This window comes from Citrobacter sp. Cpo148, from assembly GCF_030332375.1.
GTDB lineage: Bacteria > Pseudomonadota > Gammaproteobacteria > Enterobacterales > Enterobacteriaceae > Citrobacter > Citrobacter portucalensis.
In genome coordinates this window covers 151,088-208,758 of record NZ_JAOWHY010000046.1, presented here as the reverse complement: position 1 = coordinate 208,758, position 57,671 = coordinate 151,088, and the positions used below count along the sequence as shown (strand labels likewise).

The 57,671-nt window shown below is 52.5% G+C and carries 52 protein-coding genes, 1 tRNA gene and 1 pseudogene (1 of these 54 cut by a window edge); 28 read left to right on the top strand and 26 right to left on the bottom strand.

The window, feature by feature from the left end; translation table 11 throughout:
* Positions 1–840, top strand: partial view of an RNA polymerase sigma factor RpoD gene (rpoD, locus tag OGY10_RS15885; RefSeq protein ID WP_003024699.1) — the 3' portion only. It extends 1,008 nt beyond the left edge of the window; the window shows 840 of its 1,848 coding nt (coding positions 1,009–1,848); the start codon falls outside the window, past its left edge; the stop codon is at positions 838–840.
* A 45-nt stretch (positions 841–885) separates the two neighbouring features.
* On the opposite strand, the gene mug is transcribed toward rpoD, so the two are convergent.
* A complete protein-coding gene (gene mug / locus OGY10_RS15880; RefSeq protein WP_008785849.1) occupies positions 886–1,392 on the bottom strand; it encodes a G/U mismatch-specific DNA glycosylase in 507 nt (168 codons plus the stop codon).
* 125 nt (positions 1,393–1,517) lie between these two features.
* Here mug and OGY10_RS15875 point away from each other — a divergent pair.
* A tRNA-Ile gene (locus tag OGY10_RS15875) sits at positions 1,518–1,593 on the top strand.
* 268 nt (positions 1,594–1,861) lie between these two features.
* Here the strand turns inward: OGY10_RS15875 and OGY10_RS15870 are convergent.
* From OGY10_RS15870 to OGY10_RS15850, 5 genes are all read right to left on the bottom strand, one after another.
* Positions 1,862–2,185: a DUF1889 family protein gene (locus tag OGY10_RS15870; RefSeq protein WP_001573898.1), complete on the bottom strand. Its 324-nt coding sequence runs from the start codon at positions 2,183–2,185 to the stop codon at positions 1,862–1,864.
* Positions 2,186–2,294: 109 nt separating this feature from the next.
* Positions 2,295–4,109: a diol dehydratase reactivase subunit alpha gene (locus OGY10_RS15865; protein ID WP_286577000.1), complete on the bottom strand. Its 1,815-nt coding sequence runs from the start codon at positions 4,107–4,109 to the stop codon at positions 2,295–2,297.
* Between the two features lie 10 nt (positions 4,110–4,119).
* Positions 4,120–4,548 carry a diol dehydratase small subunit gene (locus OGY10_RS15860; protein ID WP_007372193.1) on the bottom strand — a complete coding sequence of 143 codons (429 nt, stop codon included), beginning with the start codon at positions 4,546–4,548 and terminating at the stop codon, positions 4,120–4,122.
* Between the two features lie 2 nt (positions 4,549–4,550).
* On the bottom strand, positions 4,551–5,135 hold the full coding sequence (locus tag OGY10_RS15855; RefSeq protein ID WP_071445934.1) for a propanediol/glycerol family dehydratase medium subunit: 585 nt from the start codon (positions 5,133–5,135) through the stop codon (positions 4,551–4,553).
* A gap of 11 nt (positions 5,136–5,146) precedes the next feature.
* Positions 5,147–6,814: a propanediol/glycerol family dehydratase large subunit gene (locus tag OGY10_RS15850; RefSeq protein ID WP_101742447.1), complete on the bottom strand. Its 1,668-nt coding sequence runs from the start codon at positions 6,812–6,814 to the stop codon at positions 5,147–5,149.
* Positions 6,815–7,206: 392 nt separating this feature from the next.
* Here OGY10_RS15850 and OGY10_RS15845 point away from each other — a divergent pair, with 392 nt between their 5' ends.
* The 4 genes from OGY10_RS15845 to OGY10_RS15830 are packed head-to-tail and all read left to right on the top strand — an operon-like array spanning position 7,207 to position 9,722.
* Positions 7,207–7,635 carry a GlcG/HbpS family heme-binding protein gene (locus OGY10_RS15845; protein ID WP_003828504.1) on the top strand — a complete coding sequence of 143 codons (429 nt, stop codon included), beginning with the start codon at positions 7,207–7,209 and terminating at the stop codon, positions 7,633–7,635.
* A 22-nt stretch (positions 7,636–7,657) separates the two neighbouring features.
* On the top strand, positions 7,658–8,821 hold the full coding sequence (gene dhaT / locus OGY10_RS15840; protein WP_003024734.1) for a 1,3-propanediol dehydrogenase: 1,164 nt from the start codon (positions 7,658–7,660) through the stop codon (positions 8,819–8,821).
* Between the two features lie 16 nt (positions 8,822–8,837).
* Positions 8,838–9,191: a glycerol dehydratase reactivase beta/small subunit family protein gene (locus OGY10_RS15835; RefSeq protein ID WP_286576998.1), complete on the top strand. Its 354-nt coding sequence runs from the start codon at positions 8,838–8,840 to the stop codon at positions 9,189–9,191.
* The gene (locus OGY10_RS15830; RefSeq protein WP_008785856.1) at positions 9,192–9,722 is read left to right on the top strand and encodes a cob(I)yrinic acid a,c-diamide adenosyltransferase; all 531 of its coding nucleotides are present in this window, start codon (positions 9,192–9,194) and stop codon (positions 9,720–9,722) included. It abuts the gene before it with no gap.
* Here the strand turns inward: OGY10_RS15830 and dhaR are convergent.
* Entirely contained in the window at positions 9,700–11,625 is a 1,926-nt protein-coding gene (gene dhaR, locus OGY10_RS15825) for a dihydroxyacetone kinase operon transcriptional regulator DhaR (RefSeq protein WP_016243887.1), read from the bottom strand. The two genes, OGY10_RS15830 and dhaR, sit on opposite strands and share 23 nt — an antisense overlap.
* A 91-nt stretch (positions 11,626–11,716) precedes the next feature.
* Complete coding sequence (locus OGY10_RS15820; RefSeq protein WP_003024745.1) at positions 11,717–12,814, bottom strand: glycerol dehydrogenase; 1,098 nt, start codon at positions 12,812–12,814, stop codon at positions 11,717–11,719.
* Positions 12,815–13,376: 562 nt separating this feature from the next.
* Here OGY10_RS15820 and OGY10_RS15815 point away from each other — a divergent pair.
* Positions 13,377–15,035, top strand: a complete 1,659-nt coding sequence (locus OGY10_RS15815; protein WP_191226755.1) for a glycerone kinase — start codon at positions 13,377–13,379, stop codon at positions 15,033–15,035.
* Between the two features lie 563 nt (positions 15,036–15,598).
* Here OGY10_RS15815 and cfa read toward each other — a convergent pair.
* Positions 15,599–16,753: a cyclopropane fatty acyl phospholipid synthase gene (cfa, locus tag OGY10_RS15810; protein ID WP_071445947.1), complete on the bottom strand. Its 1,155-nt coding sequence runs from the start codon at positions 16,751–16,753 to the stop codon at positions 15,599–15,601.
* Positions 16,754–16,820: 67 nt separating this feature from the next.
* Here cfa and OGY10_RS15805 point away from each other — a divergent pair, with 67 nt between their 5' ends.
* On the top strand, positions 16,821–17,669 hold the full coding sequence (locus OGY10_RS15805) for a helix-turn-helix domain-containing protein (RefSeq protein WP_003828520.1): 849 nt from the start codon (positions 16,821–16,823) through the stop codon (positions 17,667–17,669).
* On the opposite strand, the gene OGY10_RS15800 is transcribed toward OGY10_RS15805, so the two are convergent.
* Positions 17,670–18,443: a siderophore-interacting protein gene (locus OGY10_RS15800; protein ID WP_057067405.1), complete on the bottom strand. Its 774-nt coding sequence runs from the start codon at positions 18,441–18,443 to the stop codon at positions 17,670–17,672.
* A gap of 238 nt (positions 18,444–18,681) precedes the next feature.
* On the opposite strand from OGY10_RS15800, the gene OGY10_RS15795 reads away from it, so the two are divergent.
* Positions 18,682–19,359, top strand: coding sequence for a PadR family transcriptional regulator (locus OGY10_RS15795; protein ID WP_410733838.1), 678 nt, complete (start codon positions 18,682–18,684; stop codon positions 19,357–19,359).
* A 53-nt stretch (positions 19,360–19,412) separates the two neighbouring features.
* Here OGY10_RS15795 and OGY10_RS15790 read toward each other — a convergent pair whose 3' ends face one another.
* Positions 19,413–20,933 (bottom strand): methyl-accepting chemotaxis protein, encoded by a 1,521-nt coding sequence (locus OGY10_RS15790; protein ID WP_191226753.1) that lies wholly within the window; start codon positions 20,931–20,933, stop codon positions 19,413–19,415.
* Positions 20,934–21,363: 430 nt separating this feature from the next.
* Here OGY10_RS15790 and ygjG point away from each other — a divergent pair, with 430 nt between their 5' ends.
* Positions 21,364–22,743: a putrescine aminotransferase gene (gene ygjG, locus OGY10_RS15785; protein WP_167371260.1), complete on the top strand. Its 1,380-nt coding sequence runs from the start codon at positions 21,364–21,366 to the stop codon at positions 22,741–22,743.
* 202 nt (positions 22,744–22,945) lie between these two features.
* Positions 22,946–24,964, top strand: a complete 2,019-nt coding sequence (locus OGY10_RS15780; RefSeq protein WP_191226752.1) for an oxidoreductase — start codon at positions 22,946–22,948, stop codon at positions 24,962–24,964.
* A gap of 53 nt (positions 24,965–25,017) precedes the next feature.
* Here OGY10_RS15780 and rlmG read toward each other — a convergent pair whose 3' ends face one another.
* Complete coding sequence (gene rlmG / locus OGY10_RS15775) at positions 25,018–26,154, bottom strand: 23S rRNA (guanine(1835)-N(2))-methyltransferase RlmG (RefSeq protein WP_008785866.1); 1,137 nt, start codon at positions 26,152–26,154, stop codon at positions 25,018–25,020.
* A gap of 82 nt (positions 26,155–26,236) precedes the next feature.
* Between rlmG and OGY10_RS15770 the strand changes: the two genes are divergently transcribed.
* The 4 genes from OGY10_RS15770 (at position 26,237) to sstT (ending at position 30,535) form a co-directional block, all read left to right on the top strand.
* Positions 26,237–26,737 carry a M48 metallopeptidase family protein gene (locus OGY10_RS15770; protein ID WP_008785867.1) on the top strand — a complete coding sequence of 167 codons (501 nt, stop codon included), beginning with the start codon at positions 26,237–26,239 and terminating at the stop codon, positions 26,735–26,737.
* Positions 26,738–26,809: 72 nt separating this feature from the next.
* Positions 26,810–27,808 carry a Gfo/Idh/MocA family protein gene (locus tag OGY10_RS15765; protein ID WP_048225663.1) on the top strand — a complete coding sequence of 333 codons (999 nt, stop codon included), beginning with the start codon at positions 26,810–26,812 and terminating at the stop codon, positions 27,806–27,808.
* Positions 27,809–28,079: 271 nt separating this feature from the next.
* Complete coding sequence (locus OGY10_RS15760; protein ID WP_048216385.1) at positions 28,080–29,048, top strand: TerC family protein; 969 nt, start codon at positions 28,080–28,082, stop codon at positions 29,046–29,048.
* A 242-nt stretch (positions 29,049–29,290) separates the two neighbouring features.
* Positions 29,291–30,535, top strand: a complete 1,245-nt coding sequence (gene sstT, locus OGY10_RS15755) for a serine/threonine transporter SstT (protein WP_032945076.1) — start codon at positions 29,291–29,293, stop codon at positions 30,533–30,535.
* Positions 30,536–30,551: 16 nt separating this feature from the next.
* Here sstT and OGY10_RS15750 read toward each other — a convergent pair whose 3' ends face one another.
* The 3 genes from OGY10_RS15750 to uxaC all read right to left on the bottom strand — a co-directional run bounded on the left by OGY10_RS15750 (position 30,552) and on the right by uxaC (position 34,160).
* Positions 30,552–31,106 (bottom strand): YgjV family protein, encoded by a 555-nt coding sequence (locus tag OGY10_RS15750; RefSeq protein ID WP_008785870.1) that lies wholly within the window; start codon positions 31,104–31,106, stop codon positions 30,552–30,554.
* A gap of 138 nt (positions 31,107–31,244) precedes the next feature.
* Positions 31,245–32,732 (bottom strand): UxaA family hydrolase, encoded by a 1,488-nt coding sequence (locus OGY10_RS15745; protein ID WP_008785871.1) that lies wholly within the window; start codon positions 32,730–32,732, stop codon positions 31,245–31,247.
* Positions 32,733–32,747: 15 nt separating this feature from the next.
* A complete protein-coding gene (gene uxaC, locus OGY10_RS15740; RefSeq protein WP_032945079.1) occupies positions 32,748–34,160 on the bottom strand; it encodes a glucuronate isomerase in 1,413 nt (470 codons plus the stop codon).
* A gap of 471 nt (positions 34,161–34,631) precedes the next feature.
* Between uxaC and OGY10_RS15735 the strand changes: the two genes are divergently transcribed.
* The 11 genes from OGY10_RS15735 to OGY10_RS15685 all read left to right on the top strand — a co-directional run bounded on the left by OGY10_RS15735 (position 34,632) and on the right by OGY10_RS15685 (position 42,650).
* Complete coding sequence (locus OGY10_RS15735; protein WP_003828557.1) at positions 34,632–35,933, top strand: MFS transporter; 1,302 nt, start codon at positions 34,632–34,634, stop codon at positions 35,931–35,933.
* A 134-nt stretch (positions 35,934–36,067) separates the two neighbouring features.
* Positions 36,068–36,844 (top strand): transcriptional regulator ExuR, encoded by a 777-nt coding sequence (exuR, locus tag OGY10_RS15730; RefSeq protein WP_003828559.1) that lies wholly within the window; start codon positions 36,068–36,070, stop codon positions 36,842–36,844.
* 348 nt (positions 36,845–37,192) lie between these two features.
* Positions 37,193–37,855, top strand: a complete 663-nt coding sequence (gene yqjA, locus OGY10_RS15725; RefSeq protein WP_003828561.1) for a DedA family general envelope maintenance protein YqjA — start codon at positions 37,193–37,195, stop codon at positions 37,853–37,855.
* An 18-nt stretch (positions 37,856–37,873) separates the two neighbouring features.
* A complete protein-coding gene (mzrA, locus tag OGY10_RS15720; RefSeq protein ID WP_162623447.1) occupies positions 37,874–38,242 on the top strand; it encodes an EnvZ/OmpR regulon moderator MzrA in 369 nt (122 codons plus the stop codon).
* A 148-nt stretch (positions 38,243–38,390) separates the two neighbouring features.
* On the top strand, positions 38,391–38,759 hold the full coding sequence (locus OGY10_RS15715; RefSeq protein ID WP_103284684.1) for a DUF1090 domain-containing protein: 369 nt from the start codon (positions 38,391–38,393) through the stop codon (positions 38,757–38,759).
* Between the two features lie 33 nt (positions 38,760–38,792).
* Positions 38,793–39,098, top strand: coding sequence for an ElaB/YgaM/YqjD family protein (locus tag OGY10_RS15710; RefSeq protein WP_003024832.1), 306 nt, complete (start codon positions 38,793–38,795; stop codon positions 39,096–39,098).
* Positions 39,099–39,100: 2 nt separating this feature from the next.
* A complete protein-coding gene (locus tag OGY10_RS15705) occupies positions 39,101–39,496 on the top strand; it encodes a phage holin family protein (protein ID WP_003828567.1) in 396 nt (131 codons plus the stop codon).
* On the top strand, positions 39,496–39,795 hold the full coding sequence (locus tag OGY10_RS15700) for a YqjK-like family protein (RefSeq protein WP_003828569.1): 300 nt from the start codon (positions 39,496–39,498) through the stop codon (positions 39,793–39,795). Before OGY10_RS15705 ends, OGY10_RS15700 begins: the two co-directional genes overlap by 1 nt.
* Positions 39,796–39,968: 173 nt before the next feature.
* Positions 39,969–40,361, top strand: coding sequence for a DoxX family protein (locus OGY10_RS15695; RefSeq protein ID WP_003024847.1), 393 nt, complete (start codon positions 39,969–39,971; stop codon positions 40,359–40,361).
* A 72-nt stretch (positions 40,362–40,433) separates the two neighbouring features.
* Complete coding sequence (yqjG, locus tag OGY10_RS15690) at positions 40,434–41,420, top strand: glutathionyl-hydroquinone reductase YqjG (RefSeq protein WP_008785878.1); 987 nt, start codon at positions 40,434–40,436, stop codon at positions 41,418–41,420.
* Between the two features lie 864 nt (positions 41,421–42,284).
* On the top strand, positions 42,285–42,650 hold the full coding sequence (locus OGY10_RS15685; RefSeq protein ID WP_008785879.1) for a DUF805 domain-containing protein: 366 nt from the start codon (positions 42,285–42,287) through the stop codon (positions 42,648–42,650).
* Positions 42,651–42,758: 108 nt separating this feature from the next.
* Here OGY10_RS15685 and yhaJ read toward each other — a convergent pair whose 3' ends face one another.
* A complete protein-coding gene (gene yhaJ, locus OGY10_RS15680) occupies positions 42,759–43,655 on the bottom strand; it encodes a DNA-binding transcriptional regulator YhaJ (RefSeq protein WP_003024855.1) in 897 nt (298 codons plus the stop codon).
* A gap of 104 nt (positions 43,656–43,759) precedes the next feature.
* Between yhaJ and OGY10_RS15675 the strand changes: the two genes are divergently transcribed.
* Together OGY10_RS15675 and OGY10_RS15670 are read left to right on the top strand one after the other, a co-directional pair.
* Positions 43,760–44,461, top strand: coding sequence for a pirin family protein (locus tag OGY10_RS15675; protein ID WP_003024860.1), 702 nt, complete (start codon positions 43,760–43,762; stop codon positions 44,459–44,461).
* A 26-nt stretch (positions 44,462–44,487) separates the two neighbouring features.
* Complete coding sequence (locus OGY10_RS15670; RefSeq protein ID WP_003828578.1) at positions 44,488–44,637, top strand: protein YhaL; 150 nt, start codon at positions 44,488–44,490, stop codon at positions 44,635–44,637.
* Positions 44,638–44,691: 54 nt separating this feature from the next.
* On the opposite strand, the gene OGY10_RS15665 is transcribed toward OGY10_RS15670, so the two are convergent.
* From OGY10_RS15665 to OGY10_RS15620, 10 genes and pseudogenes are all read right to left on the bottom strand, one after another.
* Positions 44,692–46,002 carry an L-cysteine desulfidase family protein gene (locus tag OGY10_RS15665; RefSeq protein WP_008785880.1) on the bottom strand — a complete coding sequence of 437 codons (1,311 nt, stop codon included), beginning with the start codon at positions 46,000–46,002 and terminating at the stop codon, positions 44,692–44,694.
* Positions 46,003–46,026: 24 nt separating this feature from the next.
* Positions 46,027–47,358, bottom strand: a complete 1,332-nt coding sequence (locus OGY10_RS15660) for an SLC5/6 family protein (RefSeq protein ID WP_020996346.1) — start codon at positions 47,356–47,358, stop codon at positions 46,027–46,029.
* Positions 47,359–47,927: 569 nt separating this feature from the next.
* Complete coding sequence (gene tdcG / locus OGY10_RS15655) at positions 47,928–49,292, bottom strand: L-serine ammonia-lyase (RefSeq protein ID WP_191226750.1); 1,365 nt, start codon at positions 49,290–49,292, stop codon at positions 47,928–47,930.
* An 87-nt stretch (positions 49,293–49,379) separates the two neighbouring features.
* Positions 49,380–49,775, bottom strand: coding sequence for an enamine/imine deaminase (locus OGY10_RS15650; RefSeq protein ID WP_003828585.1), 396 nt, complete (start codon positions 49,773–49,775; stop codon positions 49,380–49,382).
* A 13-nt stretch (positions 49,776–49,788) separates the two neighbouring features.
* Positions 49,789–52,083, bottom strand: a complete 2,295-nt coding sequence (pflB, locus tag OGY10_RS15645; protein WP_043017750.1) for a formate C-acetyltransferase — start codon at positions 52,081–52,083, stop codon at positions 49,789–49,791.
* A gap of 28 nt (positions 52,084–52,111) precedes the next feature.
* Positions 52,112–53,320 carry a propionate kinase gene (gene tdcD / locus OGY10_RS15640; RefSeq protein WP_100271876.1) on the bottom strand — a complete coding sequence of 403 codons (1,209 nt, stop codon included), beginning with the start codon at positions 53,318–53,320 and terminating at the stop codon, positions 52,112–52,114.
* Positions 53,321–53,351: 31 nt separating this feature from the next.
* A complete protein-coding gene (gene tdcC, locus OGY10_RS15635) occupies positions 53,352–54,683 on the bottom strand; it encodes a threonine/serine transporter TdcC (RefSeq protein WP_008785886.1) in 1,332 nt (443 codons plus the stop codon).
* Positions 54,684–54,705: 22 nt separating this feature from the next.
* Positions 54,706–55,695: a bifunctional threonine ammonia-lyase/L-serine ammonia-lyase TdcB gene (gene tdcB, locus OGY10_RS15630; RefSeq protein ID WP_003828594.1), complete on the bottom strand. Its 990-nt coding sequence runs from the start codon at positions 55,693–55,695 to the stop codon at positions 54,706–54,708.
* 98 nt (positions 55,696–55,793) lie between these two features.
* On the bottom strand, positions 55,794–56,732 hold the full coding sequence (tdcA, locus tag OGY10_RS15625; protein ID WP_286576992.1) for a transcriptional regulator TdcA: 939 nt from the start codon (positions 56,730–56,732) through the stop codon (positions 55,794–55,796).
* A 656-nt stretch (positions 56,733–57,388) separates the two neighbouring features.
* Positions 57,389–57,671 (bottom strand): annotated as a pseudogene (locus OGY10_RS15620) (hypothetical protein); the annotation flags it as partial.

The window sequence follows — 57,671 nt, the reverse complement described above, 5'->3', positions numbered from 1 at the left end:
GATGACGTTCACCGCGGCCTGCAGAAACTGCAGCAGATTGAAGAAGAAACCGGCCTGACCATCGAGCAGGTTAAAGATATCAACCGTCGCATGTCCATCGGTGAAGCGAAAGCCCGCCGTGCGAAAAAAGAGATGGTTGAAGCGAACTTACGTCTGGTTATCTCTATCGCTAAAAAATACACCAACCGTGGCCTGCAGTTCCTGGATCTGATTCAGGAAGGTAACATCGGTCTGATGAAAGCGGTTGATAAGTTTGAATACCGTCGTGGTTACAAGTTCTCCACCTATGCAACCTGGTGGATCCGTCAGGCGATCACCCGTTCGATCGCGGATCAGGCGCGTACCATCCGTATCCCGGTACATATGATTGAGACTATCAACAAGCTCAACCGTATCTCCCGCCAGATGCTGCAAGAGATGGGCCGCGAGCCGACGCCAGAAGAACTGGCTGAGCGCATGCTGATGCCGGAAGACAAGATCCGTAAAGTGCTGAAGATCGCTAAAGAGCCTATCTCCATGGAAACGCCGATCGGCGACGATGAAGATTCGCATCTGGGTGATTTCATCGAGGATACCACCCTCGAGCTGCCGCTGGACTCTGCGACTACCGAGAGCCTGCGTGCCGCAACGCACGACGTTCTGGCTGGCCTGACCGCCCGTGAAGCGAAAGTTCTGCGTATGCGTTTCGGTATCGATATGAACACCGACCACACGCTGGAAGAAGTGGGTAAACAGTTCGACGTTACCCGCGAACGTATCCGTCAGATCGAAGCGAAGGCGCTGCGTAAACTGCGCCACCCGAGCCGCTCTGAAGTACTGCGTAGCTTCCTGGACGATTAATCTCGCCGCATAAGCATAAACGCCACCGCAAGGTGGCGTTTTTCTTTACATCCCGCGCATGACCAGCGCGTCATCCAACTCGCGATACGCCTCCACCAGCTTATCCAGTGTAATCCGGCTCAATCCGCTGGGATTCGGCAATACCCAAATCTGCGTCGCGCCAATGGTCAGCGTCTGTTTTCCCCACTGCGCCCCACGCTGGCTAAGCCCCTGCTCAAATGCCTGCTTCCCAAGGATAGCGAGCGCGGCTGGCTGATACTCTTCTATTTTCTCAATAAGCAGACGACCGCCGCTACGCATCTCTTGTAGCTTCACTTCATTGGCTTGTACCGTTGGTCTGTCGACAAACTTAGTCACGCCGCAGCGGAAGTCCAGCAGGTGCTGTGCCTCTTCAGGTTTAAGCTGGCGATCGGTAAATCCCGCCTGATGGATAACCTTCCAGAAGCGATTAGCGGGGTGCGCAAAGGGGAATCCTGTACCTGCGGAAGAAAGCCCCGGATTGATACCGCAAAACACCACCCGCAGCTCCGGTGCCAGTATGTCCTTAACCATAATTACTCCGAACAATACATCAAGGGAACCAGTATAACGGACTGAAAATACATTGTTTATAAAAACAGCATCCGTACGCTTAAGTCTGGATTGCAACGCGGAGTTACTTTATAATCCACCGCCACGGCCCCTTAGCTCAGTGGTTAGAGCAGGCGACTCATAATCGCTTGGTCGTTGGTTCAAACCCAACAGGGGCCACCAAATCTCAAGGACTTGCGAGAAATCGCAGGTCCTTTTTTTATGGGTATTCCGTAGAAATTGGCATGTAGCAAAAAAGAGTTTGTCCTGGAAAAATCAATACTTGCTTGCATCAATATGTTGAATGAGTACGCGGAAGAACATGGCTGGCGGGGACTAAAGCTATTTACGCGATACACCTGTTCAGAAAACAGCATGTTAATGGCAACCCCATCTGGACGCCGCCATCCTGGGATGGAAACGTCCGTTAGAGTTTAATTCGATAGTCAGCTCACACTAGCTCTTTGAGCTGCTCCTGCATATAGGTTGAAAAATACTCTGGGTTCTTGATAAGGATGCGGTTACCGGAGGCGACTTTCTCTGCCCATCCGGCCACTTTTTTCGTGAACTCGGGATTCCATCCCTCTTGCTCACCCCGTGCCATCACAACTTCCGGACTCGCTGGCACACCTAAGTCATGCAAATACTTTAAGATTCCCTTAGCGGTACTTTCATCCATTGAATGTGGTACTGACGCCGAAGTGTTCATACCACCAATAAAATCCAATGCTTTCTCAATTGCTGTTGGCATGCTCTTATCCTTAAAATTAACCACGTGAGAGACACATTTATACTATGTACCCAACTCCGCCGGGATATCAAAGAGAACATCGCCTTTATTTGACTTACCCCGCAGCTAAACGCTTGCGCGGCTGTTTTCTGCGCTATTTTTTTGCTTCTCCGGCTAAAACCAGCCCAGTTGCCACCGCATTACGCGGCCCTTCGGTACCTCGAATATTACCCTGCCCGGCGACAACGCCGTAATGCGCCAGCGCATCGGTGATCATCTGCGGGATTTCGAAATCCAGCGAAGAACCGCCTACCAGCACCACAAAAGTCATATCGCGAATAGAGCCACCGGGTGACACCTGGCGTAACGCGCGCAGGCAGTTGGTCACAAAAACCTTCTCCTTAGCCTGTCGGCGCACCAGACGGATTTTTTCCAGCGAAGTCTGGTTATCTACCGGAATCAGCTCACCCTCTTTCAAGTACACCACTTTGGCGAATACTGACGGACTGAGCGGTTCGCGGAAAAACTCCACCGAGCCGTTCTCATGGCGAATGCTGAACAGGCTCTCCACTTTTGCCAGCGGGTATTTTTTTATTTCCTCCGCCAGAAATGCATCGCTTAAGCCCAGCTCAGTTTGAATCAACAGGCTGACCATATTCCCCGCGCCGGCCAGATGTACCGCTTTCACTACGCCGTCGCTATTGATGACGGCGGCATCGGTAGATCCTGCGCCTAAGTCGAGGATCGCCAGCGGTGCGGCGCATCCGGGCGTAGTTAACGCCCCCGCCACGGCCATGTTGGCCTCCACGCCGCCCACCTCAACCAGAGTGTTTAACCGGACGCTCAGCTCACTGGCGATGGCCTGCATCTGTAAACGATCGGCTTTCACCATCGCCGCAATGCCCACGGCGTTCTCCATTGAACACTCTCCGGCGATGCCGCCCTGCACCTTGCGCGGAATAAATGTATCGACCGCCAATAGATCCTGAATATGCACCGTGTTCATGTCATGACCGGTCAGCGAGGCCATCACCTTACGCACCCGCTCCAGCATGCCGCCTGCGTGCGTACCAGCTTCCCCACGAATATCGCACACGGGCGCACAGGCGCTCATCGCCTGCATAATGGCCTGAGCGCCCTGCGCTACGTCGGCTTCACCGCCGCGCTTTTCACCACGGATAAAGATCTTACCCGCCGGGATCACTCTTGATCGCACATCGCCCTGCGGGGTTTTCAGCACCACAGCGGAACGGTTGCCAATCAGCGCTCTGGCGATGGGGACAATAGTTTGTGTTTCCTCAGGGGTCAGGGCAAAGAAGGTTGCGATACCGTAAGGATTCGACAGCACCCGCACCACCTGTCCCGGGGCCGCCACTTCCACCGCCGCCAGCACGCCTTCCGGCACCTTCTCCAGTAGAGTGACTTCATCAACCACCGGTATTGGCCGATGCAGGCGATTATTCACCAGCACGCCATCATCTTTTTTCAGGATGGCCGCCACCACGTTGACGCCGCGATCCAGCGCTTCATTGATAAACCAAACCGCCTCAAGGAAATCCATCTCCTCACCCACCAACGGTATCCAACCCTGGGCAAATCGATCCTCGCTCAACGCCGCCAACTTCTCCACGGCGATGGTAGTCCCCATGCCCACGCCAACGCCGCCGGGCGTTTGCGGGTTATGGCCAATCATCGTTGATTCGGTAATGATGGTTTCAGTGATGGTTTCCATCGCCACATCGCCAATCACCGGTGCGGCCTCGTTGATGCAGATTTTTGCCACGTCCTGCAGCGACCACGGCGTTTTATCCAGCGCCTGCTGCAGGGACGCGACCACCCCGGCGATATTCTCCCGCGTGCCTTTCATCCCGGTCGTGGCGACAATCCCGCTGCCGATAAACCGGCCATCCTGCGCCAACGCCACTTCAGTGGTGGCGTTGCCGATATCGATCCCTGCAATTAACGGCATGCTGCCTCCGTCACTGACTGCCTTTACGCAGCTTATTTCTCTGCTGGTATACCTCTGCCGATTCGCGGACAAACCCGGCGTTCACCGTGGCGTGCCAGGTGTGTTCCAGTTCATCGGCAATGGCCTGCAACTCGGCGAACGAAGAACGAAACGGCCTCAGTGCGTTGTAGATCTCCAGAATGCGGGCATCCGGGATCGCAATCAGTTCTGCCGCACGACGAAAATTGCGCGCTACGGCATGACGCTGCATCTGCTCGGCAATCTGCGCCTGGTACTCCAGCGTTTGCTGAGAAATACGCACATCCTGCGGCCCTACGCGGCCCGCCAGCACATTCTCAAGGGTAATGTCGGTTAGCGGCTTGCCGCCAGGCGTCCGGATTTTCTCCGGGCAGCGGGTGGCTAATGGGTAATCCTGCGCGGTCATGATGTTGTCGTTCATGGTCATTCCCTTACCAGTGCAATATGCAACGTGACAGGCGCAGCATCCTGCACCACGTGTTTGGTTTCTTTGATATGAAACAGCGCGGCCTTGGCCATAAATTTAGGGCGCACCATCTGGTCATTGACCACTGGCACCGGCGAAGGCGACTCTTTGCGCGCATATCGCGCGGCGTTTTTACCAATCTGACGATAGGTTTCCAGTGTCAGCAGCGGAGCCTGAGAAAACAGTTCCAGGTTACTTAGCGGCAGCAGATCGCGCTGATGAATCACCGTGGTTCCTTTCGACTGGATACCAATCCCAATGCCTGAGCCGCTGAGATTTGCCGCATCCCATGCCATAAAAGAAACATCCGAGGTGCGCAGGATCCTCACTACTCGCGCATGCAGTCCCTCTTCTTCGATGCCAGCAACCAGCTCTTTCAAAATCGCGTTGTGCGGCATATCAATCAAGGTTTTATGCTGATACTTATCAAAGGCCGGGCCGACGCCAATCACCACCTCATCTACGCGTTCGTCCGCTGTAGCCGCCTCGCCTTCGCTTACCTGCAAGGTGAAAACCGGCTTACGTTCAGTTGTGCATTCCACGGTGTACCGCCTTATTCAATTGAGCCAGGCTGAACCACGCCCGCGATATTTTTAATTTCCGCCCAGCGTTCGGCACTGATGCGATAGCCGGTACCAGGTCCCTGATAATCATTGATGTCGTTGACGGCGCTGACGACGTCGAACTGGCGATCCAGAATAGCCGACGTTTGCAGGTAATCACCGGTAACACGCTGTCTCAGCATATTGAGGATGTTACTGGCGATATCTTCGAAACCGCTACGGCTTAGTGCGCCGACGATATCCAGCCCGGTGATATTGCGCTTCATCATCTCTTCCACGGCGGCCAGATCTTCCACCACATTGCGCGCGGGCATATCTTTGCTGCCGTGAGCATAAGTAGCAGCTTCGACTTCTTCATCGCTAATCAGCGGCAGGCCCAGTTCGCGGAACACTGCCTGAATGGCGCGTGCGGCCTTATTGCGAATGGCGATGGTTTCCTCTTCCGTGACCGGACGCAGACCGCCGTCAACCATCAGATCGCGTTGCAGAATGTTGTAATCATCGAAATCTTCAGCGTCGAAGTTCGATCCGGCAAACATGTTGTCGTAGTTGGGTACCGCGCTGTAACCGGAGAAAATAAAGTCGGTACCCGGCAGCATCTGCATCAGGGTGCGGGCAGTACGGCGAATATCGGAGTGGGAAAAGGTCTGGTCATTGGCGGAGGCCACTTCAAGGTCGAGCATTGAGGCAATCAGGTTTTCCGCCAGCACCGCGCGGATCCCTGACGGCACAGCGCCGGTCATGCCGATACAGCTGACCGCACCGTTTTGCAGCCCCTGTACGCCCGCGCCTTTAGTGATAAAAATGCAGCGTGACTCCAGATAAAGCATCGATTTACTTTCGGAATAGCCCATCAGCGCTTCCGAGCCGGTGCCGGAGGTGTAGCGCATCTTCAGGCCACGCGACGCATAAGCCGAGGCGAGAAACGCTTTGGACCACGGCGTGTCATCGCCGTCGGTAAACACCGATTCTGTGCCATACACCGACACCGTTTCGGCATAACTGGTTAGCCCTCGCATCCCCAGCTCCAGCTCCGTGGCCTCTTCAACGGAACATTGCGTCAGCACACCGGGGCGACCACACTGGGAACCCACCAACAGTGCCAGGGCATTAAACGGCGCGTAGCGGGCGATCCCGACCGTCGTTTCCTGCTCGGAAAAGCCGCGGATCCCCGCTTCAGCAGCGTCGGCGGCAATCTGTACCGGGTTATCTTTCAGGTTAGTCACGTGGCACTGGTTGGAGGGAGTGCGTCTGGCGCGCATTTTTTGTAGCGCCATCATCATCTCCACCACGTTCATTTGCGCCATCACTTCCACCGCTTTCGCCGGGGTGATGGCGGTGGTAATGGCAATAATCTCTTCCCGACTGACGTGGATATCCACCAGCATTCTGGCGATCTCCAGCGCGTCGAGCTGCATGGCGCGCTCAGCTTTGGCCACGTTAATCGCATAATCGGCAATGAAACGGTCGATCATGTCGAACTCGGCGCGGCTCTTACCGTCCAGCTCAACAATACGACCATTTTCCACCTTCACCGACGACGTCGGATCGTAGGGGCTTTCCATGGCGATCAGCCCCTCTTCAGGCCATTCGCCAATCAGCCCATCCTGATTTACAGGCCGCTTCGCAAGCACTTCGAATCGTTTTGATCTTCTCATGATTTATTGACTCAAAAGGTAAAAAATAGGGACGCCGGGCCATATTGCCGGGGACACCACACCCGGTATTCGCCTTTCATCAGCAATGGCCGAACTCTAAATGAGCCAAGCAATAAAAAAATAAAATTAATTTCGTTCCAATTTGGCACCTAATAAAAATGCATCGTTCCATATTGAAACGCAATTCAGGAATATCCATCGTGAATTGTGACGAGGTTAAATGATCATTATCAATAAACGCAAAATCAGGGAAATAAATTTAATTTTTATAAAAAATCCACCCTATTGACTTAATAACGTGCGGCGAGAAAATAAGGTAAAGCCAATGATAAAAATAGCTGTTGCGCGATATGTTTCGTGACCTCAGCCCTACAACATTTTCAGGAGAGACTGTGAATAAGAGCCAACAAATTGCCACCATTACGCTGGCGGCTGCAAAAAAAATGGCGCAGGCCGTTGAGGCTAAAGCGCTTGAGATCAACGTTCCGGTGGTCTTTTCTGTGGTGGATCACGGCGGAAATACGCTGCTAATGCAACGCATGGACGATGCGTTTGTCACCAGCTGTGATATCTCTCTTAATAAAGCGTATACCGCCTGTTGCCTGCGTCAGGGTACCCATGAAATTACCGACGCGGTACAACCTGGCGCTTCGCTATATGGTTTGCAGCTTACTAACCAACAGCGCATTGTTATTTTCGGCGGCGGCTTACCTGTCATATTAAACGGTAAATTAATTGGTGCCGTTGGCGTTAGCGGCGGCACCGTCGAACAAGACAGATTATTAGCAGAAACCGCACTGAATTGTTTCTCTGAATTATAATTTAAATCTAAGAAGGTATATTATGAGCTATCGTATGTTTGATTACCTGGTGCCAAATGTGAACTTCTTTGGCCCCAATGCTATTTCCGTTGTCGGCGAACGCTGCAAACTGTTAGGCGGTAAAAAAGCGCTGCTGGTTACTGATAAAGGTCTGCGGGCTATTAAAGACGGTGCGGTAGATAAAACCCTCGCCCATTTACGTGAAGCGGGCATTGACGTGGTGGTTTTTGACGGCGTTGAGCCAAATCCCAAAGACACCAACGTGCGCGATGGTCTGGAGGTCTTTCGCAAAGAGCATTGCGATATCATCGTTACCGTTGGAGGCGGTAGCCCGCATGACTGCGGTAAAGGCATCGGTATCGCGGCAACTCACGAAGGCGATCTCTACAGCTATGCTGGGATTGAAACCCTGACCAACCCGCTGCCGCCTATCGTTGCGGTGAATACCACTGCCGGTACCGCCAGCGAAGTCACCCGCCACTGCGTACTGACCAATACCAAAACCAAAGTGAAGTTTGTGATTGTCAGCTGGCGCAACCTGCCGTCGGTCTCCATTAACGATCCGCTGCTAATGCTCGGCAAACCCGCTCCGCTGACCGCCGCGACCGGTATGGACGCCCTGACCCACGCCGTAGAAGCCTATATTTCCAAAGATGCCAACCCGGTCACCGACGCCGCCGCTATTCAGGCTATTCGCCTGATCGCACGCAACTTGCGTCAGGCCGTAGCGCTGGGCAGCAACCTGAAAGCTCGCGAGAACATGGCCTACGCTTCTCTGTTGGCGGGTATGGCTTTCAACAACGCCAACCTCGGCTACGTTCATGCAATGGCGCATCAGCTTGGCGGTCTGTACGACATGCCACACGGCGTGGCGAATGCCGTACTGCTCCCGCACGTGGCGCGCTATAACCTGATCGCTAACCCGGAGAAATTTGCCGATATCGCAGAATTTATGGGTGAAAACACTGACGGACTCTCCACCATGGATGCCGCCGAACTGGCCATTCACGCCATTGCCCGTCTCTCCGCTGACATCGGCATTCCGCAGCATTTGCGCGATCTGGGCGTCAAAGAAGCCGATTTCCCGTACATGGCGGAAATGGCGCTGAAGGACGGCAACGCCTTCTCTAACCCGCGCAAAGGGAACGAGAAAGAAATTGCCGAGATCTTCCGTCAGGCATTCTGATAACGCAGGGGGCGCAATGTCACTTTCATCACCGGGCGTACATCTGTTTTATCACTCACGCTGGCAGGATACTCGCGTGCTTGATGAGCTGTGCTGGGGGCTGGAAGAGCAAGGCGTCCCTTGCCGGGCAATCTGTTGCGACGAGCATGACTGCGCGCTGGCATTGAGCAAACTTGCGGCCAAAAGCTCAATGCTACGTGTCGGTCTGGGTCTTAATGCCACGGGTGATATTGCTTTAACCCACGCCCAGTTGCCCGAGGATCGGGCGCTGATCCGTGGGCATATCCGCGCCGGAGCAGCCCAGCTTCGCGTCCTCGGCGCCAATGCCGGTCAACTGGTCAAAGTACTTCCCTTCAGCGAGATAAAATAAATGTATCGCATCTACACCCGAACCGGCGATAAAGGCACGACCGCGCTGTTTGGCGGCAGCCGTATCGACAAAGATGACATCCGCGTTGAGGCCTATGGCACGGTGGATGAACTGATTTCCCAGCTTGGCGTCTGCTATGCCAGCACGCACCAGGCTGAACTACGCCAGGATCTGCACGCCATGCAGAAGATGCTGTTTGTACTGGGTGCGGAACTCGCCAGCGATGAGAAAGGACTCGCGCGCTTACAACAGCGTATTGGCGATGAGGATATTCAGGCGCTGGAGCAGCTTATTGACCGCAATATGGCGCAAAGCGGTCCGCTCAAAGAGTTTGTTATTCCGGGGAAAAATCTGCCATCGGCACAGCTACACGTTGCGCGAACCCTAACCCGCCGACTGGAGCGGATCCTTATCGCGATGAGCAGAACGCTGACGTTACGCGATGAACCCAGGCGTTACATCAACCGACTGTCGGACGCGCTGTTCTCGATGGCGAGAATTGAAGAAACTAGTCCAGATGCTTGCGCTTAAACTGGCTGGCATCAATGTCGTATTGCTTCATCTTGCGCCACAAGGTAGTGCGACCAATGTTCAGCAGTTGCGACATCTCCTGTACGCGCCCGCTGGTGACGCGAGCAGCATGGATAATCGCCTCTTTTTCGATAGCGGTAAAGGTCAGACTGGCTGGCAGCAGTGAAGACGCCGTCTCCAGACCAGGACGTTCGGCAAACAGATAATCCGGTAGATTGCTCAGCCGAATATGGCCGTTATCACTGCTGATGGCGATGTTTTCGATAATGCTGTTCAGCTCAAAGTCATTGCCCGGCCACGAATAGGCCACCAGCTGAGCCAGCGCGTCGTCGTCGATCTTCAAACTGGATGAAAAGCGTTTTTTCAGGCTATTCAGCCGCGTATAAATCAGCGAGGGAATGCTGTTACGCCGCGCCCGCAGCGGGGGGATCACTATCTCAAAAGAGTGCAGCGCGTAATACAGCTGACGGCTAAAGCGGTTTTGCTCCACCAGATTGGCGAGATCAACCGTGGTGGTGGCGATCACTTTGACATCCACCGGAATCAACCGACGGGCATCCAGGCGGGTTAGTACCCCCTGCTTGATCACCTGTAACAGCGCGGATTGCAGCTCCGGCGCCAGATATTCAATTTTTTCCAGAAACAGCGTGCCGCCGTTCGCCAGTTCAAGACGGCTCAACCGGCCATTTTCATCGTCGGTGGGCGCACTGCCCATAAAATCCTGCCCCAGCACGCTGTTGGCATACAGCTGACAGTTCACGGCGATATACGGCCCGCTGGCGCGCTCGCTTTCGTTGTGAATGGCCTGACTCAGCAGTTCCTTACCAACGCCCTCTTCTCCGCACAGCAGGATCGGGAAACTCCCCCTCGCCGCCTGGCGTCCAAAATGGATCAAGCGGCGGGTTTCCGGATCGTCAGTCGACATCTGCTCAAAGGTGTGGCTCACCTTGCCGAGCTGGCTGGTCATCAGCTGGCGCATTTGCTCCACCGGATGCAGTAGCAGGATAAAGCTGTTGCCCTGCTCCTCAACAATAGGTTTTAGGGTGATGACGGCATCAACAAACTGATGCTGGCTTTCAAAGGTAACTTCGACGTGATTCAGGCCGCGGGCATGTTTGATCGCCCGGCGCAGCAGCATGGGGAGATTGAGCAGATCGTGAATGTTTTTTCCCTGACTGGCCTGCGCATCGAGATGCAAAAGCAGCGCCGCACGCGCATTGAGGAACTGCAATACGCCCTGTTCGTTCCAGGCCATCACACCATCATCCATACTCTCCAGCAGCCCGTACATCTGGTTCAGATGGCGGTTGGATTCAGCCAGCAGGCTGTCGGTCAGCAAAGAGTTGCCGACTTCTCTGGCAATCGCCAGCGTCAGGGATAAATCAGAAACGCACTCATGCTCCACCAGACAACACAGCGAGATGGAGCCGAACAGTCGACCATGGTTATCGAAGACCGGCGTCGAGCAGAACGACCACGGATGCAGCGCCTGTTTAAAATGCTGTTTACCAGAAGTTTTTGTCGGCTGGCCCGGCATCGTCGCCAGCGACAGCGCACAACTGCCAATGATGCTTTCCGCACAGTAGCTGCCGTCGCGAAACCCAAGCTCCGCCAGCTGTTCCACCGTCTGTGGATCACCGCAACGGCTGAGAATACAGGCTGATTCATCCAGAATCAGCAGCGCGCACGGGCGGCCGTCCATAAACTCCCAGGCATCTTCCAGCGCAGCCTGAGCAATCGTCAGCAACGCCGTCTTGCGACGACAAATCGACTCAAAGGTCAGCCCTTGCGCCTGATGCGGCGCCTGCCAGGTTTCCCGCTGCATAAACTTGCTGCAACGATGCCATGACTGGGCAATGACTGAAGAGACTTCCTTCCCGATGCTATGCGTGTGCGCCGTCATATCCCTTTCCGCTGTTTAACCATAGACAACCCCTCCGGCAGAGACTGTCAGAGGGGGAGAAGATGCCGGATAGAAACCTACCGACGACTGATTAACGCGCCAGCCACTGCTGTCCCAGCAGGTCTGCCGTCAAAATAGCGGCATGTACGCTTTCAGGCGTTACCGGGAACGGCATATTGTGGATGGTTTCACCTTCTGCACAGGTCGCTTTTGCTACGGCCATGATCTTGCCGTCAACGTCTTCTTTCACACCCATTTCCGCTAACGTTACCGGCAGGCCTACTTTCTGACAGAAATTCAGCACGGTTTCGATCTCTTCCATCGGGCTGTTTTGCAACACCAGCTGCGCCAGCGTACCAAAGGCGACTTTTTCACCGTGGTACAAATGGTGGCACTCTTCCAGAATCGTAAAGCCGTTGTGGATCGCATGCGCCCCTGCCAGACCGCTGCTTTCAAAGCCGATGCCGCTGAGGTAAGTGTTAGCTTCGACAATACGCTCCAGCGCATCGGTCACCACGCCGGCCTGCGCGGCAAAGCGTGCCTTCTCGCCTTCCGCCAGCAGGGTATCATAGCACAAGCGCGCCAGGCTCAGCGCCGCCACGGTGGACTGTCCGCCCGCCATGCTGGTCGCTCTGGCGTCATAACAGGCTTTCGCTTCAAACCAGGTCGAGAGCGCATCGCCCATCCCGGCCACCAGCAGACGTACCGGCGCTTTGGCAATGATTGCAGTGTCCATCACTACCATATCCGGGTTTTTCGGGTAGATCAGATACTCTTCAAACTCACCGGCTTCGGTATAGATAACGGACAGCGCGCTGGTTGGCGCATCGGTAGACGCGATAGTCGGGATCACCACCACCGGCAACTTCTGGTAGTAGCCAATCGCTTTGGCGGTATCCAGCGTTTTCCCACCACCAATCCCAACCACGCCGCGGCAACCGTGCTGTTTCAAAATGGCAATCAGGCGATTAATTTCAACATGGCTACATTCACCGTTAAAGCGTTCCGCATGGCAGCTAATGTCATGACTGTGCAGGCCGTTTAGTACCTTCTCTCCCGCCAGCTTCATCACGAAGTCATCAGCAATCACGAAAAAGCTGTCCGCCAGATTTTTAGCGTATTGACCAAACAAGGTGGAAGCGTCAGGACCCTGGAGATATTTGGCTGGAGATTGAATAACTTTTAGCATTCCTTTCATCCTCAAATAAGTACATGTTTTTACATGGTGAGCCCTGGCGTTAACCTGTTTGGCCTGATGCTGACGGCGAAAACGGGAGGTACCGGAGCGATGCAATAACTGTAGGGCGAGGCGTGCACAAAAAAATCTTTCGTCTTTTTGTTCTGATATGAAACAGATAAAAACAACACATGTTTCATATTGGAACGCTTAACCATAAAAAATATAAGGTTTGCGATCCCGATCCGTTCATTTGCCACCAAATCTCCGGCACAGACGAATCTCACTTTCTCTTTTACCCACTCACTTGCCAAAATACCGGTAAAAAAAAAGCTGACAGTACCGTGTGACCTGCATTCATCGCGAGAGGAAAAAGTCGAGCGAGCTCGCATTGTGGTCGTTCACCGTTCTTTTAGGTTTCATTTCGGAACAAAAAACAATAACAACGTTCCGTAATGAAACTCATTTTAACGTTGTTTTTTTCCACGCTGACTTCGCCAGAATCTCTCTATCGCCTCCGCACCATGACCATGCTTCCGGGGGTTTGTCTTACACTCAACCTCAAGGAGCCGTTATGTCTCAATTCTTTTTTAATCAACGCACCCATCTCGTGAGCGACGTCATCGACGGTACGATTATCGCCAGCCCGTGGAATAACCTGGCGCGTCTGGAAAGCGATCCGGCCATTCGCATCGTGGTCCGTCGTGACCTCAACAAAAATAACGTAGCGGTCATTTCCGGCGGCGGTTCAGGGCACGAACCCGCGCACGTTGGGTTTATCGGTAAAGGTATGCTAACCGCCGCAGTCTGTGGCGACGTGTTCGCTTCCCCGAGCGTAGATGCGGTACTGACCGCCATTCAGGCGGTAACCGGTGAGGCGGGCTGTTTGTTGATCGTGAAAAATTACACCGGTGACCGTCTTAATTTCGGTCTTGCCGCCGAGAAAGCCCGTCGCCTTGGTTACAACGTTGAAATGCTGATTGTCGGCGATGACATCTCCCTACCGGATAACAAACACCCGCGCGGCATTGCGGGAACCATCCTGGTGCATAAAATCGCGGGCTATTTTGCCGAACGCGGCTACAACCTCGCCACCGTCCTGCGTGAAGCGCAATACGCGGCCAATAACACCTTCAGTCTGGGTGTTGCGCTTTCCAGCTGTCATTTGCCGCAAGAAACCGACGCCGCCCCGCGTCATCATCCGGGCCACGCGGAGCTGGGTATGGGCATTCACGGCGAACCAGGCGCCTCGGTCATCGACACCCAGAACAGTGCGCAGGTGGTGAACCTGATGGTGGATAAACTGCTGGCCGCCCTGCCTGAAACCGGCCGTCTGGCGGTGATGATTAACAATCTTGGCGGCGTTTCTGTTGCCGAAATGGCCATCATTACCCGCGAACTGGCCAGCAGCCCGCTGCATCCGCGTATCGACTGGCTGATTGGCCCGGCCTCGTTGGTCACCGCGCTGGATATGAAAGGCTTTTCACTGACGGCCATCGTGCTGGAAGAGAGCATCGAAAAAGCGCTGCTCACAGAGGTGGAAACCAGTAACTGGCCGACGCCGGTCCCACCGCGTGAAATCAGCTGTGTACCGTCATCTCAGCGTAGCGCACGCGTGGAATTCCAGCCTTCGGCAAATGCCCTGGTGGCCGGGATTGTGGAGCTTGTCACCACAACCCTTTCCGATCTGGAGACCCATCTTAATGCGCTGGATGCCAAAGTCGGCGATGGCGATACCGGTTCAACCTTTGCCGCAGGCGCGCGGGAAATTGCCAGCCTGTTGCATCGCCAGCAGTTGCCGCTGGATAACCTTGCCACGCTGTTTGCGCTGATTGGCGAACGTCTGACCGTGGTGATGGGAGGTTCCAGCGGTGTGCTGATGTCTATTTTCTTTACCGCTGCGGGGCAGAAACTGGAACAGGGAGCTAACTTTGCCGAAGCCCTGAATACGGGACTGGCGCAGATGAAGTTCTACGGCGGCGCAGACGAAGGCGATCGCACCATGATTGATGCGCTGCAACCGGCCCTGACTTCGCTGCTCACGCAGCCGCAAAATCTGCAGGCCGCCTTCGACGCCGCGCAAGCGGGAGCCGAACGAACCTGTTTGTCGAGCAAAGCCAATGCGGGTCGCGCATCGTATCTGAGCAGCGAAAGCCTGCTCGGAAATATGGACCCCGGCGCGCATGCCGTCGCAATGGTATTTAAAGCGCTGGCAGAGAGTGAATTGGGCTAAGCCATAAATGCCTGATAAGGCACTTGCGCCGCCATCCGGCGAAGATATGCCTGATGCGCTGCGCTTATCAGGCCTACGAGTACAAACTTTTGTAGGCCGGATAAGGCGCTTGCGCCGCCATCCGACAAAGATACGCCTGATGCGCTTCGCTTATCAGGCCTACGAGTACAAACCTTTGTAGGCCGGAGAAGACGTTTACGCCGCCATCCGGCGAAGATATGCCTGATGCGCTACGCTTATCAGGCCGATGAGTGCAAACTTTTGTAGGCCGGATAAGGCGCTTGCGCCGCCATCCGGCGAAGAAGTGCCTGATGCGCTTCGCTTATCAGGCCGATGAGTGCAAACCTTTGTAGGCCGGATAAGGCGTTTACGCCGCCATCCGGCGAAGAAGAGTCTGATGCGCTGCGCTTATCAGCGCCTGCGAGTGCAAACCTATGTAGGCCGGATAAGGCGCTTGCGCCGCCATCCGGCAAAGATACGCCTGATGCGCTTCGCTTATCAGGCCTACGAGTGCAAACCTATGTAGGCCGGATAAGGCGCTTGCGCCGCCATCCGGCAGAACGTTAACGATAAACGCGGATCCCGCCCTCTACGCCACGGCTAAACAGCACCTGCCAAAGCTCAATATCTCTGGCGCGGAAAGCCCCTGCGCAGGCACATAAATAATAATTAAACATTCTTCTGAAGGTGGCGGAATAACGTGACGACAGCTCCGGCCAGGCCTGATTAAAGCGCTCATGCCAAGCCATCAGCGTTTTATCATAATCGCTGCCGAAGTTATGCCAGTCCTCCATCACAAACCGTGATTCGCTGGCCTCGGCAATATGGGAAATCGACGGTAAGCAACCGTTCGGGAAAATGTATTTATTGATCCACGGATCGACGCTCATCCCTTTTTTATTGCTGCCAATAGTATGCAGCAGGAACAGTCCGTCCGGTTTTAAACAACGGTCGGCGATGCTGAAATAGGTGTCGTAGTTTTTCGGCCCGACGTGTTCAAACATCCCCACAGACACAATGCGATCGTAGTGTTTATCAAGATCGCGATAATCCTGCAGCAGAATGTTAACGTCCAGCCCTTCACAGCGCTGCTGCGCCATTTTCTGCTGCTCTTTGGAAATGGTAACGCCTTCTACCGCCACGCCATAATGACGCGCCGCATATTCTGCCAACCCGCCCCATCCACAACCGATATCGAGTAAACGCATACCCGGCTTAAGCTGCAGCTTCTCGCAGATCATTTTTAATTTGGCATTTTGCGCATCGTCTAATGTGGTCGCGTCTTTCCAGTAACCGCAGGAATATTGCATATGCGGATCAAGCATCAGCGCAAAGAGATCGTTACCAATATCATAATGTTCTTTACCGACGATCCATGCGCGGCTACGTGACTGCAAATTAAACAGGCGTGCGCTGGCAATGCGTAAAATATCTTTCAGATTACCTGGCATCTGCTGGTCGAGTTTTGCTTTCAGGATTTTGCAGAACAGAATATCGAGCCGTTCGCAGTCCCACCAGCCTTCCATATAGCTTTCGCCAAGCCCTAATGAGCCTTGTTGCAATACCCGTTTAAAGAAACCGGTATGATGAAGTTGAATGTCCCAGGCGCGCGAGCCATTAATTCTGATATCCGCTTGCGAAAGCAGCTCTTTTCCCATTCGGGTCCAGTTATCATTTGTTTCATTGACGATGACAGCATCTGAACAAAGCGAGTTCATGGTATTTACCAAAAGTGGGCTAAAAATTATTACGCAAGATTATTATGGAAAAAAGAGTGTATGTATTATGATCCGCGGACAAGATCTATCGAGCAGCGGACACACCATCGGGAGCATTGACGATTCATTTATGGAAACTCTCGCGCAAAAACAGTGGAACTCCTTCCCGGATAACTCCATGACCGAACTGCCGCAGGACGTATTCTTTCGCTCTTATGTCCTGGAAGCCAACCACCATGTACCGCAGCATTCACACTCTTTTATGCAGTTTCATTTCGCCCGCAAAGGCAGCATGCGCATTGATGTTGCCGGTAAGTGCTGGATAATCCCGGCGCATTATGGCATTTGGATCCCAAATAATACGGAGCATGCGGTTTGGGCATTAGATGATGTGTATTTAGAAAATCTGGATATTAAACCGGGTTTTCTTGAAGAGAGCATCAATGAATGCAAAGTAGTGGCTATCAGTGATTTCGCCAGAGAGTTTATTCATTACGCCACGAATTCAATTTCAGGCCATTATGATAGTCAGTCAAAAGAGGGCAAGCTGGTTAGTGTGCTGGTCGATATTATTCTGCAACTCCCGGAAGTCGCTTTTGTATTACCCTGGCCGCAGGATCGTGAATTAACCAAAGTCTGCCGAACAATACAAGAATCCCCCGCACTGGAGCATTCGGTTGAATACTGGGCGCAGCATCTGGGTATGTCTGCCCGTACCTTTTCACGCCATTTCAAAAAAGAAACCGGATTGCCTTTCAGCGTCTGGAAGCAAAAAATGCGAATACTTGAATCGGTATTAATGCTGAAGAAAAATAAAAGCGTAACCGCCGTGGCACTCGACGTTGGGTATTCAAGCACCGCGGCATTTAGCTACGCATTCCGCCAGGCGTTTGGCGTTCCGCCCTCTAATTACTGATTAACGGCGTTGATGCCAGTAAGCCGCTGCACGAACCCGTTGCTGATCGAACGCCTCGGTTTCAAAACGAGCACTCAGGTTTTTGACCACCTTGCCTTCGCCGGTGATCCAGATGAAATAATCGTCTGCGGGCACGCTTAGCCGCGATAAATGTTCATTCACCGCCTGCTCGTCATGGCCGATAAACCACTGAAGAGTAAATCCGTCGAGATGGGCAAAATAGTCCTGGTAGGCTGCATCCTGCACGCTAACCAGCGCCGTGACGTGCGGACGTACCGCCAAACGGCTGAGCGACTCCAGGCGTCGGCGCAACGCGGGCATTCCCGACTCATCACACACGTAAACCTGATACGCATAGTCCTCTGGTACCACCAAAGAACCGCGCGGCCCGCCAATCGTCAGCTTGTCACCCCCACGGGCATTCATCGCCCACGTACTTGCCACGCCGCCGTCATGAATATAGAAATCCAGTGCCAGCTCATGGCGCGTTTCGTCATACAACGGCGTGTAGTCACGGGATAACGGACGTACACCGTCAGCCCAGACAATGCCTTCATCGGTGACGACAGGTGGTACAAAGTTGCTGCCCGGTTCAGGGAAAAAGACCTTGGTATGGTCGTCAAAGCCGTGTGAGCTAAAACCGTCCAGAGCGTCACCGCCCAGTACAATACGCTGAAAGCCCGCGCTAATACGCTCTACGCGCAGGACAGTAAGTTCTCGAAAACGCAGTTCATTGCGAACGCGCTGTGGGTAGCGTGAGATGTTTTTTGTCATTTTTTCGCCTTGTGAAGATAATACGATATATCTAAATTGATTTTTTAAATGATAATGATTGCTAATCAAAAATAATGCAAGCACTTTTTGATATAGTTAACTTATGATTACCCAGTTATCACAAACACATAAAAATAGATAATAATCATAATGTTATACAACATTTTATTTGTAGACTTGCAAACTGATAATTTTTAGATATAAATTAGATATATCTTAACAACATCAGGAGACGATGATGCAAAACCATCATGAAGGTTGCTGTAAGCACTCAGAGCACCAACACGAAGGCTGCTGCAAGGGTGAAGGACATCACCATGAAGGCCGCCACAACGAGCACCATGCAGGTTGCTGCAAAGGTGAAGAACATCGCCATGAAGGCTGTAATAAAGATCATCACCACGAGCACGGCTGCGAGCATCGTCGCGGCGGCAGCGGCGGCGGTGGTCGTCGTCAGCGGTTCTTCGGCCACGGCGAATTACGCCTGGTGATTCTGGATATCTTGACCCGCGACGCCAGCCACGGCTATGAGCTGATTAAAGCGATTGAAACCCTGACCCAGGGTAATTACACCCCAAGCCCGGGCGTTATCTATCCAACGCTGGATTTCTTGCAGGATCAGGCACTGATCACCGTCAGCGACGAGGAAGGTGGGCGTAAACAGATTGCGATCACGACTCAGGGCCAGCAGTGGCTGGATGAGAACCGTGAACATCTGGAACATATCCACGAACGGATTAAAGCCCGCTGCGTGGGTTTTGAATTACGCAAAAATCCACAGATGAAACGCGCGCTGGAAAACTTCAAAGCCGTGCTGGATCTACGCGTCAATCATGGTGATACCAGCGATGCGCAGATCAAAAAAATCATCGGTATTATCGATCGCGCTGCACTGGATATTACTCAGCTGGATTAATCTGCACAGCAGGCGGAACCCGTATGCCCAACGTTCCGCCTGTATTTTTAGTATTAATGCAGCACCGTAACCGCATCTTCCAGACGACCCGCGCGATGTTTCACCATCGCGGAAATCTGCGCACTCTCTTCAACCAGTTCGGCGTTTTTCTGTGTAATGTTGCTCAGCTCATTCACCGCACGGGTCAGGCTGGAAAGACCATCTGACTGTTCCAGCGTGGAGTGGCTGATTTGGGCGATCAGCTGAGTGACGTTTTGCACCTGCGCCACAATATCGTCCATCGTGCGTCCTGCGGCGTGAACCTGGTCAGATCCGGACTGCACCTTGTCAGCGCTGGCATCAATCAACTTGCGGATATCATTGGCTGCACTGGCGCTACGGCTAGCAAGATGACGTACTTCTCCCGCCACCACGGCGAACCCTTTCCCTTGCTCGCCCGCCCGCGCGGCTTCAACAGCGGCATTCAAAGCCAGAATGTTGGTCTGGAAGGCAATATCGTTAATCAGCGTCGTAATGGTGCCGATCCGCTGGGTGCTGTTGGCGATATCGTCCATGGTTTTGATGACGGTATCCATCGCCTCACCGCCGTGCGTTGCCGCGCTACTGGCGGCAATAGAGAGCTTATCGGCCGCGGCGGCGGTCTCTGAGTTTTGTTTCACCGATGCCGCCATCTGATTCATGGTGGTCACCGTTTCCTGCACGTTCTCGACAGTCTGCTGCGTATGCTTGTTTAAATCGTCGCTGCCTTTCGCCAGCGTTTCGCTGTCGCTACGCACGCAACTCACCTGGCTGGAGACGTCGTGAATGAGCCAGCGACACATTAATCCAAGTTGGCCCACTGCTCGTAGCATCAGGCCCAGTTCATCACTACGGTTAAGATGCGACACGCTGTTCCGCTCACCGGTCGCCACTTTCAGCGCCTGACAGGTGACATTCTCAATAGGACGCACAATTTGCCATTCGAAAATAGCCGTTCCAAAAAGCATCACCAATGCACTCATCAGCTGTAACGGCCATTCGGCGCCCATTTGCTGCAATGCGACCGCTAGCAGGACAAACATGAATGCCATCACGCTGCGCACCCGCCAGCGAATCGGCATCGCCGGCAGTTTACCCAGCCAGCCCTTGCGTACCACCAGCCCTTTATGAATACGCCGGTTGCAACGTCCTTCGTTCAGCGCTTTATACAAAGGCTCTACCGCCGCAATTTCCTCGTCAGTAGCCCGGGTACGAATCGACATATACCCGGTCACGCGTCCTTCCCGCACCATCGGTACCGCATTGGCCCTCACCCAGTAGTGATCGCCATTCTTACGCCGGTTTTTCACAATCCCGCTCCATGGCTCGCCCTGCTGCAGGGTGTACCACATATCCGCAAACGCCGCTTTTGGCATGTCCGGATGACGAACCTGATTGTGCGGCTTATCGAGCAATTCATTTAGCTGATAGCCACTGACCTGGACAAATGTATCGTTCGCATGGGTGATATAGCTTTGTAAATCGGTGGTAGACATGAGGGTGATATCATCATCCAGCGGTGTATTTTGCTGACTAACGTAGGGATGAGAAGACATGATTGCGTCCTGTGCAGGTTATCTGGTTGTTAACTCTTTCGGCTTATGTTATTTCGGCGATAATTTTTTTATCTTTAGTTGTTAAATTTGATTTAGATCGCAATTTGCGATTAAACCTCAAAATCTGTACGCATTCTAATCCATTGATTTAAAATACTTTCATCTAGTAACTATTCAACGTCACTTCTACCAGCGCACCGTCACAGTGCAAATATCGCCCATTTTTAGCGCAAATTTGCGTTTATTCGATCTGTTTTCAGGCTCCTTACTTGGGCAAAATGCCAGCAGATGTTAAATCTCGGCATTAAATGTTGCGTAAATGAGATGTTTCCTGGTGTTTATCCCGATTTTTGCTAAGCGCGCCGGAATGGCGCAATCCCTGCAATACTTAATTCAGTATCATGTGATACGCGAGCTCCGGGAGCATATTTTGAACAGGTTACCTTCCAGCGCATCGGCCCTGGCCTGCAGCGCACACGCACTGAATCTCATCGAAAAGCGCACGCTTGATCATGAGGAAATGAAATCGTTAAACCGAGAGGTGATTGAGTACTTCAAGGAGCATGTCAATCCGGGGTTCTTAGAGTATCGAAAATCTGTAACTGCAGGCGGGGATTACGGAGCCGTAGAGTGGCAAGCGGGAAGCCTGAATACGCTTGTCGACACCCAGGGGCAGGAGTTCGTCGATTGCCTGGGTGGTTTTGGAATTTTCAACGTGGGGCACCGTAATCCAGTCGTGGTTTCCGCCGTACAGAATCAACTCGCGAAACAACCTCTGCACAGCCAGGAGTTACTTGACCCTCTGCGGGCCATGCTGGCAAAAACCCTCGCCGCACTGGCGCCCGGTAAACTGAAATACAGTTTTTTCTGTAACAGCGGGACCGAGTCGGTTGAAGCCGCCTTGAAGCTGGCGAAAGCATATCAATCGCCGCGCGGTAAATTTACGTTTATTGCCACCAGCGGCGCATTCCACGGTAAATCACTGGGCGCGCTGTCCGCTACGGCTAAATCCACCTTCCGTAAACCCTTTATGCCGCTGCTGCCGGGCTTCCGTCATGTGCCGTTTGGCGATATTAACGCAATGCGCACCATGCTCAGCGAGTGTAAAAAGACCGGTGACGATGTCGCAGCTGTGATCCTCGAGCCGATCCAGGGTGAAGGAGGGGTGATCCTGCCGCCGCAAGGTTATTTGACCGCCGTTCGTAAACTTTGCGATGAGTTTGGCGCGCTGATGATCCTTGACGAAGTGCAAACCGGCATGGGGCGTACCGGCAAGATGTTCGCCTGCGAACACGAAAACGTGCAACCCGACATTATGTGTCTGGCCAAAGCGTTGGGCGGCGGTGTGATGCCCATTGGCGCGACCATTGCCACCGAAGAGGTGTTCTCCGTCCTGTTCGACAATCCTTTCCTGCATACCACCACGTTTGGCGGTAACCCGCTCGCTTGTGCAGCTGCGCTGGCCACCATTAACGTCCTGCTGGAGCAAAATTTACCGGCTCAGGCGGAGCAGAAAGGCGATATGTTGCTGGATGGTTTCCGCCAGCTTGCGCGGGAATATCCGGACCTGGTGCATGATGTACGCGGTAAGGGAATGCTGATGGCGATTGAGTTTGTCGATAATGAAATCGGCTACAACTTTGCCAGTGAGATGTTCCGCCAGCGGGTGCTGGTTGCCGGCACGCTTAATAATGCAAAGACGATCCGCATCGAACCACCGTTGACGTTAACGATCGAGCAATGCGATCTGGTATTGCGATCGACGCGCAAAGCCCTGGCAGCATTACGGGTGAGCGTGGAGCAAATGTAACAACCTTACCCGGCCTATAGAAGACACTCTTTTGTAGGCCGGATCAGGCGTAGCCGCCATCCGGCAATTTCGTCCTCTGCCCCCACTCCTTTTTTGAATCCCATCACAATCACGGCATTCCCCTTTTCCCTTTTACGCGGCGACGGCTAAATTATTAACTCATCCGACCACATAACAATAATTTTACATACTGGACACCTTTATGAGCTATCCGTCGCTGTTCGCCCCGCTCGATTTAGGCTTCACCACGCTTAAAAACCGCGTGCTGATGGGTTCAATGCATACCGGGCTGGAAGAGTATCCTGATGGTGCAGAACGGCTGGCCGCGTTCTACGCCGAGCGCGCTCGTCACGGCGTAGCGTTAATTGTGAGCGGAGGTATTGCGCCTGCGCTTTCCGGCGTGGGGATGGAAGGCGGTGCGATGCTGAACGACACCAGCCAGCTTGCTCACCATCGCGTCATTACCGATGCTGTGCATGATGAAGGCGGCAAAATCGCCCTGCAAATCCTGCATACCGGACGTTACAGCTACCAGCCGCATCTGGTGGCGCCTTCTGCTATTCAGGCCCCCATTAACCGCTTTACGCCACATGAATTAACGCACGATGAAGTGCTGCAGTTGATTGAAGATTTTGCCCACTGCGCACAGCTGGCGCGGGAAGCGGGCTACGATGGCGTGGAAGTGATGGGGTCGGAAGGGTATCTCATCAACGAATTCCTGACACTGCGTACCAACCAGCGCGATGACCAATGGGGCGGTGAGTATGCCAACCGCATGCGGTTTGCCGTTGAGGTGGTACGAGCGGTACGTCAGCGTGCCGGGAATGACTTTATTATTATCTTCCGCCTGTCGATGCTCGATCTGGTGGAAAACGGCGGAACCTTCGACGAAACCGTTCAGCTGGCGCAGGCTATAGAAGCCGCGGGGGCCACCATTATTAACACCGGTATTGGCTGGCATGAGGCACGTATTCCCACTATCGCTACCCCGGTACCGCGCGGTGCGTTTAGTTGGGTGACGCGTAAGCTGAAAGGGCATGTAACAATCCCACTGGTCACCACCAACCGCATTAACGATCCCCAGGTCGCCGATGACATTCTGGCCCGTGGCGATGCCGATATGGTGTCGATGGCCCGTCCGTTCCTCGCCGATGCCGAACTGCTGTCAAAAGCGCAAACCGGACGAGCGGATGAGATCAACACCTGTATCGGCTGTAACCAGGCCTGTCTGGATCAGATCTTCGTCGGCAAAGTCACCTCTTGCCTGGTCAATCCGCGCGCCTGCCATGAAACCAAAATGCCGATCGTTGCGGCAGCTGTGCCAAAGAACCTGGCGGTTGTCGGTGCGGGTCCTGCGGGCCTCGCCTTCGCCATTAATGCCGCAGCGCGCGGGCATCACGTGACGCTGTTTGACGCACATGGCGAGATTGGCGGGCAGTTTAATATCGCCAAACAGATCCCCGGCAAAGAAGAATTCTATGAAACCCTGCGCTACTACCGCCGGATGATCGACGTGACTGGCGTGACCCTGAAGCTGAATCACTTTGTCAGCGCACACGATCTGCACTCCTTCGACGAAGTGATCCTTGCCAGTGGGATCGAGCCACGCATGCCGCCGATCGAGGGGATCGATCATCCTAAAGTGCTGAGCTATCTCGACGTTCTGCGCGATAAGACGCCAGTGGGTAAACGCGTGGCGATCGTGGGCTGCGGCGGGATCGGTTTTGATACCGCAATGTATCTGAGTCAGCCCGGTGAACCCACCAGCCAGAACATTGCGGAGTTCTGCGTGGAATGGGGGATCGACACCAGCCTGCAACAGCCTGGCGGCTTACGCCCGGAAGGCCCGCACTTATCCCGCAGCCCGCGCCAGATAGTGATGTTACAGCGAAAAGCCAGCAAACCGGGGCAAGGTTTAGGTAAAACGACGGGCTGGATCCATCGCGCCACCCTGCTCTCACGCGGCGTGAAAATGATCCCGGCAGTCAGCTATCAGAAGATTGATGATGATGGGTTACACGTTGTGTTGAACGGTGAACAGGTGATCTTTAACGTGGATAACGTGGTGATTTGTGCCGGACAAGAGCCGCGCCGTGAGCTGGTCGATCCGCTGCACGCGGCAGGTAAAACGGTGCATCTGATCGGCGGCTGCGATGTGGCGATGGAACTGGATGCCCGACGCGCTATTGCGCAAGGCACCAGGCTGGCACTGGAAATTTAACAGGATGTATTTCGTAGGCCGGATAAGGCGTTAGCCGCATCCGGCACCCGCTATTACCGACGGCGACCGGTTTTGACCGCTTTCAGCACCACGAATTTATTATTGGTGGCGATGGTTACGCAGTTGCCGAAAATCTTCTTCAGCTTGTGGAAGTAGTCGAGGTGACGGTTAGCCACAATATACAGCTCACCGTTGATTTTCAGGCAGCGACGGGCGTGGTGGAACATTTCCCAGGCAATGTTATCCGTCAGCGCATGCTTCTGATGGAACGGTGGGTTGCACAGCACGGCGTTAAAGCGGAACGGTTCGACGCCAGACAGCGCGTTGTTAATCATAAACTCACAGCGATCCAGCGCTTCAGGCATGTTACTTTCCACGTTCAGGCGGCTTGAAGCCACCGCCATTGGCGATTCATCAACAAATACCACACTGGCTTCTGGGTTTTTCGCCAGCAGCGTCATACCGATGACGCCGTTGCCGCAGCCGAGATCAACAATCTCCCCTTCGAGGTTTTCCGGCAGATGCTCGATAAAAAAGCGCGCGCCGATATCCAGCCCGGTACGGGAGAAGACGTTGGCGTGGTTATGGATAGTCCAGTCGGTGCCTTCCAGCTTCCAGCTTAGCGTTTGCGAGGCAGCGGCCAGCTCCGGTTTGCTGAACGTACAGTTGATCAATCGGGCTTTTTTCCACGCCAGCGTCGTGGTGGTTGGGCCCAGCACTTTTTCAAACAGTTCCAGCGTCGAGGTATGTACATCACGCGCTTTTGCCCCGGCGATGATGCGCGTTTCTGGCGTTACCACTTCGCGCAGCGCACGCAGTTGCTGCTCCAGCAGCGCCATGGTTTTTGGCAGCTTAATCAGCACCACGCCCGGCGCCTGCGGATAGTCAGCGGTACTGTCGAGGAACTTGACGCTCGACTCGGCAATATCGTTGTGACGCAGGTTCTCGCGCGTGGCAAGCTCGCTGAGATAGGAATCGCCGATGCTGTACGGCGTATGTTCCGCCAGCGCACAGCCCAGCGCGCCGAAGGTATCATTCAGGATCAGCACCGGGCCGCTAATCTCGGTATCGTCCAGCTGTTGCAGCAGATATTCATCTGCAGCTTCCCACGCCAGCAGCGGGTTAACGTCATCCGTTTCCGGGAAACGTTTAAGTGACAGCGAACGGAAACCGTTGTCTATGTGGCTCATCGGCCCTCCTGAATGGTAAAATTTCGGCGTATCCCTGAAAAGGGTGCGTGAGTATACACTTTTATGATTTGCGTGGACATGAATGAACCAACTAACTTACCTCCAGGGCTACCCGGAACATTTGCTTTCTCAAGTGAGAACGCTGATTGCTGAGCAGCGCCTGGGCGCAGTGCTGGAGAAGCGCTATCCGGGTACGCATGACTTCGCGACCGACAAAGCGCTCTGGCAATATACCCAGGATCTGAAAAATCAGTTTCTGCGTAACGCCCCGCCGCTGAATAAAGTCATGTATGACAGCAAGATCCACGTTCTGAAGAATGCGTTGGGGCTGCATACCGCCGTCTCTCGCGTGCAGGGCGGTAAGCTCAAAGCCAAAGCGGAGATCCGCGTCGCCACCGTGTTTCGCAGCGCCCCGGAACCCTTTTTACGCATGATCGTCGTTCATGAACTGGCGCATCTGAAGGAAAAAGAGCACGACAAAGCGTTTTACCAGCTTTGCTGTCATATGGAGCCTCAGTATCATCAACTGGAGTTCGATACCCGCCTGTGGTTAACGCAACAATCGTTAAAGCAAACTGCGTAGTCGCGCACTGGCTTTGTCTTCAGGGCATGCTAAATTGACGAAAGAATCCCTTTTCGCAGCCTGAAGGCCTTTATGATACGTTTCGCAGTAATTGGCACAAACTGGATCACCCGCCAGTTTGTCGATGCCGCCCATGAAACCGGCAAGTATAAGTTAACCGCAGTCTATTCCCGTAGCCTTGAGCAGGCACAGACCTTCGCCAACGATTACCCTGTCGAACATCTGTTTACCTCACTGGAAGCGATGGCGCAAAGCGAGGCAATCGACGCTGTCTATATCGCCAGCCCGAACTCCCTGCACTTTCCACAGACCGAGCTGTTTTTGCGGCACAAAAAGCATGTTATTTGCGAAAAGCCGCTGGCCTCCAATCTGGCGCAAGCCGAAGCCGCTATCGCCTGCGCGCGTGAGAATCAGGTCGTGCTGTTTGAAGCGTTTAAAACCGCCTACCTGCCTAATTTCCTGCAGTTACAGCAATCACTACCCAGAGTAGGAAAAATCAGGAAAGCGTTTATCAATTACTGCCAGTACTCCTCGCGTTACCAGCGCTATCTGGACGGTGAAAATCCGAACACGTTTAATCCGGCATTCTCCAATGGCTCGATTATGGATATCGGTTTTTACTGCCTGGCCTCAGCGGTTGCGCTGTGGGGCGAACCGCTGAGCGTTCAGGCCAGCGCCAGCCTGCTGGAAAGTGGCGTGGATGCCCACGGCGTGGTGGTGCTGAATTACGGTGATTTCAGCGTTACGCTCCAGCACTCAAAAGTAAGCGACTCGGTATTAGCCAGTGAAATTCAGGGCGAGTCGGGATCGCTGGTCATCGAGCATATCTCCGAATGCCAAAAGGTGTGCTTCGTGCCACGTGGGGGAAAAACGCAGGATCTGACGACGCCTCAGCACATCAATACTATGCTGTATGAGGCAGAGGCTTTTGCCCATTTGGTTGAATCCGGCGAAGTGGATCACCCGGCACTGGCCGTCAGCCGTATTACCGCCAAACTGCAAACGGAGATTCGCCGCCAGACCGGCGTGGTTTTCCCGGCAGACGAAGCGGAAACATCGCTGACTGCGTAAAGGTGTGTAAAACGAATGTTGCAGGCCATTGACTGAAAGCATGGCCTGTAATATTTTGTAACCCGCAAAGGGGAGTAACTTCGTTGTCGGTTGATCGTCATTACGATGTGTGAAAAACCACATCCGGTCACCGGGCGATAACAAAGGAATACGCCACCGTATTCCTTTGTTGTTGTAAGTGAGACCTTGCCGAATGGCAAGGTCTATGCATAAAAAGCAGCGGCTAACGTCATTCGGCGTTGGCCGTTTTTTTTATGCATGGGGAAATACAATGAATACTGTCGGCACACCGTTGTTATGGGGTGGCTTCGCTGTCGTAGTGGTAATTATGCTGGCCATCGACCTGCTGTTGCAGGGGCGTCGTGGCGCGCATACGATGTCAATGAAGCAGGCTGCGGCCTGGTCAATCGTCTGGGTAACGCTGTCGTTACTGTTTAACGCTGCCTTCTGGTGGTACCTGGCGGAAACCCAGGGGCGAGCCGTTGCCGACCCACAGGCGCTGGCGTTCCTTACCGGCTATTTGATCGAAAAATCACTGGCAGTAGATAACGTCTTTGTCTGGTTGATGCTCTTCAGCTACTTCTCCGTGCCGCCTGCGTTGCAGCGTCGGGTACTGGTGTATGGCGTGCTGGGTGCGATTGTGCTGCGTACGATCATGATCTTCGCGGGCAGCTGGCTTATCACCCAGTTTGAGTGGCTGTTGTACGTGTTCGGCGCGTTCCTGTTGTTTACCGGCGTGAAGATGGCGCTGGCGAAAGAAGATGCCTCCGGTATTGGCGACAGACCGTTAGTACGCTGGCTGCGCGGTCATTTGCGCATGACCGATACCATCGAAGATGAAAAATTCTTCGTGCGTAAAAACGGCCTGCTGTTTGTTACGCCGCTGATGCTGGTGTTGATTCTGGTTGAGCTGAGCGATGTGATTTTTGCCGTCGACAGTATTCCGGCTATCTTTGCCGTGACCACCGACCCGTTCATCGTGCTGACCTCGAACCTGTTTGCTATTTTGGGTCTGCGTGCGATGTACTTCCTGCTGGCGGGCGTGGCGGAGCGTTTCTCCATGCTGAAGTACGGCTTGTCGGTCATTCTGGTGTTTATCGGTATTAAGATGCTGATCGTCGATTTTTACCATATCCCGATCGCTATCTCGTTAGGCGTGGTATTTGGCATTCTGTTTGTGACGCTGGTTGTTAACGCGTGGGTCAACCACCAGCACGATAAAAAGCAGCAAATACAGTAAGTTTCATCTGCTAGCTGAAAAGCCCGACAGCACACTGCGTGCGTCGGGCTTTTTGTTTATCATGTCAAAATAATGTTAAGTTAAAGTTATAAAATATGATCTCAACGCGGAATCCAGGATATTTCGCTTCCCGAACCGCGTTCTTTCCTTATACTCAGCCATGCAAACATTTGCCCGATCCTGAAAGATGCGTCAACAGAACGCACAAAGGTAAGGCAACAACACAATGAAAGGATTACTACATGACTACGCAACGTTCATCGGGGCTACTCTCGCGTTTGGCGCAAGGGAGCTTGGTTAAACAAATTTTGATCGGTTTGGTACTGGGGATTTTACTGGCACTGGTGTCAAAACCTGCGGCTGAAGCCGTTGGTTTGCTGGGTACGCTGTTCGTCGGCGCATTAAAAGCCGTCGCGCCAATTCTGGTTCTGATGCTGGTGATGGCTTCTATCGCCAACCACCAGCACGGGCAAAAAACCAATATCCGCCCCATTCTGTTCCTCTACCTGCTCGGAACATTTTCAGCGGCATTAACCGCCGTTGTCTTCAGCTTTGCTTTCCCATCAACACTGCATCTTTCCAGCAGTGCGGGGGATATCGTACCGCCGTCCGGGATTGTTGAAGTGATGCGCAGCCTGCTGATGAGCATGGTTTCTAACCCAGTTGATGCCCTGCTTAACGCTAACTATATCGGTATTCTGGTATGGGCCGTTGGTCTGGGCTTTGCACTGCGCCACGGTAATGAAACGACCAAAAATCTGGTCAATGATATGTCCAACGCCGTCACCTTTATGGTGAAGCTGGTGATTCGTTTCGCGCCAATCGGTATCTTTGGTCTGGTCTCCTCCACGCTGGCAACCACCGGTTTCGCAACGCTTTGGGGCTACGCCCAACTGCTGACCGTACTGGTAGGCTGTATGCTGCTGGTGGCGTTTGTGGTCAACCCACTGCTGGTCTTCTGGAAAATTCGCCGTAACCCGTACCCGCTGGTGCTGGCCTGTCTGCGTGAAAGTGGCGTGTATGCCTTCTTTACCCGCAGTTCGGCGGCAAATATTCCGGTGAACATGGCACTGTGTGAGAAGCTAAATCTGGATCGTGATACCTATTCGGTGTCTATTCCGCTGGGCGCCACCATCAATATGGCGGGCGCGGCGATCACCATTACCGTACTGACGCTGGCGGCGGTGAATACGCTGGGTGTTCCGGTTGATTTACCGACGGCGCTGTTACTGAGCGTGGTGGCTTCGCTGTGTGCCTGTGGTGCATCGGGCGTGGCCGGCGGTTCTCTGCTGCTGATCCCGCTGGCGTGCAACATGTTCGGTATCCCGAATGACATCGCCATGCAGGTTGTTGCCGTTGGCTTTATCATCGGCGTATTGCAGGACTCATGTGAAACGGCGCTGAACTCTTCTACAGACGTCCTGTTTACCGCTGCAGCCTGCCAGGCAGAAGACGAGCGTCTGGCAAATAACGCCCTGCGCGGCTAATCCCTACGCCCCTCCGTCATCGGGCGGAGGGGTTCTCTTCTTGTACGCTTTTTTCAATTTTGAACGGATCAATTCCGCGTTTTTGCATCCGCCGGAAGCGAATAATGTTCAGGCCGTTCATCACCAGAAAACTCCCTTCGATCATCGTCCCACCAATCGACCCTAGCCAGAAATTATGGATAACCCAACAGGCAGTTGCGCACCACATGACGCAGCGCACGGTTAACCCCTTGCAGCGGAACAGCGCCCAGGTACTGGCCAGCGTGCCAATTATCGGCAACAGCTCCATCGCATGCTGTAATTTCGCCAGCCCGAGAACCAGGGTGAGGACAATAAAAACGGTCATTACCCACAGTTTGCGGGTATGCATTGAGACAAGTGTGCGGATGGTGTTGAGTTCTGCGCTCATTCCCGCAGGCCAGGCCCCCATCAGGAAAAAATGCACGCCGATGGTGGCGCTATAGACGGCGAGTTGCAGCCGGAACCGGCGCTCATCGCGATTGAAAAAGGTGGTAATACCGATCAGAAAGGCGATGACACCTACGCCCTGGGCCAGCCAATACGCGGTCATGCAAGCAACCCCAATTCTATCTCGTAGGCCGGATAAGGCGAGTTCGCCGCCATCCGGCAACGGTTTGTGCCTGATGGCGCTGCGCTTATCAGGCCTACGGTTTGCGCAGACCTGCATGCAGGTACCATCAGGTATTTACTACAACGTTACGCCGCTTTTAAATATCGCTAACTCTCTAAAATCATTCCGCTCGTTGCAGGTTTGCTTGCCGTTGGCGAAATCGACGATGGTATCGACAAATTCTTCCAGTAACTGCGGCATCGCTTTACCATGGATCAACTGTCCAGCGTCAAAATCGATCCAGTGCTTTTTCTTCGCCGCCAGCTCGCTGTTGGTGGCAATTTTCACCGTCGGCACAAAACCACCGTAAGGTGTACCGCGACCGGTACTGAACAGCACCATATGACAGCCCGCGCCCGCCAGGGCACTGGTCGCCACCGCATCGTTACCCGGTGCGCTCAGTAGATTCAGACCATGCGTCTTCAGACGTTCGCCGTAGCGCAGTACGTCCACCACCTGGCTGGAGCCTGCTTTTTGCGTGCAGCCGAGAGATTTATCTTCCAGCGTGGTGATACCGCCCGCTTTGTTACCCGGCGATGGGTTCTCGTAGATCGGCTGGTCGTGAGCAATGAAGTACTGCTTGAAGTCATTGACCATGGTGACCAGCTTGCCGAACGTTTCTTCATCGCGGCAGTGGTCCATCAGCAGTTGCTCGGCGCCGAACATTTCCGGTACTTCGGTCAGTACGGTGGTGCCGCCGTTGGCAATCACGTAGTCAGAAAAACGACCCAGCATCGGGTTGGCGGTAATACCAGACAGGCCGTCAGAGCCGCCGCATTCCAGACCAAACTTCAGCTCGCCCAGCTTACCCGGCTCACGCTTATCGTTACGCATCACGTTGTACAACTGGTGAAGATGTTCAATCCCCGCTTCCACTTCGTCTTCCTGATGTTGGCAGACCATGAAGTGAACGCGCTCAGGATCGTACTCGCCTAAGGTTTCGCGGAAGGCATCAACCTGGTTGTTTTCACAACCAAGGCCAACCACCAGCACCGCACCCGCATTCGGGTGACGCACCATGTTTTGCAGCATGGTGCGGGTGTTAATGTGGTCGTCGCCGAGCTGTGAACAGCCGTAGGTGTGGCTGAAGAGATGCACGCCGTCGATTCCTTCGGCGTCGTTAGTCTCTTTCAGAAAACGGTTCTGCATCTGGCGCGCCATGGCGTTAACACAGCCTACCGTCGGTAGGATCCACAGTTCGTTGCGCACGCCAACATCCCCGTTGGCACGACGGTAGATCTGCACATCACGATCCGCCGGTTGTGCAACTTCCGCCTGAAAATCAGGGTGGTAGCTATACGTGTCCAGGTCGCTCAGATTGGTGCGCGTGTTGTGAGCATGAATATGCTCACCCGCCGCAACGTCCACCAGCGTATGGCCAATTGGCAAACCGTATTTAATGACGTTTTCGCCTTTCGCAATATCGCGTAAAGCGAATTTATGGCCACGAGAGACCGCCTGACGCAGGGTTACCGCCTGCCCATCAACGGTGACTTCGGTTCCTTCAGCCAAATCAGCGAGCGCTACCGCGACGTTATCCAGCGCATGGATCTTGATGTATTGCATACCTTCACCTGGGCCTTAGTTCAGTTCAATGGCGAAGTAATCACGCGCATTGTTAAAGCAAATATTTCTGACCATTTCACCCAGCAACTGGATATCTGCCGGTGCTTCACCTGCAGCAACCCAACGGCCAATCATCTGGCACAGAATGCGACGGAAGTATTCATGGCGCGTGTATGACAGGAAGCTACGGCTATCGGTCAGCATGCCGACGAAACGGCTCAGCAGGCCGAGCTGGGCCAGCTGCGTCATCTGACGTTCCATCCCGTCTTTCTGATCGTTGAACCACCAGCCGGAACCGAACTGCATCTTGCCCGGCATACCTTCGCCCTGGAAGTTGCCGATCATGGTGCCCAGCACTTCGTTATCACGCGGGTTCAGGCAGTAGAGAATGGTTTTCGGCAGCAGGTTCTGTTCGTTCTGCTTGCTCAGCAGTTTGGACAGTTCTTCAGCCATCGGACGGTCATTGATGGAGTCGAAGCCAACATCCGCGCCCAACAGTTTGAACTGGCGCAGGTTGTTATTACGCAGCGCGCCGATGTGGTACTGCTGTACCCATTCGCGACGAGCATATTCCGCACCAAGGAACACCAGCACGGCGGTTTTAAACTGGGCAATTTCATGCTCACTCAGGGTTTCACCCGCCAGGCGACGCGCCAGAATGCTATCCAGTTCAGATTCGTTAGATTCGGCAAACAGCACCACGTCCAGCGCGTGGTCAGAAACTTTACAGCCGTGAGCCGCGAAGTGATCCAGACGTTTGGTCAGTGCAGCTTGCAGATCGCTGAATCGGCGGATATCCGTGTCAGACACTTCACCGAGCTTCGCCATGTAGTCATTAAAGGTCGCCAGCTCAATGTTAAAGGCTTTATCCGGACGCCAGCTCGGCAGCACTTTCACATCAAAGCTTCCGTCTTTAGCAACGGCCGCATGATGCTCCAGAGAGTCGATCGGGTCATCGGTAGTGCCGACCATTTTCACATTCATCTGCTGCATGATGCCGCGCGCGGAGAATTTATCCTGCGCCAGCAGCTCGTTGCACTGGTTCCAGATTTCATCAGCAGTCGCAGGAGAAAGCAGCTTACCTGTAATACCAAACGGGCGACGTAATTCGAGGTGGGTCCAGTGGTACAGCGGGTTACCGATAGTGTGCGGAACCGTGGCGGCCCATGCGTCAAACTTCTCGCGATCGGACGCATCGCCGGTACACAAGCGCTCAGCGACGCCATTGGTACGCATAGCACGCCATTTGTAGTGATCACCCTTCAGCCAGATGTCATACAGGTTATTAAAACGGTAGTTTTCAGCGATTTGTTGCGGTGGTAAATGGCAGTGGTAATCGAAGATCGGCTGGTCTTTGGCGTAATCATGGTACAGACGGCGGGCAAATTCGGTGTCCAGCAGGAAATCTTCAGTCATAAACGGGGTCATTATCGTCTTCCTCTCAACGAGTGCGTCAGATTGCTTATGTTTTGATGTTGACAAAGTTATCACACCAATTTCCATACACTGAAGATATTTTCGTGAGTTAGATCAACAAATGGTGACAAAAAAATTACTCTCAAAGAGGTAAATCACGCGTCAAGCCGCGCCAGCGCTGGCTTTGCTGAATCGAAATAATGACCACACGAAGATTCACGCTTTTGTGATGGCACTCACCTTTTAAAGCTGTATGACAAGTTATCTTTTGGCCGTCGCGATACATAAGCCGACGGAATGCAAATTACCGATGTATAACCATCGGATTGACCGGTACGGAAACCGAATTAGCACAATTATTGACATGGCAAAGTTCGGGGAGTACCGGCTTTTTTTCGGTCCCCCCTCGTAAAAGAACATCCTCCGCCCTGAACTGGAAGATGACCGCTCGTTCGCGGACATAACAAAACGATGAGGTTTTACATGCGTAAAATTAAAGGGTTACGTTGGTACATGATTGCACTGGTGACGCTTGGCACCGTGCTGGGTTACCTGACACGTAACACTGTGGCGGCAGCTGCGCCAACTCTGATGGAAGAGTTACACATCTCCACTCAACAGTATTCCTATATCATCGCAGCGTATTCTGCTGCTTACACCGTAATGCAACCCGTTGCCGGCTACGTGCTCGATGTGCTCGGCACAAAAGTTGGTTACGCGATGTTCGCCGTTCTGTGGGCCGTCTTCTGCGGCGCGACCGCACTGGCTGGCAGTTGGGGTGGACTGGCGCTGGCGCGTGGCGCGGTAGGTGCCGCTGAAGCCGCAATGATCCCTGCGGGTTTGAAAGCCAGTTCTGAATGGTTCCCGGCAAAAGAACGTTCAATTGCCGTGGGGTACTTTAACGTCGGCTCTTCTATCGGTGCGATGATTGCTCCGCCGCTGGTCGTCTGGGCAATCGTCATGCACAGCTGGCAGATGGCATTCATTATTTCCGGTGCGCTGAGCTTCATCTGGGCGATGTGCTGGCTTGTGTTCTACAAACACCCGCGCGACCAGAAAAAACTGTCTGATGAAGAACGTGATTACATTCTGAATGGTCAGGAATCACAGCATAAAAACGCGACCTCGAAAAAAATGTCGCTCGGTCAGATCCTGCGTAACCGCCAGTTCTGGGGCATCGCGCTGCCGCGTTTCCTGGCAGAGCCAGCCTGGGGTACCTTCAACGCCTGGATCCCGCTGTTCATGTTTAAAGTCTACGGCTTTAACCTGAAAGAGATTGCGATGTTTGCCTGGATGCCGATGCTGTTTGCTGACCTGGGCTGTATCGTTGGGGGCTACTTACCGCCGCTGTTCCAGCGCTGGTTCGGCGTTAACCTGATCGTTTCACGTAAAATGGTCGTCACCATGGGCGCATTGCTGATGATTGGCCCAGGGATGATTGGTCTGTTCACCAGCCCGTACATTGCTATCGCCCTGCTGTGCGTCGGAGGCTTTGCTCACCAGGCGCTGTCCGGTGCGCTGATTACGCTTTCTTCTGACGTATTTGGTCGTAATGAAGTGGCAACCGCAAACGGTCTGACCGGTATGTCCGCCTGGCTTGCCAGTACGCTGTTTGCACTGGTTGTTGGCGCACTGGCTGACACTATCGGCTTTAGCCCGCTGTTCGCCGTACTGGCGGTATTCGACCTGCTCGGCGCACTCGTTATCTGGACGGTCTTGCAAAACAAATCGGCCAGCGAGGTCGACTCGGGATCACAGACTGGCGATCCCGCTCCGCAAAATTAACCCGCTGCTTTTCATCAAGGGTATATAATGCAAAGCCGCCAGTCATCTGGCGGCTTTTTTATCGCCGCGAGTGGAGCAGTAATCGCAAAAGTGGTATAACAAATATAGTCTGCCGTATCATGCCTGGAGCGCATATGGAAATCACCGAACCACGACGTTTGTACCAACAACTTGCAGCTGATCTGAAAGAACGCATTGAGCAAGGCGTCTATCTGGTGGGTGACAAACTCCCTGCCGAGCGCTTTATCGCCGATGAAAAAAATGTCAGCCGTACCGTGGTTCGTGAAGCAATTATCATGCTCGAGGTAGAGGGTTACGTTGAGGTGCGCAAAGGATCGGGGATCCACGTCATTTCCAACCAACCCAGACATTATGTTGCGCCAGATGAAAACCTGGAATTTGCCAGCTACGGTCCTTTCGAGCTGCTCCAGGCGCGTCAGCTCATTGAGAGTAACATTGCCGAGTTTGCCGCCACGCAGGTGACCAAACAGGACATCATGAAGCTGATGGAGATTCAGGAGAAATCACGTAACGAAAAAAGCTTTCGTGACTCCGAGTGGGATCTCCAGTTCCATGTGCAGGTCGCCCTGGCAACGCAGAACTCGGCTCTGGCCGCGATTGTTGAAAAAATGTGGACTCAGCGTATTCACAACCCCTACTGGAAGAAATTGCACGACCACATCGACCTGCGCACGGTTGATAACTGGTGTGATGACCATGACCAGATCCTTCGGGCGCTGATTCGCAAAGATCCTCATGCCGCCAAACTGGCGATGTGGCAGCATCTTGAGAACACGAAGCAGATGCTGTTTAACGAAACCAGCGATGATTTTGAGTTCAATGCGGACCGTTATCTATTTACCGAAAATCCGGTCGTTCACCTCGATACAGCGGCTAACAGCGCAAAATAAACAATCTTATCAATGCAGGCGCGACCACGCGCCTGTTTCTGACACTTGGTAAGCGTTAGGTATAAAGTGTCAGCCTGTGTAAATCCTCTCGCCTCCCTCCATTGCGATAAGCAAAATCACAGTTCAACAACCGTAATTTCTATAACGGACTACGTTGACCTTTGTTACAATTAGATGCTGTTTGAATTTTTGTGTTTAAGAGCTTGCTAACTTCACAACTTTACAGGGAATAGTTCAGGCCGTGAATTTGTATCAAACCGCGAGTCATGTAAAAAATATTAATAAAATCGTGGTGTTACAAAACCCAGAAAACCGGCATGACGATAACCGATTCTCCAGGAATATTGAATGGAACTACTGACTCAATTACTAAATGCTTTATGGGCTCAGGATTTTGAAACGCTGGCCAATCCTTCCATGATTGGCATGCTCTATTTTGTACTCTTTACTATTTTGTTTCTGGAAAACGGACTGCTGCCAGCAGCCTTTTTACCTGGCGACAGCTTGCTGGTACTGGTCGGCGTACTTATTGCCAAAGGCGCAATGGGTTTTCCGCAAACGGTACTGCTGCTCACCACCGCAGCCAGCCTTGGTTGCTGGCTCAGCTATATACAAGGTCGATGGTTGGGTAATACCCGCACCGTGCAAAACTGGTTATCTCATCTTCCTGCACATTATCATCAGCGTGCGCATCATCTGTTCCATAAGCATGGCTTGTCTGCGCTGCTGGTCGGCCGCTTTATCGCGTTTGTCAGAACATTACTGCCGACCATCGCAGGATTGTCCGGCCTGAACAATGCGCGCTTTCAGTTCTTTAACTGGATGAGCGGACTGCTTTGGGTCCTTATTCTCACATCGCTGGGCTATCTGCTGGGCAAAACACCGGTGTTTCTCAAATATGAAGATCAGCTGATGTCTTGCCTGATGCTGCTTCCTGTGGTGTTACTGGTGTTTGGTCTGGCAGGTTCACTGGTTGTTCTTTGGAAAAAGAAATACGGGAACCGAGGGTAAATTATGCTGAAATCATGCATAACGCTCCGACGACTTGCCTGGTCCACCACTTTTATGTTGTTCATCGGCGCGTTGCTCCTGACCTGGTCGGTCATTCGCCAGCAGGAGTCAACGCTTGCCATTCGCGCCGTAAACCAGGGGGCCAGCATGCCTGATGGCTTCTCTATCTGGCATCACCTGGATGCCAACGGCATTCGTTTTAAAAGCATCACTCCGCAAAATGACGCCCTGCTGATTACCTTTGATTCCAGTGCGCAGAGCGCAGCGGCAAAGGTCGTACTGGATCGAACGTTACCGCACGGTTTCGTTATCGCTCAGCAGGATGATAATAATCAGGCGGTTCAGTGGTTATCCCGCTTACGTGAGACCCCACACCGTTTTGGTTAATTTCCAGGAATCTGAATTAGATCACTCACTTTGGTGATTTCACCGTTTAGCGCCTATGATTAATAAACTGGGTTTATGACCCAACGCTTTATTATTCTGGAGCATCGACCCTAAACGAAGAGGTCGAATCACAATGGAAGGTTCAAGAATGAAATACCGCATCGCTTTGGCAATTAGCCTTTTCGCTCTCAGTGCCGGCAGCTACGCCACCACCCTCTGTCAGGAAAAAGAACAAGACATTCAGCGGGAGATTAGCTATGCCGAAAAACACAACAATCAGAGCCGTATCAATGGGCTGAACAAAGCGCTGAGCGAAGTCAGAGCAAACTGTACTGACAGCAAACTGCGCGCTAACCATCAGAAAAAGATCGCCGAGCAGAAAAATGAGATTGCCGAGCGTCAACGTGACTTAGCCGAAGCTAAGCAAAAAGGCGATGCGGAAAAAATCGCAAAGCGCGAACACAAGCTTGCTGAAGCTCAGCAAGAGCTAAAAGAACTCGAGACCCGCGATTACTAAGTACGGTAACTAGCCACTCAACTGGAGAAAACTATGTCGAAAGATAATGCTACGGAAAACCTGCGCGCTGAGCTGAAATCTCTTGCGGATACGCTTGAAGAAGTACTTAGCTCCTCTGGCGATAAGTCGAAGGAAGAGATGAGTAAAATTCGCAGCAAAGCCGAACATGCGCTGCGCGAGAGCCGCCATCGTCTGAGTGAAACCAGCGATGTAATCGCCAAACAGACCCGTGAGGCCGCGGCTAAAGCCGATAACTACGTGCGCGAAAACCCATGGACAGGCGTCGGCATTGGCGCTGCAGTCGGTGTGGTGCTTGGTGTACTGCTGTCGCGCCGTTAACAATGGCTGATTCTCAACACGCACAAGGTCCAGGCAAAGGCGTACTGGGTATTGGACAGCGGATCCTGACGATTCTCGTTGAGATCGTAGAAACACGGCTGCGGCTGGCCGTCGTTGAGCTGGAAGAGGAAAAAGCCAATCTCATCCAGATCCTGTTGATGCTTGGGCTGACTATGCTGTTCGCGGCGTTTGGCCTGATGAGCCTGATGGTGCTTATCATCTGGGCCATTGACCCTCAATACCGCCTGAACGCCATGATTGCCACCACCGTTGTGCTGTTGCTGTTAGCGCTGATTGGCGGGATATGGACGCTGCGTAAAGCACGTAAAACAACGCTGCTACGCCATACACGCCAGGAACTCGCTAATGACAGGCAAGCCCTGGAGGATGATGCATAATGAGCAGCAAAGTCGAACGTCAAAAGCGTAAGGCGCAACTGCTTGGACAGATCCAGCAGCAACGGCTGGATCTGTCTGCGACTCGCCGCGACTGGCTGGAAGCCACCGAGGTCTACGATCGTGGCTGGAAGACGCTACTGAACCTGCGTGGCTGGGTGTTGGTCGGGAGCAGTATTATGGCGGTTCGCACCATCCGCAACCCGAATCTGCTGGTACGCTGGGCTAAGCGCGGCTTTAGCGTCTGGAGTATCTGGCGTCTGGTGAAATCGACCATCAGACAGCAGCAACTGCGCGGCTAATCCTTTCCTTGCCCCCAACCTCAAAATTTTTGAAAAATACTGACAGTTTTCCTTGCTAACAATTCTCATTAAGCACGTTTATGATTCTCTCCATCGACAGCAACGACGCGCTCTGCAGCGTCGATGCACAAAAAAACACAATAAGCCGCCTGAGTGGTTTCCTGGAGAGTATGATGAAGAAATTAGAAGATGTTGGTGTACTGGTAGCGCGCATTCTGATGCCAATCCTGTTTATTACCGCAGGTTGGGGAAAAATCACCGGATATGCGGGTACCCAACAATACATGGAAGCCATGGGCGTCCCAGGATTTATGCTGCCGCTGGTGATTCTGCTTGAGTTTGGCGGTGGTCTGGCAATTCTGTTCGGTTTCCTGACCCGTACAACCGCGCTGTTCACCGCAGGCTTCACATTGCTGACGGCGTTCCTCTTCCACAGCAACTTTGCGGAAGGTGTGAACTCTCTGATGTTCATGAAAAACCTGACCATCGCAGGCGGTTTCCTGCTGCTGGCTATCACCGGTCCAGGCGCATTTAGTATTGACCGCGTACTGAATAAAAAGTGGTAAGCAAACTATACTGAACACATCAAAAAGCGAGGAGATATCTCCTCGCTTTTGCTATCTGAGGAGGCGAAAATCATGGGACAACTGATTGACGGCGTCTGGCATGACACCTGGTACGATACCAAATCAACCGGTGGAAAATTTCAACGTTCTGCATCGGCTTTCCGTAACTGGCTCACCGCGGATGGCGCGCCTGGCCCTACCGGTGAAGGTGGCTTTGCTGCCGAAAAAGACCGCTATCATCTGTACGTTTCTCTGGCCTGTCCGTGGGCGCATCGCACGCTGATTTTGCGCAAACTCAAAGGGCTGGAACCGTTTATTTCCGTTTCTGTTGTGCATCCGCTGATGCTGGAAAACGGCTGGACCTTTGACGATAACTTCCCGGCGGCAACCGGCGATACCCTGTATCAGCACGAATTTCTTTATCAGCTCTATTTACACGCCGATCCGCACTACAGTGGTCGGGTTACCGTTCCGGTGCTGTGGGATAAAAAGAACCACACCATTGTCAGCAACGAATCTGCAGAAATCATCCGCATGTTTAACACCGCGTTTGATGCGCTGGGCGCGAAAGCCGGAGATTACTATCCCCCTGCCCTGCAAAGCAAAATCGACGAGCTGAACGGCTGGATTTATGACAACGTTAATAACGGCGTGTATAAAGCCGGATTTGCCACCAGTCAGGAAGCCTACGACGACGCCGTGGATAACGTCTTTCAATCTCTGGCACGACTGGAGCAGATCCTTGGGCAACATCGCTACCTGACCGGCGACCAGTTAACCGAGGCCGACATTCGCCTGTGGACCACGCTGGTACGCTTTGATCCCGTGTATGTCACCCACTTCAAGTGCGACAAACACCGGATTAGCGACTATCTGAACCTGTACGGTTTCCTGCGTGATATCTACCAGATGCCGGGTATTGCGGAAACCGTCAATTTCGATCACATCCGCAATCACTACTTCCGTAGCCACAAAACCATTAACCCGACCGGCATTATTTCTGTTGGGCCGTGGCAGGACCTCAACGAACCTCATGGGCGTGACGAGCGTTTCGCATGATTTACACGGGTCCACTTTGGGGTTAGGCCGATTAGTTAAGCATGTATGGCGAACATGTGATTTTTGCTCAGGGTTCCGTTCACCTCAGCTGTGTCATTTCTCTGAAACGCCGTTACCCGTGAACGTGCAAGGGAGGCTCACCGCCGCCTCCCTTGCAACCCAGGCTCCCGGCGGGAAAATCGTCGCTACGCGATTCATTCGTCTTATGCCGTCTGCCTGTCGGGTCGGGGCCGAGCCTGCATCCTTGCAGGACGTCCCCTCTGCCCGCATCCCTGCGGGCAGACCCGGTCAGCCGTCAACGACTCATCGATTTTCAGCCGGACATGGGTCATCGCTTCAACTCTCTGACTTTCAGTTAAATCTCTTATGCTGTTCAGACATATTCATATAAAAATACCGGTGGTCAGGCGTGGCTGGTCCGGCTGAAAATTGCCGACGTGTTTCCGTAAGGCCGGGAGAACCCGCAGGGATGCGGGTTCAGGGCGCGCTTTACAGGGACGTTACATCGCGCCCGGCCCGAAAGCCTGAAGGAAAAAGCGGAGGGAACCACGAAGTGGCAATTTTCCCGCCGGGAGCCGGGATTGTAAAGGGCGTGGCGGAGAACGCCCTTTACACGTTCACATGAACCAATGCTTAAGAGAAGCGATGAACATAAGGTGAACGGAACCCTTTCTCTGAGAGCGCATATTCATTACTCCCGCCAACACAGGTTGATACTTTCTGAAACTGAGGCGTTCACTGATAAGTATTACCCATCAGAGGACCAAATAATTAACACCACAAATATTTACCATCATTTCATTCACAGCTATTCTTAATTTGATTACTTTAAAAACAAGTAATTGAATGCAGAACGAGGCAAAAATGGATTGGTATTTAAACGTATTAAAGAATTACTTTGGTTTTGGTGGCCGCGCGCGTCGTAAAGAATACTGGATGTTTGTGCTGGTCAACATCATCTTCACATTCGTGCTGGGTATTCTGGACAGAATGTTTGGCTGGGAGCGCGCCGGTGGAGAAGGCATATTAACGACGATTTACGGGGTTCTGGTCTTTATTCCGTGGTGGGCGGTACAGTTCCGGCGTTTACATGACACCGATCGTTCAGCCTGGTGGCTACTGGTGCTGCTGATCCCGATCGTAGGCTGGCTGGTGATCATCATTTTCAACTGTCAAAACGGTACTCAAGGGAGCAACCGCTTCGGGCCCGATCCCAAACAGTTATCCTGACGTAGCATATGTAGATGCCTGATGGCGCCGCGCTTATCAGGCCTACAACATACTCCGTCTTCCAGGCCGGATAAGGTGCTTCGCACCGCATCCGGCGTAACAGTCAGGCTATTTACCCGCAAACAGCTTGGGGATTTCCCGCAGACACCAGGATTTCGCCTCGCCCATGCTGTCACGACGCCAGGCCATAATAATATCTATCTCGCTTGTCGATTCCGGACTAACGACCCGCAGCCGACCAGCCGCAATATCCTCTTCCACCAGCGGATACGGCATCGTCGCCACGCCAAGTCCTGCCAACAGCGCCTGACGTTTATCTTCTATCGTACTCACCGTCAGACGCGGCTGCTTATCCAGCAGTTGAACCGTCAGCACCGGACGTTCACGGGCGGTATCCGCCACCGCGATCCCACGGTATTTAACGCGGGTGACTTCCGATAACGGTTCCGGCTCCTGATGGATGGGATGATCCGGGGCCGCTACATAGACGTTCATCAGCGAGTACAGCTTGCGCGAGTTGATTTCTGAGGATGAGCGAAAATGCATATCCGGCGCAATCACGATATCCGCCCGCCCCTGCTCAAGACGCTCCCACGCCCCGGCCAGAACTTCGGTAATAACGGAAAGCTGGGTATTGGCCTTCCCGGCAAGCCTGTCGATCAGCGGGAAAAACGCCGCCGTCGGCACCAGCGCTTCGGTAACGATAGTCAGATGCGTTTCCCAACCGCGAGCCAATGCTTCGGCATCGGTAGTCAGTTTATCCGCAGCTTCCAGCAGTACGCGCCCGCGCTCCAGCAACATACGCCCAACGTTAGTGAATTTTGTGCGGTGGCCTGAACGGTCAAACAGCACCACGTCCAGCTCTTCCTCCAGCTTCTGCATGGTATAGCTAAGTGCGGAAGGAACGCGTCCCAGTTCGTCTGCCGCAGCAGCAAAACTACCGCGTCTGTCTATTGCGTCCATGACGCGTAACGCTTCAAGCGTTAAAGCCCTTTCTTTGGCCATCTCGTTCTCATTCAGGAAATTTGAACATACCGGGCAGAATATCTGGCTAACAATGCAGCGTCTAGCCATTTAACATAAAAGGAAGTAAAGAGAGGTCAAGAACTATGATTACTACCCGTACAGCCAAACAATGCGGGCAAGCAGACTACGGCTGGCTGCAGGCCCGTTATACCTTCTCCTTTGGACACTATTTTGATCCTAAACTGCTGGGTTATGCCTCGCTGCGTGTTCTGAACCAGGAAGTTCTGGCACCGGGGGCCTCTTTCCAGCCACGGACCTATCCGAAGGTGGATATCGTCAATCTGATCCTCGAAGGGGAAGCGGAGTACCGAGACAGCGAAGGCAACCATATCAAGGCCAAAGCAGGTGAAGTTTTACTGCTCGCGACACAGCCCGGGATTAGCTATAGCGAACACAATATCAGCAAAGACAAACCGTTAACCCGGATGCAGCTCTGGTTGGACGCCTGCCCGCAGCGTGAAAACGCCTGTGTACAGAAAGCCACGCTGGGCACCGGTAAGCATCAGCTGCTGGCCTCGCCGGACGGTGAACAAGGCAGCCTACATCTGCGCCAACAGGTATGGGTGCACCACGTTGAGCTGCAGCAAGGTGAATCGTTGAGTTTTCAGTTACATGGGCCACGTGCTTATTTACAGTCGATTCACGGCAGATTCCATGCGGTGACGTCTGGCGCCGAAAAAGAAGCGCTCACCTGTGGCGATGGGGCATTTATTCGTGACGAAACTAACATAACGTTAGTCGCCGATACTCCGCTGCGCGCTTTGCTGATAGATTTGCCCGTATAGTCAGGGAAAACAATGGAGTACGACTATTGAGCAAGAAATCATCAAAAAAACGCCAGCCTCAGGTTGAGCCGAAAAAACAGGAAACAGTTACCTTCGGCTATGAAGAAATGCTGACAGAGCTGGAAGCGATTGTGGCCGATGCCGAACTACGGCTGGAAGACGAAGAAGCCGCCTGAACAGGCGGCTTAGACTTATGCCGGGTGGCGTCAACGCCTTACCCGGCCTATAGATTAATGTGCCTTACTGGCCATGATCTCAATAATCTGCTTGTCGGTTTCCTGCATTGAACGACACGCCAGCGCACACAGGTTAGCGATAGATTGTTCAACGTTATGCGCCACAATCCCTTCGTTGCCGGTTACAGCAGTATCATCCAGCGCCATCAGTACCGCTTTCCACGCCGCGGAAGCACTGGTTGAGACTTTCATCGCGCAGCTGTTTGAAGCGCCATCACAAATCATTCCGCTCACGTCGCCAATCATGCTACTGATCGCCATCGCGATGGTGTTGTAGCGACCATCTACGATCCATGCCATCCCCGCAGCTGCCCCCATCGCCGCCGTGGTTGCTGCACACAGTGCAGACAAACGCGGAAGCTGATGATGGATGTAGATAGCGCTCAGATGAGACAACATTAGCGCACGTGCCAGTTTCTCCTCATCCGCGCCAAAGTGCTCGGCCACCACCATCACCGGAACAGTCGCGGTAATGCCCTGATTACCGGAGCCGGAGTTGCTCATGGCCGGCAGCGTCGCCCCGCCCATTCGCGCATCCGACGCCGCACTGGTACGGATCAGAATAGAGGTGGAGAGATCGTTCGCCAGCAGGCCACGCGCACACTGCTTCTCAAGCGTAGTTCCGATGTGCAAACCCCAGTTACCGCGCAGCCCTTCCTGAGACAGCGCACCGTTCAGTTTTGCCGCATCGAGAATGAAGCGGATTGACTCAAACGGTACCGCGTTCACGAACGCCAGAATCTCTTCCAGCGAGGTGTGAGACAATACCGCCAGCGGCGACTCCTGTTCCTCTTCCTGAGCATTCTGTTCTGTGGTGAACACTACGCCCTTATTGGTCTCGATGTGCACAATGTTGGTATGACCGCCCACAATCGTCACGCACGCCCATCCTTCAGCGCTGTAAACCTTCGCGCGGGAAAAGAGGATGTCCTCGCAAGGCTCCTGCAGCATCACCGCAACCTTGCCAGCGCTCAGCATCGCTTTCGCATCGGCGATCGCTTGTGGTGACGCATCTTTCAGTACCTCTAAACCGGCACGGGCATTTCCCCCCAGCGCACCCAGAGCCGCCGCGACAGGTAACCCGACCATTCCGGTACCCGGCACGGTAACGCCCATGCCGTTTTTCATCAGGTTCGGTGAGACCCACGCGTCAATGCGTTCAACCGCGCCGTCCAGCTCAGAGGATGCAACCGCCGCCGCCAGAGCCAGAGAGATAGGTTCTGTACAGCCTAACGCAGGCTTAACTTCTTCCTGCACTGCGCGGATAAAACTATCCCATAATGGATTCAATGTAGTCTCAAACATAACAACAACCTTTGCTCAAATATCTCAGGAAAATGCCAGGAACGGAGAAACGCACAACAGCAGGCCCGTGAAAATAATCAGATACAGGGAAGCACCTTTGTATTTGTGCAGTGCAGGAACTTTGTAGACCAGCCAGGCCGGGATCAGACAACCCACCATGCCGAAGATAGGGCTACAAATAGAGGTGAAGCTCAGCACCGGCGCGTTGAGCACAATTGCGCTCCAGGCCAGCAGGATGGCAAAAATCATAATGCCGCGCTGAACAAAGGTTTCGTTGATTTTCTCAGCCGGCATATAGCGGCGTAGAATGTTCATCACGATCCCTTGAGTCGCTTCACGGAAACCTAAGTAGACACCGAAGAAAGCGGTCATAACGGCGAAAATGTTCAGAATAACGCTGACGATTTTCACCCAGCCAGCACCCGCACCATTGATAAATTGCGCGGCAATCGCCAGAGCGGAAATGTTCTGCTCATAAGCTTTAACCGCTTCGTCGTGGCCCATCGCCAACGTGAAGGAAACGGCGTAGAAAAAGACGGTAACAAACAGAATACCGAACGCGATGTTCATGGCACGCAGGGCTTTATGACGCGCTACTTCGATGGATTTGTTGCGTGAACGGTATGAGATAACCATCGGGCTTAAGGTCTGAATAAACAGAATCGAGGTCAGCGTAAACGGCAGAGTGATGATCGCATTTTTGATCAGCAGCGCCATCGGCGGCAGTGAACCCGCGTTATGCAGATGCCACATCCCTACCATCGACACGCCAAGCGCTGCCACAACCAGCAGCTTGGTCATTACCATGCCGGTGGAGATTTTAAACAGCATTTGTTCCCCGCGTGACGAGATAGCCACCAGGATGCAAATCAGTACCAGGCCATAGAACGGGCTGTCGGACAGTAAACCTTCCGTCACACCAAACGTGTGCAGATAGGAGGCGCTGTCATTGGTGATGGCGGTGGAATAAACGAACATCCAGATAACCAGCATCACAAAATACAACGCACCTAACAGGATGCCCCAGTTCTTACCCAGATAGCCGCTGATCACGCTCGGGTAGTCTTTACACTCTGGGGACTCAGCCAGCGTGTTGATAAACAGACGCTGGAACAAATACATGGCTGGGTAGCCGATGATAGAGGAGAGCAAGAACACCCACAGCCCCATCAATCCAACCTGGACAGGAAGAAAAACAATCCCCGCGCCAATTGCCATACCGATACTCATAATGACCCAGCCGGTGTCCGTGCTGTCGAACTTAATGGCTTCACGCCATTCGCTTTCGGTCATTCCCGCCCGACGTGCCGGAGCAGATGCGTCGAGTATTACGCTACTATTCGTTGCCGTTTCCATAATTTCCCGCTCAATGTGTAGGTAGAGGTTTTTATATTTTTTTCGTACTGCATCAATGCGATACGCAGTACTTAGGTGCAGGTGAGCTATTGGAGTAATGAAGAAATCATACGCGCAGGATCAGAGAAAAACTTCACAAACAAACCCCTGTAATTTCTAAAAGTTAAGAAATATTTTCTCTTTTATATGCATATATAGTATTTAAATTCTATTTTTGAAGCAGATCACAACAAAAAATGCGCGCTAAAGTGCTAATGCTGATCAGTTAACACCTCACCTTCTGCGTTTTTTGTTAAAACAGTAAAACAGATTTAACTGGAAGTCAGAGGGTTGAAGCGATGACCCCGGTCCGGCTGAAAATCGATGAGGCGTTGACGGCTGACCGGGACTGCCCGCAGGGATGCGGGCAGAGGGGACGGCCTGCATGGATGCAGGCTCGGCCCCGACCCGACAGGCAGACGGAATAAGACGAATAGCTCGCGCAGCGACGATTTTCCCGCCGGGAGCCTTGGATGCAAGGGAGCGGCGGCGCTTACGCCTTATCCGGCCTACAAACGCACCCTTTCATCTCAGGTACAGACCACTTTAATCGCCAGACCACCGCGTGACGTTTCGCGGTATTTGTCGTTCATATCTTTGCCTGTTTCGTACATAGTCTCGATCACTTTATCGAGCGAAACGCGTGGCTCAGATGTGCGACGTAGCGCCATACGTGCGGCGTTGACGGCTTTTACCGCGTTGATCGCATTACGTTCAATACACGGTATTTGCACCTGTCCAGCAACCGGATCGCAGGTCAGCCCCAGGTTATGCTCCATGGCAATTTCCGCCGCAATACAAACCTGCGACGGACTACCGCCGAGCAACTCGGTCAGCCCGGCTGCCGCCATTGAACAGGCTACGCCAATTTCACCCTGACAGCCGACTTCGGCACCAGAAATAGAGGCGTTCATCTTATACAGCGCCCCTATCGCCCCCGCGGCCAGCAAGTAGCGGGCAATGGAGTTTGCATTCACCGGACGGCGGAACTTGTCGTAATAGGCCAATACGGCAGGGATAATTCCACATGCGCCGTTGGTCGGTGCCGTCACAACCCGGCACCCGGCGGCGTTTTCTTCGCTCACGGCCAGCGCGAACATGTTGATCCAGTCGATAACGTTCATCGGGTCGCTGGACAGATTATCGCTGGAAACCAGTAACCGACGTAATGCCACGGCGCGGCGCGGGACGTTCAATGGACCCGGCAGGACGCCTTCGGTGTTCATGCCGCGCTCAATCCCGGCGTGCATGACATCCCAGATGGCGGCAAAACCAGCATCGATTTCTTCTTTGCTGCGCATCGCCAGTTCGTTCTGCATCATCAGACCGGAAACGGACAGCCCGTTACGCTCACACAGTTTCAGCAGTTCGCTGGCGGAATGAAAATTGTAGGGCACGTGTGCTTCAACATCATGCGCCTGACCAAATTGCTCCTCTTCAACGATAAAACCACCGCCGACGGAGTAATAGGTTTTGCTTAATAGCGTCTCGGTGCCGTTCCATGCGGTGATACGCATGCCATTTTCATGGCGCGGCAGCGTTTCGGTGTGAAAGAGGATATTTTTGTCTGGGGAGAAATCGACAATATGCGTGCCCTCTGCAACCGGTAAACGTCCGGTACGGGCCACTTCCTGAATAAAGCCAGCGATTGAATCTATATTAACGTTTTGCGGACTGTTACCGGCCAGCCCCATCATGATGGCGACATCTGTCGCATGACCTTTTCCGGTCAGGGAAAGCGATCCATAAAGATCGACCACAATATGCGTAGCCTTGGAAAGTTCCCCGCTGCTGACCAACAGATCGATAAAGCTTTTACCTGCGTTCATTGGCCCCACGGTATGGGAGCTGGAAGGTCCAATGCCAATCTTAAAAATATCGAATGCGCTAATCATATCCACACCCTCGGATTGCCGTTCAGTGAAGACCAGGTTTCACACTCATTAAGGATCGGGGCGATCCTGAGATCGCCCCGCAAGGGATTACAGCGTGTCGCCACGTACGGCGATGGCTTCAATCTCCAGCTTCACATCCTTTGGTAAGCGGGCGACCTGTACGCAGCTGCGCGTAGGGTAAATTGCCTTATGCTCATCAAAGAACTGCTGGTACACCTGATTAATGGTGGCGAAGTCGTTCAGGTCAGAAACGAAAACGGTCGTCTTCACGATATCGCTCACTTTCAAACCTGCGGACTCGACGATCGCTTTCACGTTTTCCAGGCTTTGACGCGCCTGATCGGCCACGTTTTCAGCCACTTCACCGGTCTGTGGACACACCGGGATTTGACCTGACGTCAACACCATGCTGCCCAGATCCACACCCTGTACGTAAGGCCCAATCGCCCCTGGCGCACATTCGGTTGCAATTACTTTTCTCATAGTCCCTCCGGCGTCAGAGCGCCTGGGTGAAAGTACGTGAAATAACATCCTGCTGCTGTTCGCGGGTCAGCGCGTTGAAGCGCACCGCATAACCAGATACGCGGATCGTCAGGTTCGGATAGTTTTCCGGGTGCTCAATGGCATCCATCAACATTTCACGGTTCATAACGTTAACGTTTAGATGCTGACCACCTTCCACATGTGCTTCATGGTGGAAGTAACCGTCCAGCAGACCGACCAGGTTGGTTTTACGCACTCCATCCTCTTTGCCCAGCGCTGCCGGCACAATGGAGAAGGTGTACGAGATACCGTCTTTGGCATAGGTGAACGGCAGTTTGGCAACCGAGGTTAACGACGCCACCGCACCTTTACGATCGCGGCCGTGCATCGGGTTCGCCCCTGGCGCAAACGGCGTACCTGCGCGACGTCCGTCCGGCGTGTTACCGGTTTTCTGTCCGTACACCACGTTGGAGGTAATGGTCAGAATGGACTGCGTCGGCACCGCGTTACGGTAGGTTGGCAACACCTTAATTTTCTTCATAAAGCGTTCGACCAGGTCGCAGGCAATGCTGTCTACGCGCTCGTCGTTGTTGCCGTATTGCGGATAGTCGCCTTCGATTTCGAAATCAACTGCCAGACCATTTTCATCACGAATCGGTTTCACGCGAGCATATTTGATAGCCGACAGAGAATCCGCCGCCACGGACAGACCCGCCATACCACAGGCCATCGTGCGATAGACATCACGATCGTGCAGCGCCATCAGAGAAGCTTCGTAGCTGTACTTGTCGTGCATGTAGTGGATGATGTTCAGCGCGCTGATGTACTGCACGGCCAGCCAGTCCATAAAGTGGTCCAGGCTCTCCATCACCGTGTCGTAGTCCAACACGTCATCCATCAGCGGTGCCGTTTTCGGCCCGACCTGGATTTTCAGCTTCTCATCCACGCCGCCGTTGATTGCATACAGCAACGTTTTGGCGAGGTTGGCACGCGCCCCGAAGAACTGCATTTGCTTGCCGATAACCATCGGGCTGACGCAGCAGGCAATGGCATAGTCATCGCTGTCAAAGTCGGCACGCATCAAATCGTCGTTTTCATACTGCAAAGACGAAGTGATGATAGACACCTGGGCGGCGTACTTTTTGAAGGCTATCGGTAGCTGCTCAGACCACAGCACCGTCAGGTTCGGCTCAGGTGCCGGGCCCATGGTGTGTAGCGTATGCAGGTAGCGGAACGAGTTTTTCGTCACCAGCGTGCGGCCATCCAGTCCCATACCGCCGATAACTTCGGTCGCCCAGATTGGGTCGCCTGAGAACAGGGTGTCGAATTCCGGCGTACGCAGGAAGCGCACCATACGGATCTTCATAATGAAGTGGTCGATCAGCTCCTGCGCCTGCTGCTCGTTTAAAATTCCCGCTTTGAAATCGCGCTCAATGTAGATGTCGAGGAACGATGCGGTACGGCCCAGCGACATAGCGCCACCGTTCTGAGATTTCACCGCAGCCAGGTAAGCAAAGTACACCCACTGCACCGCTTCCTGCGCATTACGCGCCGGACGGGAGATATCGCAGCCGTATTTCGCCGCCATTTCCTGCATTTGCAGCAGGGCGCGACGGTGTTCAGACAGCTCTTCGCGCAGACGAATCGTGGCTTCAAGATTCTGGCCCCACTCCAGGTTCGACTGGAGATCGGCAAACTGCAGTTCACGCTCACGCACCAGATAGCGGATACCGTACAGCGCGACGCGGCGGTAGTCACCGATGATACGGCCACGACCGTAACCATCCGGCAGACCGGTCAGCACGCCGGATTTACGGCAGCGCAGCATATCCGGAGAGTAGGCATCGAATACGCCCTGGTTATGGGTTTTACGCAGTTCAGTAAACTGGTATTCAAAATCAGCATCCATCTCACGACCATAAGCATCAAAAGAGCTTTTGATCATGTTGATGCCGCCAAACGGATGCAGAGCACGCTTGAGCGGCTTATCCGTTTGCAGACCGACGATTTTTTCCAGTTCTTGTTCAATATAACCCGCATCATGCGCGGTTATCGTGGTAGCAATATTGGTATCGAAATCAACCGGCGCGTGCGTCGAGTTTTCAATACGGATGCCCGCCATGACTTTTTCCCACAATGCAGTGGTCGCAGGCGTTGCTTCGGCGAGGAAAGATTCATCCCCTTCATAAGGCGTATAGTTGTGCTGAATAAAATCACGGACATTAATTTCTTCTTTCCAGTCCGTACCTTTAAAGCCATTCCAGGCTTCGGCATACAGCATATCGCTGGTATCGATATTTACCTTCATGAAAAATAATCTCTCTGCTGAAATTTAATTATGCAAATTCTACTGGTGTATTAATTTTGCCTAAGGCAATGGCATCACGCGCAATCATTTTCTCTTCATTTGTGGGAATAACCGCACAAATAACACGAGCATCTTTATTAGAGATAATTCTTTCGCCATGGGAATTTGGCAGGCTATTCATTTCGCTGTCGATATTCACCCCTAAAACGGCGAGATGTTCAATAACCAGACGACGAATTAATACCGAGTTTTCACCAATTCCGCCGGTGAAAATAATCCCATCAAGACGATGCAGCGATGCGGCATGTCCGGCGATATGGCGTGCAATACGATGCACAAACGTTTTAATCGCCAGCTGCGCACGCTCATGTCCTTCGTGCCAGGCTTTTTCTAACGTACGTAAGTCAGAGGACAGACCGGAAATACCCAGTAAACCGGACTCTTTATTCACTACGCGCTCAAGGTCGCTCAGCGTCTGGTTGGTTTCGCTGGCAATCCACGCCATCGCGCCGAAATCGACGTCGCCGCTGCGTGTGCCCATCATCAGCCCTTCCAGCGGCGTCATGCCCATTGAGGTATCAACGCTCTGTCCATTACGTACCGCACAGATTGACGCGCCGTTCCCAAGGTGCGCCACAACCAGACCGGAGTCATCACTCTGCAGGTCAAGAAGCTCATGCGCCCGTTGAGAAACATAGCGGTGCGACGTGCCGTGGAAGCCATAACGACGAACGCCCAACTCCTCAAAATATTTCCACGGTAAACCGTACAGATAGGCTTCAGGAGCCATCGTCTGGTGGAAGCTGGTATCAAATACCGCCACCTGCTGCACGCCTGGGAAAAGGTGCTGAGCAGATTCGATCCCACTCAGGTTCGCATAATTATGTAACGGAGCTAGCGGCGATACCCGACGAATATTATCGATAACTTCGTCAGTAATAATTGCTGATTCGGTAAAGATATTTCCGCCGTGGGCAATGCGGTGGCCAATTAAGGCCACACTGTCCATTAAATTACGTTTCTCTAGTTCAACGGCAATTGCTTTTAATGCGTCTTCGTAGCTGTGGTGAGCCAGCTTAGCTGGCTCTCCCCCATTAATTGCTATGAACGCATTTTCAGAGTTAATACCGTCTGCGATCCCCGCCATTAAAACTTCACAGTTTGCTGCATCCAGCACTGAGAATTTAATGGAAGACGAACCACAGTTAATAACCAGTACTACCGGAAACTCATTCATTTCACTACTCCGCTCATCCTGAGCTTAAGGATTAAAACAGTTTGTAGACGATGTTCAGGATGGTCAGCAGACCAATCACGGTAACAAACACGTTATCCAGACGGCCACGGTATTTCGCCAGTGATGGCGCTTTACGGATGGCATACATCGGCAGCAGGCAGAGCAGAGAGGCAATAATCGGCGCGCCCATTGCTTCAATCAGGTCCAGGATGTTCGGGTTGGCGTAAGCCACAACCCAGGTGGATCCCATGATGAAGATCATGCTGATGGTATTAAGTTTGCCGGCAGAAACTTTCGTTTTATCGCCTTTGTAACCAAACTTCAGCACCAGACCGTTCAGACCTTCCAGCGTCCCCAGATAGTGGCCGAAGAAAGATTTGAAGATAGCAACCAGGGCGATGATTGAAGCACCGTACTCCAGAACAGTTGCGAAGGTGGACTTCGTACCGGACAGTGAAGCGAAGTGGTTTGCCAGGTAAGACAGCACAGGAATGTTTTGCGCTTTCGCATCCGCCATGTTTGCCGGAGAGAGCGTGAACAGGCAGCTAAAGGCGAAGAACATTACCACCGCAACCATCAGCATACTGGCGCGGGAGATGATTTTAGAACATTTCTGCTCGGTGAATTCGCGACCGTAATCTTTTTCATACTCTTCGCGTTTAGAGACGACGAAGGAAGAAACGATTGGCGAGAAGTTGAAAGAGAACACCATGATGGAAATACCCAGCCATACGGTAACCAGGATGCCGTCATGGCCAGTCAGGGCGATATTGCTGATATCAACCTGATCGATAACCGCAGAGTTCCAGTAAGGAATCAGTGACAGAGAGATAAGCACCAGGCTGGCAATGAACGGCCATACCAGGTAGCTCATCACTTTAACCATCAGATCTTTACCAAACCAGATGACGAATGCCATCAGCAGCAGCAGGAACAGCGCCACGAAGCCACGGTTCAGCGCGGGCATCTGCAGCTGGTTTTCCCAGAAGGTCATAAAGGTGTTGGTAATGGTGACGCCATAAATCCACAGCAGCGGACAAATCGCAAAGAAGTAGAGGAACGTGATAACCACGCCGCCCGTTTTACCAAAGTGCTCTTCAACCGTTTCTGTGATGTTACCGGAAGGGTTAGAACCGGAAAGACACAGGCGTGCCAGCGCACGGTGGCAATAGAAGGCGATGGGGTATGCTAACACCAGCATGATCAGAATGGGGATCAGTCCGCCAAAACCTGCGCGGATAGGGAAGAACAGCACCCCAGCGCCGATGGCTGTACCAAATAAACCCAGTGTCCAGGTGGTGTCCGATTTGCGCCAGGACGACTGTTTTGTCTGGCTGGATACAATGCTATCAGTAGTACTCATATCCTATCCTCAACGAAGTATATTAAGCGTCAACTAAACCAGTAATTTGAGATACACGAGAAAGGTCGATATTACCGCCAGAAATAATGCTGACTGTTTTTCTGTTCTGGATATAGCTATCTAATTTCCCGCTTAATAATGCTGCGCATGCCAGCGCGCCGGCACCTTCAGTCACAACTTTATTTCGCTGAATTAATGCCACCATGCTGTTGCGAATTTCATCTTCGCTGACCAGGACAATGTCATCCACCAACTCACGAACAATTTCATACGTTAAAGTACCCGGGCGGGAAACGTCACAACCATCCGCCAGGGTGCCGGTCGTTCGGTGCGTGGTTATTTCTCCAGCGTGGAAAGAAGCCGCCATGCCGTGAACGTTTTCAGACTGTACGCCAATAATTTTAATGGTCGGGTTAATAGATTTAATTGCCACCGCAATACCAGCAATCAATCCACCACCGCCAATTGGCACAATCACGTTATCGACATCGTACAGATCTTCCAGAATTTCCAGACCAATAGTGCCCTGACCAGCAATAACTTTCGGGTCATCATAGGGTGGAATAAAGATGCGGCCTTCAGTTTCCACAATCTCGCTAACCTTAGCGATGGTGTCGTTGAAGTTGTCGCCGTGCAGTACAACTTCTGCGGAATAATCGCAGGTTGCCGCTACTTTAGACTTCGGTGCGCCTTTCGGCATCACCACTTTGCCGTCGATTCCGAGCATAGCGCAGGAGAGAGAAACACCTTGCGCATGGTTACCTGCAGAGCAAGCCACCACGCCCTTACATCTTTCAGCTTCGGTTAATGAACTGAGCTTGTTAAAAGCACCACGGATTTTAAATGAACCGGTACGCTGCATGTTTTCAAACTTGAGGAAAATTTCCCCTTTGCAACGTTCACTAAAATAGTTAGAGCGAGGCATTCCCGTTTTATAAATTTTCCCCGCAAGTCTTTTTTTCGCTTCGAGGATATCTTCAATTGCAACTGGGAGATCGTATGTAATGTGCATTAGAACCTCTTACCTGGGTATTAAAGTAAATAGATAGCCGTGACCATTGTCAGATATAGACAAATGGCGTTTATTTCGTGTTAAAACAAATTCAATCTTTAATCAATTTCAATTAATTGCCTTCGTCTCCGACAATTATATGATGAATATTCTTTGGCTAATTCCACCAAAATAGATGCTGCTTTTTTAATTCGATAATTTTTCGACCACACGGCGGCATAGCTCGCGACGGGTAAGGTTTCTTCTACCGGGATAGTAATAAACTGGTTTGAGCCAAACGGTGTGGTCATATCGCAGGGAATTACTGTTAAGAAATCAGCATTGAGAACAAGATTATAAATCGTAACGACAGAGTCTGTTTTAACGATGTTTTCACTGCTGATGCCATTATTCTGTAACGTGGTAAGAAGTTCGCTGTAGTACCCCATATTCGTTTGTGGCAACACCCACTGTTCGTTTTTCAACGCGCTCAGCGAGGTGATGCCGGTGCATGTTCGGGACTTGCTGGCAACCAGGATAAAGTCTGACTCAAAGAGCGGCTCAACATGCAGATCGTGCAGTTTCATCTCATCACTCAGCGTACCGATGGCGAAATCCAGACGTCCGTCACGGATTGCCGGTAAGAAGGAGGAGAGCTGAGCTTCATACATAGAAACCTGCGCCTTCGGGAACACTTCTTTGAATTTTTTAATCATGCCGGACATGATGGTGAAGGCAATCAGTGAAGGAAAGCCAAACGACACATCAACGACCGCGTTGCTCGTCATGCTGTTCATCTCATCAACCATGTTTTTCATTTCACGGGTAATAGATTCAGACCATGAGAGCATCACCTGCCCTGCCTGAGTCAATGTCACACCAGTATTTTTACGTACAACTAACTCAATACCGAAATAAGCCTCTACATCATTAATGATTTTGCTGACAGCCGGTTGAGTTAAACCTAATTCTTTTGCAGCTGAGCCGATAGAACCGCTTCTAATGACTTCCTGAAAGACCACTAAGTGCTGTGTTTTAGGGAGTGTAATAGTATTCATATCGACCTGCGTTAATTACTTTGTTGACGGCAGGAAGTGTACCAAATTAAGCGAACAAGGATATGTGCTACCCCTCACAAATCCCCTTGACTTACATTTTGTAAGACTATCGTCAAAATTTAAATCACTTAATAATCATATAGATATAAATTATCGATCTCACTTTATCCTGACTTTAGTCAAAAAAAGATGGGGGGATAACGATTTTTTATGGCTATAACACCCCCATTTTTTCCACTATTTTTTAAAACCATGAAAGGCTATATTTCAATCAATTACAGAACAATTATCAGGCAAGATGGCGCTTAAATTTAATAAACAACTTATCAAATTTAATTATATTTTAATGATTATGGCGATTAAATAACGTTATGCATCACATTTTTTCGCCACATTTGTTTGTAAAGAAACATTGCATTCATTAAAATTCAATCTAAAAAATACAAACAATTATCATATGCAACATTATATTAACACTGATTTTGTGCGATTTATTAGCAAGTAATTTTGTGATGGCGATCGATTGCGTTCGATTATTCTCGAGAAAAACGTATCGCACAGCGTTTTGTGTTGGTCGTCACAAAATTAGAAATATCCACCGACACATTCCCCTCAGATAAAAGAAATTCGGTGCATAAATAATAGGGATATAAAAATTAGATAAGAAGGAAATAAGCGCCTGCATCCTCGAAAACCAATCTCAATGCTCGCTGTAAAACCTCTGCCGGATGGCGGTGTAAACACCTTATCCGGCCTACAAAACCAGTCTCTCCCCCAGTAGGCCTGATAAGCGCAGCGCCATCAGGCATGGCAACCGCCCTGAAAGCAAAAACCCCGCTGAAGCGAGGCTTTATAAAGTGTGAAGCTGACCGATAAGCCGCGTTCTTTTGAGCATAGCGTCGTGGACAGTCATTCATCTGGCTTACCCAGAAAGCAAAA

What these genes read in the sequence shown, in the direction of transcription:
- OGY10_RS15650 (WP_003828585.1), bottom strand. Translation starts at nt 49,775, where the DNA reads ATGAGAAAAGTAATTGCAACCGAATGTGCGCCAGGGGCGATTGGGCCT.
- OGY10_RS15765 (WP_048225663.1), top strand. Translation starts at nt 26,810, where the DNA reads ATGATACGTTTCGCAGTAATTGGCACAAACTGGATCACCCGCCAGTTT.
- OGY10_RS15860 (WP_007372193.1), bottom strand. Translation starts at nt 4,548, where the DNA reads ATGAACGACAACATCATGACCGCGCAGGATTACCCATTAGCCACCCGC.
- sstT (WP_032945076.1), top strand. Translation starts at nt 29,291, where the DNA reads ATGACTACGCAACGTTCATCGGGGCTACTCTCGCGTTTGGCGCAAGGG.
- pflB (WP_043017750.1), bottom strand. Translation starts at nt 52,083, where the DNA reads ATGAAGGTAAATATCGATACCAGCGATATGCTGTATGCCGAAGCCTGG.
- tdcA (WP_286576992.1), bottom strand. Translation starts at nt 56,732, where the DNA reads ATGAATACTATTACACTCCCTAAAACACAGCACTTAGTGGTCTTTCAG.
- tdcC (WP_008785886.1), bottom strand. Translation starts at nt 54,683, where the DNA reads ATGAGTACTACTGATAGCATTGTATCCAGCCAGACAAAACAGTCGTCC.
- OGY10_RS15700 (WP_003828569.1), top strand. Translation starts at nt 39,496, where the DNA reads ATGAGCAGCAAAGTCGAACGTCAAAAGCGTAAGGCGCAACTGCTTGGA.
- OGY10_RS15705 (WP_003828567.1), top strand. Translation starts at nt 39,101, where the DNA reads ATGGCTGATTCTCAACACGCACAAGGTCCAGGCAAAGGCGTACTGGGT.
- OGY10_RS15830 (WP_008785856.1), top strand. Translation starts at nt 9,192, where the DNA reads ATGTATCGCATCTACACCCGAACCGGCGATAAAGGCACGACCGCGCTG.
- OGY10_RS15850 (WP_101742447.1), bottom strand. Translation starts at nt 6,814, where the DNA reads ATGAGAAGATCAAAACGATTCGAAGTGCTTGCGAAGCGGCCTGTAAAT.
- rlmG (WP_008785866.1), bottom strand. Translation starts at nt 26,154, where the DNA reads ATGAGCCACATAGACAACGGTTTCCGTTCGCTGTCACTTAAACGTTTC.
- OGY10_RS15760 (WP_048216385.1), top strand. Translation starts at nt 28,080, where the DNA reads ATGAATACTGTCGGCACACCGTTGTTATGGGGTGGCTTCGCTGTCGTA.
- dhaR (WP_016243887.1), bottom strand. Translation starts at nt 11,625, where the DNA reads ATGACGGCGCACACGCATAGCATCGGGAAGGAAGTCTCTTCAGTCATT.
- OGY10_RS15790 (WP_191226753.1), bottom strand. Translation starts at nt 20,933, where the DNA reads ATGTCTTCTCATCCCTACGTTAGTCAGCAAAATACACCGCTGGATGAT.
- OGY10_RS15865 (WP_286577000.1), bottom strand. Translation starts at nt 4,109, where the DNA reads ATGCCGTTAATTGCAGGGATCGATATCGGCAACGCCACCACTGAAGTG.
- mug (WP_008785849.1), bottom strand. Translation starts at nt 1,392, where the DNA reads ATGGTTAAGGACATACTGGCACCGGAGCTGCGGGTGGTGTTTTGCGGT.
- OGY10_RS15715 (WP_103284684.1), top strand. Translation starts at nt 38,391, where the DNA reads ATGAAATACCGCATCGCTTTGGCAATTAGCCTTTTCGCTCTCAGTGCC.
- OGY10_RS15805 (WP_003828520.1), top strand. Translation starts at nt 16,821, where the DNA reads ATGATCCGCGGACAAGATCTATCGAGCAGCGGACACACCATCGGGAGC.
- OGY10_RS15710 (WP_003024832.1), top strand. Translation starts at nt 38,793, where the DNA reads ATGTCGAAAGATAATGCTACGGAAAACCTGCGCGCTGAGCTGAAATCT.
- tdcB (WP_003828594.1), bottom strand. Translation starts at nt 55,695, where the DNA reads ATGCACATTACATACGATCTCCCAGTTGCAATTGAAGATATCCTCGAA.
- OGY10_RS15800 (WP_057067405.1), bottom strand. Translation starts at nt 18,443, where the DNA reads ATGACAAAAAACATCTCACGCTACCCACAGCGCGTTCGCAATGAACTG.
- OGY10_RS15770 (WP_008785867.1), top strand. Translation starts at nt 26,237, where the DNA reads ATGAACCAACTAACTTACCTCCAGGGCTACCCGGAACATTTGCTTTCT.
- OGY10_RS15675 (WP_003024860.1), top strand. Translation starts at nt 43,760, where the DNA reads ATGATTACTACCCGTACAGCCAAACAATGCGGGCAAGCAGACTACGGC.
- OGY10_RS15750 (WP_008785870.1), bottom strand. Translation starts at nt 31,106, where the DNA reads ATGACCGCGTATTGGCTGGCCCAGGGCGTAGGTGTCATCGCCTTTCTG.
- OGY10_RS15735 (WP_003828557.1), top strand. Translation starts at nt 34,632, where the DNA reads ATGCGTAAAATTAAAGGGTTACGTTGGTACATGATTGCACTGGTGACG.
- cfa (WP_071445947.1), bottom strand. Translation starts at nt 16,753, where the DNA reads ATGAACTCGCTTTGTTCAGATGCTGTCATCGTCAATGAAACAAATGAT.
- OGY10_RS15835 (WP_286576998.1), top strand. Translation starts at nt 8,838, where the DNA reads ATGTCACTTTCATCACCGGGCGTACATCTGTTTTATCACTCACGCTGG.
- OGY10_RS15820 (WP_003024745.1), bottom strand. Translation starts at nt 12,814, where the DNA reads ATGCTAAAAGTTATTCAATCTCCAGCCAAATATCTCCAGGGTCCTGAC.
- OGY10_RS15795 (WP_410733838.1), top strand. Translation starts at nt 18,682, where the DNA reads ATGCAAAACCATCATGAAGGTTGCTGTAAGCACTCAGAGCACCAACAC.
- exuR (WP_003828559.1), top strand. Translation starts at nt 36,068, where the DNA reads ATGGAAATCACCGAACCACGACGTTTGTACCAACAACTTGCAGCTGAT.
- OGY10_RS15815 (WP_191226755.1), top strand. Translation starts at nt 13,377, where the DNA reads ATGTCTCAATTCTTTTTTAATCAACGCACCCATCTCGTGAGCGACGTC.
- OGY10_RS15780 (WP_191226752.1), top strand. Translation starts at nt 22,946, where the DNA reads ATGAGCTATCCGTCGCTGTTCGCCCCGCTCGATTTAGGCTTCACCACG.
- yhaJ (WP_003024855.1), bottom strand. Translation starts at nt 43,655, where the DNA reads ATGGCCAAAGAAAGGGCTTTAACGCTTGAAGCGTTACGCGTCATGGAC.
- tdcD (WP_100271876.1), bottom strand. Translation starts at nt 53,320, where the DNA reads ATGAATGAGTTTCCGGTAGTACTGGTTATTAACTGTGGTTCGTCTTCC.
- OGY10_RS15665 (WP_008785880.1), bottom strand. Translation starts at nt 46,002, where the DNA reads ATGTTTGAGACTACATTGAATCCATTATGGGATAGTTTTATCCGCGCA.
- yqjA (WP_003828561.1), top strand. Translation starts at nt 37,193, where the DNA reads ATGGAACTACTGACTCAATTACTAAATGCTTTATGGGCTCAGGATTTT.
- OGY10_RS15745 (WP_008785871.1), bottom strand. Translation starts at nt 32,732, where the DNA reads ATGCAATACATCAAGATCCATGCGCTGGATAACGTCGCGGTAGCGCTC.
- tdcG (WP_191226750.1), bottom strand. Translation starts at nt 49,292, where the DNA reads ATGATTAGCGCATTCGATATTTTTAAGATTGGCATTGGACCTTCCAGC.
- uxaC (WP_032945079.1), bottom strand. Translation starts at nt 34,160, where the DNA reads ATGACCCCGTTTATGACTGAAGATTTCCTGCTGGACACCGAATTTGCC.
- OGY10_RS15685 (WP_008785879.1), top strand. Translation starts at nt 42,285, where the DNA reads ATGGATTGGTATTTAAACGTATTAAAGAATTACTTTGGTTTTGGTGGC.
- OGY10_RS15660 (WP_020996346.1), bottom strand. Translation starts at nt 47,358, where the DNA reads ATGGAAACGGCAACGAATAGTAGCGTAATACTCGACGCATCTGCTCCG.
- OGY10_RS15695 (WP_003024847.1), top strand. Translation starts at nt 39,969, where the DNA reads ATGAAGAAATTAGAAGATGTTGGTGTACTGGTAGCGCGCATTCTGATG.
- dhaT (WP_003024734.1), top strand. Translation starts at nt 7,658, where the DNA reads ATGAGCTATCGTATGTTTGATTACCTGGTGCCAAATGTGAACTTCTTT.
- yqjG (WP_008785878.1), top strand. Translation starts at nt 40,434, where the DNA reads ATGGGACAACTGATTGACGGCGTCTGGCATGACACCTGGTACGATACC.